We start from the raw sequence: 55,194 nt of genomic DNA on the forward strand, positions 1-55,194 counted from the left end.
GCCGAGGATATTGGCAGGTTGCCTCGTATCGTTACGCTCAACAACATCGCAATCGCCCCTCAAAAAGATGGCAGCCTCAGCATGGAGGCTATTGCCAAAACCTTCCGTTATCTGGATGAAGAAGAGGTCGCCAAGCAGAAGAAGGCGGCACAAGAAGCTGCGAAGAAAGCTGCTGGAGGCAAAAAATGAGTAACCGTCGTCTAGCGATCGGTGCAAGTGTGCTCGTTTTGGCTCTTGGCGGATGCGGGGATGGTGAGCACGAGGACTTGAAGCAGTGGATGCAAGAATCCACCAAGGATCTGAAAGGGCGAGTGGCCCCTCTTCCTGAGATGAAGCCTTATGAAGCCGTTGCTTACGATGCCGCCGGCAATATTGATCCATTCAAGGCAGCCAAGCTGAACCCGGCCAACAAAGCGGGCGGAGGTGGGCTGCTGCCGGACTTCAATCGCCCGAAGGAGGCCTTGGAAGCTTATCCGCTTGAATCACTGAAGTATGTGGGCTTCCTCTATCGGGGAAAGCTGGCAAATGGGATTGTTCTGGCTGACAGTTCGCTGCACCAGGTAAAGATCGGGAATTACATGGGCCAGAACTTTGGGATCATTACCAATATTGATGAAACGCAGATTGTTTTGCGTGAGTTGGTTCAGGAAAGTTCTGGTGATTGGGTGGAGCGTGTCAGCTCGCTACAACTCCAGGAAACGGGGGACGGAAAATGAAGTTTTATAAACAGATCCTGAAGGTTGCATCCCTGCTGGGATTGCTATCCTTCTCCGCCTATGGGGTGGCTCAATCCAACGCGATTGAAGCGATTAATGTAGCAACCCAGGGCGACTCCGTAACTCTCAAGGTGTCTTTAAAAAATCCGCTGGCTGCGATCCCTGCCAGTTTCAGTGTTGCCAGCCCGGCGCGCGTGGCTTTGGATTTTCCGGATACGGAAAACAGCCTCGGTAAAAATGCCGAGCAGTTGTCCAGCGGCGGTATTCGTGGCTATAACGTTGTTCAGTCCGATAAGCGGACCCGGTTGGTTCTGAATCTGAATCAGCCCATGGCCTACGAAACGCGCCTAGAGGGCAATCAGGTTTACGTCACGCTGACGAAAGTGACCGGAGCGATTGTGGCTGACAACAAGGTCAGTCAGTTTGCCGAGTCAAAATATGCGGCGACTACCCACGCAATCCGCTCGATTAATTTTAGGAGAGGGGCGGGCGGGGAAGGGCGAGTGGTCATTGATCTCAGTGATGCCAATGTTGGTGTGGATGTACGCCAGCAAGGGGAGCAGGTAATTGTCGAGTTCCAGAAGGCAACTCTGCCGCCACACATGGCCCAGAAGATTGATGTGACCGATTTTTCGACGCCTGTAACCAGTGTTACGGCAATGCCGCAGGCCGGCAATGCTCGGGTTGCAATTTCAGCGAAAGGGCTCTGGGAACATCAGGCCTATCAGGCTGAAAATCAGTTTGTCATTGAGGTTAAGGCCGTTTCTGAAGATCCGAACAAACTGGCCCGTTCCGGCGGCCCGCACGAGTATGGTGGTGACAAGATATCCCTCAATATCCAGAACACCCCGGTAAAACAGTTGCTGCAAACGCTGGGTGAGGAATTTGGCTACAACGTCGTGATGTCGGATACCGTGTCCGGCTCGATCAGCCTGCGCCTGCAAAATGTTCCGTGGGATCAGGCGTTTGACCTGATTCTGGAGCGGGGTGGATTGGATAAGCGTCGGCGGGGAACCGTTCTGCTCATTGCCCCGAAGGATGAGTTGTTGAAGAAGGAAGAGCTGGAGCTTCAGGCCAAGCAGCAGATCAGCGATGTTGAGCCGTTGAAGACAGAAACCTTTCAATTGAACTATCAACGGGCAGAGGCTTTCCACAAGGTACTGACCGATGAAAAGCAACGGATTCTATCCAAGCGTGGCAGCGCGGTGATGGACCCTCGCACCAATACGCTCTTCATTCAAGATACGCCTACCCGGCTCGAGGAGCTGAGGAAAATCATCGCCAAAACTGATGTGCCGGTTCGTCAAGTGTTGATTGAGGCCCGAATTGTCGAGGCTACCGATAATTTCAGCAAGAACCTCGGTGTTCGCCTCGGCTTCAATGATATTAGCGACCCCGCAAGTAGGGCTAATCGACTACAAGGGCGGATTGGCGGCAGCATGCTGGATCAGGCGCGGGAGACCTATCAGAACGTAATTAGCCGTACCATTGATGCGACAACGGGTATTGAAACGATCACGCGGCCAGCGAAGGTCATGCTGGATAATTCGGCCACCTACAATAATTCTGCGACTAGCGTTAATTTGCCTGCCAGTGCGATCAAGGGTTCCCAAGCCGGAGCTTTCTCGCTGGTCCTTTTTAATCCCAGTGCCACCCGCTTCCTCAACTTGGAGCTGTCGGCCTTGGAAGTGGATGGCAAAGGGAAGGTGGTTTCCAGCCCTCGTGTCATGACCTCGGATCAGGCAGAGGCCATCATTGAGCAGGGTATTGAAATTCCCTACCAGCAGGCTACCAGTTCCGGGGCCACCGCCGTGATGTTCAAGAAGGCGAATCTGTCCCTGAAGGTGAAGCCCCAGATTACGCCGGATGGCCGGGTCATCATGTCTCTGGATATCAACAAGGATGTTCCCGATACCACCATCGCCAGCAATGTGATTGCCATCAAGACCAAACACATTAAGACCGACATCCTGGTAGAGAACGGCGGTACTGTGGTAATTGGTGGTATCTACGAAGAAACCGAGAATCAGGCCACCAGCCGTATTCCGTTCCTGGGTGACCTGCCTTATGTCGGCTTCCTGTTCCGCAATACCCGGACTGATCGAGACAAGGTGGAGCTGCTCATTTTCATCACACCGAAAATTGTCTCTGGCGACTTGGCTTTGCGTTAAAGCTCGTCGGCGGCCGTCTGATGATGGCCGCCGCTTCGGGTTGCGCTGAAATGGCAACCTGCTGGGCAGAGGAGTGCTGAGTGGACGAGCAAAAGAAAATGGCCCGCAATGCGGGCCATTTTCTTTGGTGTTTGGTGGTGATGGGCAGAATCGAACTGCCGACCTATGGGTTATGAATCCATCGCTCTAACCGTCTGAGCTACATCACCATATTGTTTGGCGGCCGCGTGCGACCCCAATCCAAGGTGCGCGATTCTATCTTTCAGGGCGCTCCAGGTCAACTATCCAGCGTCGTGCCGCTTGGGGGGGCGTTTGGATTCCGGCCTGACAAGGCGGGTGGTTTTCGTGCTGTATAATAATCCGATGAATTTACGAAGATTTCTGTTGCTCTTGTCGTTGCTGTCCGCCATGGCGGTGCAGGCGCAGGGTGAAATCATGCGAGCCATTCCTGATGGGGCGTCGTTTGGCGAACTCAAGGGAGTGAGCAATGGTCAGATTGCCATTGGCGCTTATTTGTATCGGCTGGCGCCAGGGGCGCAGATTCGCGGAACAGACAATCTGATCCGGATGCCCGATGTACTGGCATCCGTTAGCGGTGGGGTGCCCGTGCGGTATCAGGTGGATGTAAATGGCGATGTGATCCGCGTTTGGATCCTGTCTGCGGCTGAATATGCGAACCTGAATCCCCGGAAAATTCCGGCCCAACCGCTGCCATTGCCCACTTTGCCTACCATGGGCACTGCCGGCACTGCGGCAGCCTCCTCCAACTGATGCAGCTTCCGGCCATTCCGGCCTTCATCACCTATACGTAGCGATCCCGTGTCCAAAAAGCTTTACATCAAAACCTTCGGCTGCCAGATGAACGAATACGACTCGGACAAGATGGCCGATGTGCTGAACCAGTCCGAACCCCTGGAAAAGACCGACAACCCCGAAGAGGCGGACATCATTCTCTTCAATACCTGTTCCGTGCGGGAAAAGGCTCAGGAGAAGGTTTTCCACGACCTGGGCCGGGTCAAGCACCTGAAGAAGCTCAATCCCAATCTGGTGATCGGCGTTGGTGGCTGTGTCGCCAGCCAGGAAGGTGCCGCCATTGTGGCCCGGGCGCCTTATGTGGACGTGGTCTTCGGTCCCCAGACCTTGCACCGCCTGCCCCAGCTGATTGCCGAGCGGAAGAGCCAGGGCAAGGCGGCGGTGGATGTTTCCTTTCCGGAAATCGAGAAATTCGACGCGCTGCCCCCGGCCAAGGTGGAGGGGGCCACCGCCTTCGTTTCCATCATGGAAGGCTGTTCCAAGTTCTGCACCTTCTGTATCGTCCCCTATACCCGGGGCGCCGAGGTGTCCCGCCCCTTTGAGGACATCCTCACCGAAGTGGCAGGCCTGGCCCAGCAAGGGGTGAAGGAAGTGACACTGCTGGGACAGAACGTCAATGCCTACCGCGGCGAGTTTGGCGGCGAGGTCGCCGACCTGGCCATGCTCATCGAGTACATCGCAGAGATGCCCGGCATCGAACGCATCCGCTACACCACCTCCCACCCGCGGGAAATGACCCAGCGCCTGATCGACACCTACGCCAAGGTGCCCAAGCTGGTCTCCCATCTGCACCTGCCGGTGCAGGCCGGCGCCGACCGGGTGCTGGCGGTGATGAAGCGCGGTTATACCGCCATCGAATACAAGAGCATCATCCGCAAGCTGCGGGTGGCGCGGCCCGACATTTCCCTCAGCTCCGACTTCATCGTCGGCTTCCCCGGCGAGACCGAGGAGGATTTCGAGAAGACCATGAAACTGATCGAGGACGTGGGCTTCGACACCTCCTTTAGTTTCGTCTACAGCCCCCGCCCCGGGACCCCGGCGGTGGAACTGGAAGATGACACGCCCCAGGATGTGAAGCTGGCCCGCCTCGCTCGTCTGCAAAAGCGCATCGAGGAGCAGGCCATGGCCATTTCCCAGGCCATGGTCGGCACGGTGCAGCGGGTGCTGGTGGAAGGCACGTCGAAGAAGGATGCCAACGAGCTGGCCGGCCGCACGGACAACAACCGGGTGGTCAATTTCGTCGGCAATCCCCGCCTCATCAACCACTTCGTGGACGTCACCATCACTTCGGCCCTGCCCCATTCCCTGCGGGGTGAGATCGTCACCCGGGAAGGCGTGGCCGCCTGATGGGTGCGAGCAAAACCCGGCCCTTGGAGCTGTTCCTGTCCCCGGTGGACAACCAGTACCTGGCCAACCTGTGCGGCGCCCTGGACGAGAACCTGCGGCAGATCGAGACGGCCCTGGATGTGACCATCACCCGCCGCGGCGAGCGTTTCACCTTCCACGGTTCCGTCGCCCAGGCCCGCCGTGCCTCCGACGCCATCAGCCGCTTCTACGCCAAGGCCAGGGAGCCCCTGTCGGTGGACGACATCCAGCTGGGGCTTATCGAACTGCTGAACCAGCCGGCCCGGGCCGGTTCCGCCGGCATCGACCCCACCTCGCCGGCCCTGATCACGCGCAAGAGCGAACTGCACGGCCGCACGCCGCGCCAGATCGAATACCTGAAGCACATTCAGGATCACGACATTACCTTCGGCATCGGCCCCGCCGGCACCGGCAAGACCTATCTGGCCGTGGCCAGCGCCGTGGATGCCTTCGAGCGGGACCAGGTGGAGCGCATCGTCCTCACCCGGCCGGCAGTGGAGGCCGGTGAGCGCCTCGGCTTCCTGCCCGGCGACCTGGCCCAGAAGGTGGATCCCTACCTGCGTCCCCTCTACGATGCCCTCTACGACCTGATGGGCTTCGACAAGGTGACCAAGCTCTACGAAAAGGGCGCCATCGAGATCGCCCCCCTGGCCTTCATGCGCGGGCGCACCCTCAACCACGCCTTCATCATTCTCGATGAGGCTCAGAACACCACGCCGGAACAGATGAAGATGTTCCTCACCCGCATCGGCATCGGCGCCAAGGCCGTGGTCACCGGCGACCTGACCCAGGTGGACCTGCCCCGGGGCCACCAGAGCGGTCTCCGTGAAGCGGCCCAGATCCTGCGCGAAGTGCGGGGCATCGCCTTCACCGAATTCCTCAAGGAAGACGTGGTGCGCCACCCCCTGGTGGCCCGCATCGTCTCCGCCTACGAAGAACACGGACGCAAGCCATGAACCAGCCCAGCCGCCGCCTCAACCTCTCGGTGCAATACGCCTGTAACCGGGAAGGCCTACCCTGCCGCGACGATTTCCGTGCCTGGGCCCGCGCCGCCCTCAACGTGGACGGCATGAAGGGTGGCCAGGTCACCATCCGCCTGGTGGAAGCCGACGAAGGCCAGGAGCTGAACCGGGACTACCGGGGCAAGGACTACGCCACCAACGTCCTCTCCTTCCCCTACGAATACGAGCCCGTCGTCATGGGTGACCTGGTCATCTGCCATGCCGTGGTGGCCCGGGAAGCGGCCGAGCAGGGCAAGCCCCTGGCAGCTCACTACGCCCACCTGGTGGTGCATGGTATGCTGCACCTGCAAGGTTACGACCACGAAGAAGAAGCGGCGGCCGAGCACATGGAGGCCCGGGAACGCGACATCCTGGCCGGCCTCGGCTACCCCGATCCCTACGCCGCCTGAGCGGTACCGGTGGGGCGCCCAGGTTCCCCATCCCCAATTTCCGTTGCCCAACCCCGCCCATGGACCCTTCCCCTAGTTCGCCCAAACCGACCCTGCTCGAACGTCTTTCCTCCCTCCTCCTGCGCGAGCCCGAGGATCGGGAGCAACTCCTCGCCCTGCTGCATTCCGCCTTCGAGCGCGACCTGCTCGACGCCGACGCCCTGACCATCATCGAAGGGGCCATGGCCGCCTCCGAAACCTCCGTCCGCGACGTCATGGTGCCCCGGGCCCAGATGGACGTGATCGACATCGACTCCTCCCTGGACCAGCTCATCCCCACGGTGATCGAGACCGCCCACTCCCGCTTCCCGGTGGTTGGCGAGAGCAAGGACGACGTGCTGGGCATTCTCCTGGCCAAGGACCTGCTGCGCTCCATCATCGAGCGGGACTTCAGCCTGCGCAACTGGCTGCGCCCCGCCGTCTTCATCCCTGAATCCAAGCGTCTCAACGTGCTGCTGCGGGAGTTCCGCGTCAGCCGCAACCACATGGCCATCGTGGTGGACGAATTCGGCGGCGTCGCCGGCCTGGTGACCATCGAGGATGTGCTGGAGCAGATCGTCGGCGAGATCGAGGACGAGTACGACTTCGACGAGACGGTGGACAACATCCAGCTGGACCAGTCCGGCCGCTACCGGGTCAAGGCCCAGACCGAGATCGCCAGCTTCAACCACGCCTTCGGCACCACTTTCCCCGACGACGATTTCGACACCGTCGGCGGCATGCTGCTGCACCACCTGGGCCGGGTGCCCAAGCGCAACGAAGTGGTGGAGGTGGGCCACGTCCGCTTCCAGGTCCTGCGGGCCGACAGCCGGCGCCTGTATACCCTGCTGGTGGATACGCCTCGCACCATCGGCGATACCGAATAAGGTGGGAATCTCCCGTTTCCTCTCCCCACTGCGCAGCGACGGGCGGGCCCGTCTGCTGGCGGCCGGCGCCGGCCTGCTGGGGGTGGGCGCCTTCGCTCCCTTCGCTGTCTTCTGGCTGGCCTGGCTCAGCTGGGGCGCCCTGTTCCTCCTGGTGAGCCGGGCGCCGTCGCCCCGGGCGGCGGCCTGGCGCGGTTTCGCCTTCGGCCTGGCCCAATTCCTCGGCGGCGTCTCCTGGGTTTATGTCAGCCTCCACGATGTCGGCGGCATGCCCCTGCCGGTGGCCGCCCTGGCCACCCTGGCCCTGTGCGCCTACATGGCCCTCTATCCCATGGCGGCGGCCTGGAGCGCCCGCCGGCTGGACTTCTCCGGCAAGGCATCCTGGAGAAGCGCATGCCTGTTCGCTGCCAGCTGGGTGCTGGCCGAATGGGCCCGCGGCTGGGTGCTCACCGGTTTTCCCTGGCTTGCCCTGGGTTACTCCCAGTCGCCGCCGTCGCCCCTGGCCGGTCTGGCGCCGCTGCTCGGCGTGTATGGCGTGTCCCTGGCCTCCGCCCTGCTGGGCGCCTGGGGCGCCCTGGCGGTGGTGGGGCGCCAGCGTCTGCCTGGGCTGCTGGTCTTGCTGCTGCTCGGCCTCGGCGCCGGGCTGGGGCTGGTGCAATGGACTGCGCCGGTGGGCGAGCCGCTGCGGGTGGCCCTGCTCCAGGGCAACATTCCCCAGGATCTGAAATGGCAGCCGGAGCGCTTTCTCGATTCCCTCACCACCTACGTCGGCCTGGCCCGGGACAATCCGGCGGACCTGACGGTGCTGCCGGAAACCGCCGTGCCGGCCCTCTACGACCAGCTGCCCCCCGAGTTCATCGCCGACCTCAAGGCCCTGGCGGCCCGCCGCGGTGGCGACCTGCTGCTGGGGGTGCCGGTGGCCGACGAGAGCAGCGGCGAGCGGCGCTACTACAACAGCGCCATCGGCTTCGGCGCCAGTCCCCAGCAGTCCTACAGCAAGGCCCACCTGGTGCCCTTCGGCGAATTCGTGCCGCCGGGCTTCCGCTGGTTCCTCGACCTCATGCACATGCCCATGTCGGACTTTTCCTCCGGCGGCGGCCAACAGCCGACCCTGGCCCTGGCCGGCCAGCAGATCGCTCCCAACATCTGCTACGAAGACGTCTTCGGTGGCGAGATCATCCATGCCCTGCCCCGGGCCACCCTGCTGGTCAATCTCTCCAACACCGCCTGGTTCGGCCGTTCCCTGGCCCAGCCCCAGCATCTGCAGATCGCCCAGCTGCGGGCCCTGGAGACCGGTCGCCCCATGCTGCGCGCCACCAACACCGGCATGACCGCCGTGGTGGCCCCGGATGGGCGGGTCCAGGCCGTGCTGCCGCCCTTCACCCGGGGCGCCCTGGTGGCCGAGGTGCGGGGTTACCAGGGGCTGACGCCCTTTGCCCGCACCGGCAATACGGTGGCCCTGTTTCTGGCGACCCTTCTCCTGGCTGCAGGTGCTTTGGCGCGGCGGCGGGAAACCCAGTAAAATCCAACGTTTCCGACAAATTTCCAACGCTTTTTGGCGAACCCCATACCCATGCCTACCTTTCAGGAAGTGATCCTGCGTCTGCAGGACTACTGGAGCAAACAGGGCTGTGCCCTCCTGCAACCCTACGACATGGAAGTCGGCGCCGGCACCAGCCACACCGCCACCTTCCTGCGGGCCATCGGCCCCGAGCCCTGGAAGGCCGCCTATGTGCAGCCCTCCCGCCGGCCCAAGGACGGCCGCTACGGCGAAAACCCCAACCGCATGCAGCACTACTACCAGTTCCAGGTGGTGCTCAAGCCCGCTCCCGACAACATCCTGGAGCTGTACCTGGGCTCCCTGGAAGCCCTCGGCTTCGACCTGAAGAAGAACGACGTGCGCTTCGTCGAGGACGACTGGGAAAACCCCACCCTGGGCGCCTGGGGCCTGGGCTGGGAAGTGTGGATGAACGGCATGGAAGTGACCCAGTTCACCTACTTCCAGCAGGTCGGCGGCATCGACTGCAAGCCCATCACCGGCGAGATCACCTACGGCCTGGAGCGCCTGGCCATGTACCTGCAGGGCGTGGAAAACGTCTATGACCTGAAGTGGACCGAAGGCCTCACCTACGGCGATGTGTACCACCAGAACGAGGTGGAGCAATCCACCTACAACTTCGAGCACAGCGACGCCGACTTCCTGTTCACCGCCTTCGGTGCCCACGAGAAGCAGGCCCAGCACCTGATGCAGGCCCAGCTGGCCCTGCCGGCCTACGAGCAGGTGCTCAAGGCTGCCCACACCTTCAATCTGCTGGATGCCCGGGGCGCCATTTCCGTCACCGAGCGGGCCGCCTACATCGGCCGCATCCGCAACCTGGCCCGCAGCGTCGCCCAGTCCTACCTGGATTCCCGCGCCCGCCTGGGCTTCCCCATGGCGCCCAAGGAATGGTCCGCCGAAGTGCTGGCCAAGCTTGAAGAACAGAACGCCAAGAAAGTCGCCTGATCATGTCCGCCAAGAATCTGCTCGTTGAACTGTTCGTCGAGGAACTGCCGCCCAAGGCCCTGAAGAAGCTGGGCGAAGTCTTCGCCCAGACCCTGGCCCAGTCCCTCAAGACCCAGGGCCTGGCGCCCGAAGCCGCCGCCGTCACCGCCTACGCCTCGCCCCGCCGTCTGGCCGCCCATGTGACCGACGTGCTGGCCGTGGCCGCCGACAAGCCCGTGGTGCAAAAGCTGATGCCCGTGGCCGTGGGTCTGGACGCTGCCGGCAACGCCACCCCGGCCCTGCTGAAGAAGCTTGCCGCCCTGGGTGCTGACGCCTCCGTCGTCCCCAGCCTGCGCCGCGAGAACGACGGCAAGGCCGAAGTGCTGTTCTACGACAGCCTGGCCAAGGGTGCCGCCCTGGCCGAAGGCCTGCAGAAGGCCCTGGAAGCGGCCCTGGCCGCCCTGCCCATTCCCAAGGTGATGAGCTACCAGCTGCAGGACGGCTGGACCAGTGTCAATTTCGTGCGCCCCGCCCATCGTCTGGTGGCCCTGCACGGCAGCGAGGTGGTGCCCCTCGCCATCCTCGGCCTGACCTCCGGCAACACCACCCTGGGCCACCGTTTCGAAGCGGCCAAGGAAGTGGTGACCTTCGCCGACGCCGACAGCTATGCCGATACCCTGAAGCGGGACGGCGCCGTCATCGCCAGCTTTGCCGAGCGCCGCGCCGAGATCGTGCGCCAGCTCGAAGCCGCGGCGGCCAAGGCCGGCCCCAATCTCAAGCCCATCGAGGACGAGGCCCTGCTGGACGAGGTCACTGCCCTGGTGGAGCGTCCCAATGTGCTGATCGGCAAGTTCGAAGCCGAGTTCCTGGCCGTGCCCCAGGAATGCCTGATCCTCACCATGAAGGCCAACCAGAAGTACTTCCCCCTGCTGGACGCCAGCGGCAAGCTGACCAACCAGTTCCTGGTGGTGAGCAACATCGCCCCGGCCGATCCTTCCGCCGTCATCGGCGGCAACGAGCGGGTGGTGCGCCCCCGTCTGGCCGACGCCAAGTTCTTCTTCGACCAGGACCGCAAGAAGACCCTGGAATCCCGCGTCCTCGGCCTGGCCAAGGTGGTCTATCACAACAAGCTGGGTACCCAGGGCGAGCGGGTGCAGCGGGTTTGCGCCATCGCCAAGGCCATCGGCCAGCAGCTCGGCGGCGAAGCCCTGGCACTGCAGGCCGAACAGGCCGCCCTGCTGGCCAAGGCCGACCTGCTCACCGACATGGTGGGCGAGTTCCCCGAACTGCAGGGCATCATGGGCCGCTACTACGCGCTGCATGACGGCCTCTCCGCCGATATCGCCGACGCCATCGAGGACCACTACAAGCCCCGCTTCGCCGGCGACAGCCTGCCCCGGGGCAATGTGGGCACCGTGGTGGCCCTGGCCGACAAGCTGGAAACCCTGGTGGGCCTCTTCGGTATCGGCCAGATTCCCACCGGCGACAAGGACCCCTTCGCCCTGCGTCGCCACGCCCTGGGCGTGATCCGCATGCTGGCCGAGGGCGACCTGGCCCTGCCGCTCTCCGATTTGCTGGCCGGTGCCGCCGCCACCTTCTCCCAGGTGGAAGGCTTCAAGGCCGCCAACGAGGCCCTGGCCGATTTCATCTACGACCGCCTCGCCGGCAGTCTGCGGGAGCAGGGCTACAGCGCCCAGGAAGTGGATGCCGTGGTCTCCCAGCGGCCCCAGCGCCTGGGCGACATCCCCAAGCGCCTGGCCGCCGTGCGCGCCTTTGCCGCCCTGCCGGAAGCCGAGGCCCTGGCCGCTGCCAACAAGCGGGTGGGCAACATCCTGAAAAAGGTGGAAGGGGGCGTGGCTGCCAAGATCGACAACGCCCTGCTCCAGGAAGCCGCCGAAGTGGCCCTGGCCCAGGCCCTGGCCGAGGTGAAGCCGGCTGCCGAAGCGGCCTTCGCCAAGGGCGACTACGCCGCCTCCCTGCAGTCCCTGGCCGCCCTCAAGGCGCCGGTGGATACCTTCTTCAACGACGTCATGGTCAATGCGGAAGACCCCGCCCTGCGGGCCAACCGCCTCGGCCTGCTGGCCACCCTGCACCTGGCCATGAACCAGGTGGCGGACATTTCCAAGCTGTCGGCCTGAGTTTCGCGGAGCGCACGCAACCATGAAGAAACTTGTCATCCTCGACCGGGACGGCGTCATCAACTTCGACTCGGCCCAGTTCATCAAGAGCCCGGCCGAGTGGAAGCCCATTCCCGGCAGCCCGGAAGCCATCGCCAAGCTGAACCAGGCGGGCTACCGGGTGGTGGTGGCGACCAACCAGTCCGGCGTCGGGCGCGGCCTGTTCGACATGGATACCCTCAACGCCATCCACGAAAAGATGCACAAGACCGTGGCGGCGGCGGGCGGGCGCATCGACGCCATCTTCTACTGCCCCCACGCCGCCGATGCGGGCTGCGACTGCCGCAAGCCCAAGCCCGGCATGTTCCAGCGCATCGCCGCGGTGTACAACGCCGAACTGAAGGGCGTGCCGGCCATCGGCGATTCCCTGCGCGACCTGCAGGCCGCCGCCCGGGCCGGCGCTTCCCCCATCCTGGTGCTCACCGGCAAGGGCGAGAAAACCCAGGAAGAGGGCGACCTGCCCTACGCCACCGAAGTCTTCCCCGATCTCTCCGCCGCCGTCGATCATCTGCTCGGCAACGGCAAGAACTGACCCTATGGCCCTGATCCGCTCCCTGTTGTTCACCCTGTTGTCGGTCCCCCTGATTGCCTTCTTCGGGGCTCTGGTCTGTGTCGTCGCGCCGTTCCATGTGAACACCGCCTACGTCCTGATCGACATCTGGCGTTCCATCTTCCTCGGCCTCCTGGTGCGCGGGGTGCTGGGCATCCGCACCCGGGTCGTCGGCATCGAGAACATTCCCGACGAGGCCGTGGTGGTGCTTTCCAAACACCAATCCGCCTGGGAAACCGTGGCCCTGCAGCAGTGGTTCCCGCGCATGGTCTTCGTGCTGAAGAGGGAGCTGCTGCTGCTGCCCTTCCTCGGCTGGGCCTTCAAGGCGATCGGCATGATCGCCATCGACCGCAAGGCCGGCATGGATGCCCTGGCCCAGGTTTCCGAACAGGGCACGGCCCTGCTGCGGCGTGGCATCAGCGTCATCATCTTCCCCGAGGGCACCCGCGTCGCTCCGGGCCAGAAGAAGCGCTACAAGCCCGGCGGCGCCCACCTGGCGGTGCAGGCCAAGGCCAAGGTGGTGCCGGTGGCCCACAACGCCGGCGAGGTGTGGCGGCGCAATGCCTTCATCAAGCAGCCGGGCACCGTCACCATCAGCTTCGGCCCGGCCATCGACGCCAGCGGCCTGACGGTGGAAGAAGTGAACCGCCAGGTGGAAGCCTGGATCGAAGGCGAGATGCACCGCATCTCCCCGCACCGTTATTGCGATGGGTCGTCCCAGCAGGCCTGATTCCCCCCAGCTCGAACTGGCCCTCTTTCGCGATCCGGCAGAGCGGCCGCCGGCGGACGCCCGGGGCGCCGCCGTGCTGCTCGGCGAACGACTGATTCCCTACGAGTTGCGGCGCAGCCGTCGGCGCACCATCGGCCTCACCATCGACCACCGGGGCCTGCGGGTCGGCGCGCCCCTGCGCGCTTCCGTGCGGGAGGTGGAGAAGCTGATCCACCAGCATCAGGACTGGGTCCTGGGCAAGCTGGAGGAATGGCGCCAGCGCCAGATCCAGACGGCGGTCAGCGTGAGCGACGGCATGTCCCTGCCCCTGCTCGGAGAGGTAATATCGGTGCGCATCACGGCCGGCCCTGCCCGCATCTCCTGGATCGACGGGAATCTCCAGCTATGCCTGCCTGAGGCCAAGGATCCGCGACCGTTGCTGGAGAAGGCCCTGAAAGCGCGGGCCCGTACCCTGTTCGCCGAGCGCCTGGATCATTACGCCCCTCTGCTCGGTGTTGCTGTGCCGCCCCTGGCCCTCAGTTCGGCCCGCACCCGCTGGGGCAGTTGCAGCCGCGTCAGCGGCATCCGTCTCAACTGGCGCCTCATCCACTTTCCCCTGGCGGTGGTCGATTACGTGGTGACCCACGAGCTGGCCCACCTGCGGGAAATGAACCACTCGCCCCGTTTCTGGTCCGTGGTGGAGCGACTTTATCCCGATTACCAGCAGGCCCGGGCCGAGCTCAAGCGTCTGGCCCAGACCCTGCCGCGCTGGTGATCCTTCAACAGCAGGAGTTTTTCATGCGTCTATTGCACACCATGCTCCGGGTCGGCGACCTGGACCGTTCCCTGGCTTTCTACACCGAGGTCCTCGGCATGCAGCAGCTGCGCCGCCAGGATTACCCCGATGGCCGTTTCACCCTGGCCTTTGTCGGCTACGGCCCGGAAAGCGAGGGCGCCGTGATCGAACTGACCCACAACTGGGACACCCCCGCCTACGAGCTGGGCAACGGCTTCGGCCACATCGCCCTGGAAGTGGACGATGCTTACGCCGCCTGCGCCGCCATCAAGGCCCGGGGCGGCAAGGTGGTGCGGGAAGCCGGCCCGATGAAGCACGGCACCACCGTCATCGCCTTCGTCGAAGACCCGGACGGCTACAAGATCGAGCTGATCCAGAAGCACAGCTAGCCCTGGGCGGCCGGGAGGGTGTGATTTTCCTCCTTGGCGACGGCGGGGGTTATGGGCGATCCTCAAAGCCGATTTGGATCAAGGCGGCAGGGCCAGGTGCCCCGCTAGACTGCCCCTGACAGTGGAGACAAAGGAAATGAGCAAGCGCGTTCTGGTGGTGGACGACAGCCGGGTGAGCCGGATGATGATCCGCGCCATCATGCTGGACAAGCATCCGGACTGGACGGTGGAAGAGGCCGGCACCGGTGACGAGGCCCTGGCCAAGTGCGACGGCCAGGCTTTCGACCTGATGACCATCGACTACAACATGCCCGGCATGGACGGCCTGGAGTTCGCCTCCCGGGTCCGGGCCCAGGGCAGCACGGCCCAGCTGGCCCTGCTGACCGCCAATATCCAGGATGCCATTCGCGACAAGGCGGCCGCCCTTGCGGTGCAGTTCGTGCGCAAGCCGGTGACGCCGGTTTCCGTCGCCGAAGCCATGGCCCTCGTCGGCGGCTGAGCGGAGCATGACCTTCCCCGCCTTCTTCGCCCAGGTGCCGCCGATCCTGCTGCGGGATCCCCTGGCCGAGTTCCTGGGGGCGGCGGAAGGCGGCCTCATCGAATACCGCTATGCCGATGCCGTGCGCCTGGCCGGCCATTCCTGCCCCACGGTGGCCGGCGCCTACCTGCTCGCCAGCCGCGCCATGGGCTGCTTGTACGGGAGCGAAGTACCCCGGCGGGGCAATTTTCACGTCAGTTGCGGCGACTCCCTGGACGAGGGTGTCACCGGCGTCATCGCCAGCGTTCTCACCCTGCTCACCGGCGCCGCCGGCAGCGGCGGTTTCAAGGGCCTGGCCGGCCAGCACTCGCGCCGCAACCTGCTGGCCTTCAGCCAGGGCGGTGGCGGCACGTTCACCTTCCGGCGCCTGGACGACGGCAGCGCCGTCACCCTGAGCCTCGACCTATCCTCCGTCCCTCCCGATCCCCGTATGGGCGGCCTGCTCCAGGCCCTGCTCAGCGGCGAAGCCAGCGAGGCGGACGGCCGTGATTTCCGCCTCCTCTGGCAGGACCGGGTACGCCGCATCCTGCTGAAACACTGGGATGATCCGGCGCTGGTTGTGGCCATGCCCTAATTTCGTAGCCGAGGGCGGTGGGGCTTCACACTGGGTCAGCGCTTCGATTGCTTTTTTTGAGCGTCAGTATGGTGTATTCCGGATGTCGGGTGTTGCCCATCGTGTTCCGCAATTCCCATGCCCCCATGCGCATTATTTAGTGCGGACAAAAAGAAAACCCCAGCCGTTGCCGGCTGGGGTTTTGTTTGGTGGGCCCGCAGGGACTTGAACCCTGGACCAAAGGATTATGAGTTGTGCGGGTAGGCATTTTACCCGCTTTGTCCCGCCTTTATGTACGCCTGCATGCCCTTATAAATCAACGACTTGGCGTTTTATTTAGTACCATGCGCTATTGCGTGCTTCTACCTGCGTCGCGTACATTGTGCGTACATGGCTCTTCCGAGGGCTTGTAACGAGTGCGCCCGGCGAGTGCTGCGAACACTCCCGGGCGCGTGACCGACGTTCCATTTAGCAGGAGCACGCCGATATGAGCATTCTACAAACCAGATTCAAATTTACGAACCTCAAAGTGAAGGCGCTACCAGCGCCCACCGACAAGGATCAGGCCTTCTATTGGGATACAGAGACGGCCGGGCTGGGGCTGCGCATCACCGCCGCAGGTGCTAAGAGCTACATCGTTCGCGGGCGCGTGAATGGGTCAGGCAAGGACAGGCGCTTCACCCTCGGTTCCGCTGAACTGCTGAGCTGTGATGAGGCGCGCAAGCGTGCCCAAGTGAAGCGGCTGGAGATGCTGGACGGGCTTGACCCACAGGTTGAGAAAAAGAAGGTCGCCGCGCAGTCCGAAACGCTCCGCGAGGTGATGGAGGACTACATCGAACACAAGCGCACGAAGAACGGACCACTGCGCCCCAGCAGCAAGGCTGACATTCGGCGCTGTGTGGAGGGCACCTTCTCCGACTGGGCAGATGAACCAGTGGCCAGCATCAGCCGCGATGCTTGCATCAAGCGCTTCCGCGAACTGTCCAAGACTGCACCCGTGCAGACCAATCAGGCGTTCCGCAACCTTCGCGCCTTGCTCAACTGGGCGCGCGAGAAGAACGCTACCGCTGACGGCTCGTATCCGATCCTGCCTATCAACCCTGTGTCGCAGATGTTCAAGCAAGGGGGCATGGCGCAATGGAACAAGGAGAAGCCCCGCACCACCCGCGTCCCGCGCGACAAGATAGGCGCGGTCTGGGCGCTGCTGGAGCAGCACAGCGACCCTGCGACGAACATCACGACCACTTGCGTCAGCGCGGACATGGTCGCGTTTATGTTGCTGGCGGGCACCCGTGTTTCGGAGACTCGAACGCTGACATGGGACAGGGTGAAGCTGGACGGCAAACTCCCGACTTTCCACATTCCCGGCGACCTGACCAAGAACCACAACCCGCTGACCCTGCCGCTCAGCGATGCGCTGCACACGCTGCTGACCCGTCGCTATGAGAATCGCATCAAGGGTAACAACTTTGTCTTTCCCGCGATGCGTGGCAAGAAGGGCTATCTCTTCGACCCTCGCGCCTTCCTTGACAAGAAGGTATCAGAGGTGGCGGGAACGCATCTGCACCCACACGCATTCCGGCGCACCTTTGAGGACGTGGCGCAAATCGTCGTCGTTGACAGTGACCAGCGTCGGCAGTTGCTCAATCACCTTGCCAGCGACGTGCATGGCACCTCCTACGCGAACAACCCTGACCCCGCCGTGCTGCTCCCCGCTATGCAGAAGATCAGCGCGTGGATAGTGCAGCAGGGGCAGATTGCCAAGGACGCTGCCAAGGGTGAAAACGTGATCCCAATACGGGCCTGAAAATCGGGCTAGCCCGATAAAAAAGTGTTTGCTATCAAGCATTAAGAGCCATAGCATATAAAAAAGCCTAGGGGGTGCAACGCCCCCTGGCTAGGCACTTCAGAAGCGCCTAGCACGCCCGAATTCGTCAGTGGGCAGCGCTAACCAGACGACAAGCCATGCCTTGCCGTTGCGCCAACTAACTCCCCGCACGCGGTAAGGCAAGTCGATGAGGACTTGTCATGACTACTGCTACCTCCACAGCGATCAAGCTGCTCAACACCGCGCAGGCTGCCGAACTGCTCGGCGTGAAGAAGAACACCCTAGAGATTTGGCGCTACGAGAAGAAGGGGCCGAAGTTCCGCAAGGTGGGCGCACTGGTGCGCTATGCCGAAGCGGACTTGCTTGCTTACTTGGACGAGCGCACCCGCACCGGCACCAGCCACCAAGGCCTGCAATCGTACTGAACATGCAACGCCAGCAACCATGTTCAGCAGCGAATTTTTAGAAGCGTGCCAACCCTTTAGCGCCAGTCCCGGCGCGTCGAGTAACTGCACAGTACGCCACCAAAGAAAAAGCGGCAGGGTCTGCACACCGCTGCCGCTCAGGAGGTACTGCATATGAATCAACACGGAAACAGCGTAGGGCAGCCGTCATGCGAAATGCAAGATGGAATGCAGCCTGCGCAAAACGGCGTACAGGCCGCACCGCCAGCGTGCCAGTACCCTAGCGGCGACCAGCATGCAAACGTGACCCCAGCCGCCCCGCAGCCCGAGCGCTGGGGAAACTTACCGGCAGCGCTACGCGACCGCCCGCAATGGGTGCTCGCTGGTGCTGACAAGTGCCCGCTAACCGCTCACGGTCGCGCCGCGAGCGTCACTGACCGCAGTACATGGACGGACTTTGACACGGCATGCCGAGCAGCCGCCGCCAAGAGGCTGCATATCGGATACGTGCTGCATGAGTCCGACCCGTTCGCCTGCATTGACCTCGACGTGAAAGACGGCACCGCGCCGCAGGTCGTCGAGGGATACCACAACGGCATCCGAGCCTTCGACAGCTACACCGAGCGGTCCAAGTCAGGCAAAGGCTTCCATATCTGGATCGAAGGCAAGATCGGCAAGGGCAGGCGCAAAGACGGCGTGGAGGTGTATTCGCAGGAGCGATTCATCATCTGCACCGGCGATGTGATGCTTGACCGTCCCATTGCAGCCCGCCCGCAGCAACTCGCCGCGTTGCTGGACTCCATCGGGCAGGAGCAGACCACAGCATCCGGGATGGTAGAGCTACCGGAGGACGCCGACGATTGGCATGTCTTGCTCCGCGCGGTCAGCGCCAGCAACGCGGAGAAGTTCTGCAAGCTGTGGCAGGGGCAGTGGCAAGAGGACTACACATCGCAGAGTGAAGCCGACTTCGCATTGCTGAGCATCCTTGCGTTTTACAGCGAGAGCAATGAACAGGTGAGGCGGTGCTTCCGTGACTCGCGTCTTGGCAAGCGCGAGAAGGCACAGAAGGATGACCGCTACCTGAACACCTCCCTGAGCAAGATTCGAGGTAGGCAGGCCATCGAGCAGCAGCGGGCCGACGCCATCAAGGCGCAGATGCCAGCGCTCAACGCTGCCATTGACGCGGCACTTGCGGAGAGCAGGGAAAAGCAGCGTTTTCGCTTCAAGCAGATTGGCGAAGGCGACATTGATCTGAGCGCCACGCGCGCACCGTCAATGAAGCTGGACATGATGCTTCAGTCGCTGGTGTTTGTGGCTGCCGAGAAGCCCCTTGTCACCTTCCGCGACATGCCCGCTATACGGGTGCCCCCGAATGTCATGGGCACCCTGCTAGCACACAACAGGACGGAGATTGAGGACAAGAAGACGGGCGAAATGAAGTGGGTGCCGACGTTCAATATCTGGCAGCAGGATGAACGGCGCATCGTTGTCTATACGCTGACGTTCGACCCTCGCGCGGGTGAGTTTTGCGCCAGCCCTGACGGTCGGCCAGCCATGAACCTGTGGAAGCCGAAACCCCACAACCCGCCCGCCGACTGGCAGGCACGGGTGCAGCCGTTTGTCGAGCATGTCCGCTATCTGGTGTCCGACGAGGCGGAGCGGGAGCGCTTTCTTGACTGGCTTGCACACATTGAACAGAAACCGGGCGAGCTGCCGCACGCGCACTATCTGATGATCGCCACGTCGCAGGGTGTGGGTCGCAACTGGCTCGCGTCGCTGATGGCGTGCGTCTGGTCTGGGCATGTGGCGCTGGACTACGACCTGAAAGGCACCTTCCAGAACGGCTTCAACGGTCAGCTATCGCGCAAGCTGCTGGCGGTCGTCGATGAGATTAACGAGGGAGGCACGGGCGAGCGGTGGCAGCACTCCGAAAAGCTCAAGTCGATGGTGACGACCTCGGAGCGCTTCATCAATGCCAAGTACGGCATCCAGCATAGCGAAGTGAATTGCTGCCGCTGGCTGCTGTTCTCCAACTACGAGTCAGCGCTACCGCTGCACGCGGACGACCGCCGCTGGAACGTGATCCGCAACCCGAGCGAACCACGGGGCGCGGACTATTACTCGAAGCTCTACCGCGCGCTGGGCGATTCAGCGTTTGTCGCGTCGGTGCGCGAGTTCCTGCTGAGGCGTGACATATCGGCGTTCAACCCCGGCGAGCGCGCAGTGATGAACGAGGCCAAGCAATCGGTCGTCGCTACCAGTATGACGCACGAGGACGAGCGAGCCGCTGAACTGGTTGCGTCCTGTACCCGCGATCTTGTCCTGGCGGATCACTTATTCCAGTACATCTACGGCGAGCCGCCTAGCTTGTCGCCCGAGGCTAGCAGGCGGTGGAAGCTGCTGGCACCCATTGCGGCGAAGGCGGGTATTGAGCGAATCGCTAAGCCGCTGACGCTGGGCGGTAGGCCAAAGCAGAAGGTCTGGGTACTGCGGAACCCACAGCGGTGGAAGCAGGCCAGCACGCTTGAGATTGAGCGCGAACTGTGCCGCACATGAACCGACGCGCTGCCCCCTTGGCACCCTTTAGCCCCCTCGCTATTTCTTATGCGAAAGCGAGTCCAGTAAGTGTATGTGAGCCGTTTTGGGCAAGGGATACGAAGGGGAGCAAGGGGGCAGCGCTGCCGCCACTTCGTTCGTGCTGACATGCCGACCCAATTACATGGAAGACCTTGTTCTCTGTTTTTTTAATGAACTGTAAGGCGTTGTTTTTGCGCTGCTTTTGCTTGCGGACCTACGGCCGAGAGTCCTAGCGTGTATGCAATGCGTACCAGTTACGCGCCTTTTATCAAGGAGTTTGCACCATGACAGACAACGTGGATCACCGAATTACGCCCTCGCTTCACCCCGAGAATGTGAAGAGCATTGACGGCTTTGACGAGCAGACCGCGCCGTATCTCGCGCCGACCATGACCGCGTTCAGCACCGCCTATGAAGGCGTGCGTGCTGTTTTGGCGGCGAAGGAGGCGGCTGCCGCGAATCCCACCTGGAACGAAGCGCAGCAGATCATCCACACGGATGACTTTGCACAGAAGCACCTTGCCCGCATCACCAAGAGCTTCGACGTGACCCGCTCGAACTTGGACAAGGCAATCGTGGCGCTGGAGCAGCAGCTCACCACGCCCATTGAATCGAAAGCGGCAGCCAGCATCGCCGGTGAGATTCGTGCCTTCGTGCGCGACATGCCGACCGAGAAACGCCACGCCTTTATCCAACAGGCGCTGGATGCTGCCGATCACGTGACGCTTGGCGCAGTGCTTGGGTCTCCGCCTTACCTGTCCGGCCTCGATGCGAATTTCCAAGCGGTCTATGTCCGTCACTACCACGAACGCAACTCGCCTGAACTGGCACAGCGCCTCAAGGCAATGAAGGGCGCGAAACAGATGATCGAAGAGCGCGCGGGGCTGGTGTTTGAGTCAATGGCTCGTGCAGTTGGCGCGCCTCCGCACAAGGCTGCTGCTCTTCGGAAAGCCAAGACGGCAGCGGAGCAAGCCTTCGTCCTCAAGGACATTTGCCAGTGACCTTGTTGGCTCCTGCTATCAACAACATCAAGCGGAGGTAATCAAGGTGTCCGAAGCCCAATCGCCTGAATGGCTCAAGACGTGGCAGGACTCCCCTGCTGCGCAGGAACCGCCGCGCCGTGGCGGGTTCAAGCCCGGGGTGAGCGGCAACCCGGCTGGCCGTCCAAAAGGCGCGCGGAACAAAACCAACTTCGTCGCCCGCGCCTTCGATGAGAACAAGGCAGAGCTGCTGCAAGTCCTCGTTGATGCAGCGAAGGCAGGCGACATGACGGCGATGAACCTGTTGCTGCAACGCGCCCAGCCCCCATTGCGCTCGCGTGCGCCTACGGTGGAGTTTGAATTGTCGCAAGATCGTCCGCTATCGGAGCAGGCTGGGCAAATTCTGAAGGGTGTCAGCGAGGGTGCGATAGACCCTGACACGGGGAAACTCCTGATCGACTGCATCCAGTCGGTCGCGGGCATCCGTGCTGTCGATGAACTGGAAGCGCGCCTTGTAGCGCTGGAGGAGAAACAAGCATGAGCATTCGAGACACAGACAGCATCCCGCAGCACGGCTGGCGAACGGTGCCCATGTGGGATACACCCCAGCAGCGCAAAGCCAGCCTCAAGCTGATCGTGCAGACCTGCCTTGAGGTGATACGTGACTGCCCTGACCCGGCGGTGCGCGTGGAGGCTGCGCAACTGCTCGCACTGGTCAGCGCGCGAGCATGCCGCAAGGAGAGACTGCATTGAAAAACCTGCACACCGACCCGCGCGAGAACGCGCCCGTGAAGCACACCGTAACGCCCGACGACCTGCAACAGATTCAGCAGCACCGAATCGAGGCGCATGCAGAGCGGCAAACCATGTCCGACTTGAACCTGCTCCGCGCTTTCAAGCTGGGCGAGGCGCTGCGCGAGTCGCGGGAGTAATCACGTGAGTATCAGCAGCGCCAAGGGCATGCTTGTTCGACTCAAGAAGCTGGAACGCTCGCACGGCGCCACCGACGAAATGCGCGGCTGGGTCAGTGACACGCTCGGCGCTGCCATTGCTGACGGTCGCATGTGCCCGGTTGATGGGCCTGTGGTGCTGCACTGTCTGATGAACTGGATCGACGACGGCACCGCACGCGCCGGGACTGCTGGCTGGGGGTTGCTGCGCTGACCGAAAATCAACAGTCCGGCGCACCGGACGCGGCTTGCTTGCCCTCGCACACGGCAATGATTCGGTTCGCCAGTTCCTCGGCGGTCAGGCACCGATACGGGGTGTAGCGGTCGGCGCTACCTTCGGCCTTGCTGGGACGAATGACCCACTTGCCGGATATGTCCTTGCCCACCTCGGGCAGCAGCGCCATCGGTATGAACCATGTGGCTACAAAGTGCGTCAGTTCCTCGTTGAACAGCGCGGCGACAAGGTAGGCGCGCCGTGCTTCGTTGAACGTGGCTTGCCTGACTTGGAAATGGACGACGTTGCCGCGCTCTTCGGAGTTACGCTTGCGGATGGACACGGTACGGCACTTCAACTGGATGGCGACCGAGTTACCCGTCACCTTGTCGAAGAAAAGCACGTCCAGCCCGTCATCGTCGGCAAGGGGCTGAAACGGCGACAAGCGCCCGTCGCTGGCTTTCATCACTGCATTGACCAGCAGGTTCTCGCCTATTGCTCCGATTTGGGTTGAGGACAGCGGCATTTATCAAGCTCGTTGTAGGTATGGCCGCCATTTTCGCGCGGAGCGCTGCCGGTGCCAATAACTGCGCCTTGCTGGCTACTCACTAATCTTGATATCGAGTAGTCGCCAATCGTCAGTTCCCTTCTGGTTCTTCAGTTTGACGTAATACTTCGTCCTGATCTTGGCCCCGAAGCTGTTCTGTGAATCAACGTAGGCCAGAACTTCATGGGTGCAGTCCCCGCGATAGCTGGTCTTTACGCCATCGTCTGTTACATAGGGGAAGTCCGCGCTAGCCGGTGCTTTCAGGCGTTGTTTGACAAACGACTGCGACATCACGAAAGCCGTCGTCTGATTACTACACGCCTTTTCATCGTCGCGAGCCTTTTTCTCGGCTGCCTGCTTTGCGTCTTCTGCATCTCGGGCTGCACGCGCCTCAGCTCTGGCCGCCTTCTGTTCTGGCGTCATGTTTGAGTCCACATACGCGCCATAGGCGATGAAGGCGACAAATATGCCCGCACCCCATTTCAGAACCGAGAATTTTCTTTTTGGCTTCGCGCCACAGGAGGGGCAAGCCTTAGCTTTTGAACTTACCTCAGCCCCGCATTCATGACATTTGACCAGCGCCATAGCATCCCCTGCTGAATCCTATAGGCACCGTGCCTATAGGCCGTGGACTATAGGCTACATGAAAACCATGCTCGTGGTCTATGGCGAGCACGGAAATAACAGACATTGGCAAGATTTTTGGGGAAGTTCTACGACGATATAGATCGGATCGGAACATCTCTCAGGAAGAGCTTGCCCACCGTGCTGAGGTTGATCGGACGTTCGTATCACGTCTTGAGCGAGGCGTCAGGCAGCCTACCATCACGACATTGATCGGATTGGGGCAAGCGCTGGGGGTTTCTGCTGCGGATTTGGTGCAGGAGACGGAAAAAGAGTACCTGCGGCAACGCGGGTAGGAATCCGTGGCGCTGTGGGGCGGCACAAGCCGCTAATGACCCCGGCTCAATGGGGTCGCGGCGACCACATGCGCAGCGTGGCCTAAGGGCGGTATGTACGCGCCGTGTACCTGCTCCTCGACTCTGGGCGGTAGGCTAAGAAAAAGCCCCGGAGCCTTGCGGCGCGGGGCTTTGGATGGTGGGCCCAGCAGGACTTGAACCTGCGACCAAGCGATTATGAGTCGCCTGCTCTGACCAACTGAGCTATAGGCCCGAAACTGTTTGCGCGGCGTACATTTTGGTTACACCGGCGATTGTCTGCGCTTTGCTTACTCGCTGCAAGTGCTTGCTACTGCTACGTTTTTCGCAAGCTCTTGCAGTTTAGCCCGTTCTATTATGAGTCCTCTGCTCTGACCAACTGAGCTACAGGCCCGTGATGCTTGTCGTGGCTCAGCTGCCGTTGTTGTCCAGGAAGCTGCGCAGCTTGTCGGAACGCGAGGGATGGCGCAGCTTACGCAGGGCCTTGGCTTCAATCTGGCGGATACGTTCCCGGGTGACGTCGAACTGCTTGCCGACTTCTTCCAGGGTGTGGTCCGTATTCATCTCGATGCCGAAACGCATGCGCAGCACCTTGGCTTCCCGGGGGGTCAGAGTGTCCAGAATTTCCTTGGTCACTTCCCGCAGGCCGGAGTACAGGGCCGCATCCACCGGGGCAGTGGTGGCGGTGTCTTCGATGAAGTCGCCCAGGTGGGAGTCGTCATCGTCACCGATGGGCGTTTCCATGGAGATGGGTTCCTTGGAGATCTTCAGGATCTTGCGGATCTTCTCCTCGGGCATTTCCATCTTGATCGCCAGGGTGGCGGGATCGGGCTCGGCACCGGTTTCCTGCAGGATCTGGCGGGAAATCCGGTTCATCTTGTTGATGGTCTCGATCATGTGCACCGGAATGCGGATGGTGCGGGCCTGGTCGGCGATGGAACGGGTGATGGCCTGACGGATCCACCAGGTGGCATAGGTGGAGAATTTGTAGCCACGGCGGTATTCGAACTTGTCCACCGCCTTCATCAGGCCGATGTTGCCTTCCTGGATCAGGTCGAGGAACTGCAGGCCCCGGTTGGTGTACTTCTTGGCGATGGAAATCACCAGGCGCAGGTTGGCCTCGGTCATCTCGCGCTTGGCGCGGCGGGCCTTGGCTTCACCGGTGGACATCTGCTTGTTGATGTCCTTCAGGTCCTTCAGCGGGATGCCGATGTGGTCCTGAAGAGCCAGCAGCTTGCGCTGTTCTTCCTGGATGTTCGGGGCGGTGCGGGTGAGGATGGGGCCGTAGCCCTTGGCCACGGCGATTTCCTTCTCGACCCATTCCAGGTTGATTTCATTGCCCGGGAAGGACTTGATGAAGTGGGGGCGGGGCATGCCGACCTTGCGCACGCACAGCTCCTGGATCTTGCGTTCCCGCTCGCGCACGGAGTCCACCATGCTGCGCACGCTGTCGCACAAGCGCTCGATCACCTTGGAGGTGAAGCGGATGTTCATCAGCTCGGCGGAAATCTGCTGTTGCAGCTTGAGGTAGGTCTTGTCCTGGGAGCCCTTGGACACCAGGGCCTTGTGGGCCTTGCCGTAGAGGGTCTTGATGGTGGCGAAACGCTCCAGGGCATCGGTCTTGAGCTGCAGCAGGGAGGCGGAAACAGCGGCGCCTTCGCCGCCTTCTTCCTCGTCGTCGCCGTCCTCGACCTCGTCGTCGCCTTCAACCACGGCTTCCTCGGCGGCCAGTTCCTCTTCGGCTGCATTGGGATCGATCAGGCCATCGATGACTTCATCGATGCGCATCTCTTCCTTTTCCACCTTTTCCGCCATGGCCAGAATTTCGGCAATGGTGGTGGGGCAGGCGGAAATGGCCTGGATCATGTGCTTGAGACCGTCTTCGATGCGCTTGGCGATTTCGATTTCGCCTTCCCGGGTCAGCAGTTCCACGGTACCCATTTCGCGCATGTACATGCGCACCGGGTCCGTGGTGCGGCCGAACTCGGAGTCCACGGTAGACAGGGCGGCTTCCGCCTCTTCTTCCACTTCCTCGTCGTCGGCGACAGCCGGGGCGTTGTCGGACATGAGCAGATCTTCGGCGGCCGGAGCCTCGTCGAAGACCTGGATGCCCATGTCATTGAAGGTGGTGATGATGGACTCGATCTGCTCGGCGTCTACGACGTCGTCCGGCAGGTGGTCATTGATTTCGGCATAGGTCAGGAAACCCCGTTCCTTGCCGAGTTTGATCAGTGTCTTGAGGCGCGTCTTGCGCGTCTCCACGTCCACCGGAGTCGCGGCCTGGGTTGCCCCGGCGGATTCCAGCAGCGCCTTCTCCTTGGCCTTGGATGATTTAGCCTTGAGAATTTCCTTGGCGACTTCTTTTGCCTTTTCCTTTGCCATGACCGTGTCCCGATAATCCTGGAAAAACCGCTTATTCTACCACAACTTGGCTCATTTCCCCCTGGTCTCGAACCAGGGTTCTAGTCACCGCTCCCGGCCAGAATGCCGGCCTTGCGCAGGCGTTCCCGCTCCTGCAGCAAATGTACAAATTCCCGCTTTTCTTCACTGTCGAGTCCGCCGCCGGCAGCCTTGTGCTGCAAGCGGCGGAATTCCTGCTCGACCCAGTTCATTTCCAGCCGGGCCAGGGCGCCGGCGAATTCCTGTTCGCTTTCCTCTTCGCTCTGGGGGCTCTGCAACAGGCTGGCGGCGGCGCTCTGCAGGATGGCTTCGTCATCGCCGCCGCGCAAACGTTCCAACAACATGGCGCTGCTGGGCAGGTCCGCATCCCGCTTGATCTGTTCGCACAGGCGCCGCAGGGCCCGGGTTTCGGTGCTGTCGGCGGGCAGCCAGTGCAGGGGCAGGCGTGCGGCGAAGTCCGGCCGGTGCAGCACCAGGCGCAGCAAGGTGCGGGGCAGGGACAGGGCCTGCCGCGGCGCCCGTGCCGGTGCCGCCCGGGCGACGGGCTTGAGGTCGCACAGGCGCTCCACTTCCTGCTGGGAAAAGCCGCTGGCCTCGGCCAGGCGCTTCACCAGTTGCAGGCGCAGCAGGGGAGTGGCCAGGCGCTGGATCAGGGGCTTGGCTTCGTAAACCAGCTTGGACTTGCCTTCCGAGGTGGTCAGGTCGCAATGGCTGGCCAGCTCCTTCAGCAGAAAGTCGGAGAGGGGCATGGCCTGGTCGATCATGCGCTCGAAGGCTTCCTTGCCCACTTCCCGCACATAGCTGTCCGGGTCGTGCTCGGGGGGGAGGAAAACAAAGCCGATGCTCTTGTTGTCGGCCAGGGATTCCAGGCTGTTCTCCAGTCCGCGCCAGGCGGCCTTGCGCCCGGCGGCGTCGCCGTCGAAGCAGTAGACGATGCGGTCCACCTGGCGCAGCAGTTTCTGCACATGGGTGGCGGTGGTGGCCGTGCCCAGGGTGGCGACCGCGTTGCCGACACCATGCTGGGCCAGTGCCACCACGTCCATGTAGCCTTCCACCACGATCACCGTGTTCTTCTCCCGCAGGGCCTGGCGGGCCTGGGGCAGGCCGAACAGTTCCCGGCCCTTCTCGAAGAGGGGGGTCTCGGGAGAGTTCAGGTACTTGGGCTCGCCCTGGTCGATGACCCGGCCGCCGAAGGCGATGACCTCGTTCTTCTGGTTGATGATGGGAAACATCACCCGGTCGCGGAAACGGTCGTAGCGGCGGCCCTGGTCGTTCTCGATGACCAGGCCGGCCGTCTTCAATTCCGGGGCGTCGTAGTTGGGAAAACTGGCCTGCAGGTTCTGCCAGCCGTCCGGGGCGTAGCCGATGCGGAACTTGAGGGCGATCTCGCCGGTGAGGCCGCGCCGCTTCAGGTACTCCTTGGCCTTGTCCGAATGCTTGAGCTGCTCGAAATAGTATTGGGCAGCCTTGCCCATGACTTCGGTCAGCTCGGCGGTGCGGGGGCCTTCGTGCCGGACCCGCCCGGCCTCCTCCGGCACCACCATGCCCATGCGCCCGGCCAGTTCCTTCACCGCGTCGATGAAGCCCAGGCCCGAATACTCCATGAGAAAGCGGATGGCCGTGCCGTGGGCGCCGCAGCCGAAGCAGTGATAGAACTGCTTGGTCGGGCTGACGGTGAACGAAGGCGACTTTTCGTTGTGGAAGGGGCAGCAGGCGGCGTAGTTGGCCCCCGCCTTTTTCAGCGGTACGTAGCCGTCAATGAGGTCGACGATGTCGACCCGGTGCAGCAGTTCCTGGAGGAAGGATTCGGGGATCACGGGCGCCAAACGGGGCCGGCGACAGCCGGCCCGGGAGATTTCAGGCGGAGAGCCGGGCCTTGACCAGCTTGGAGACCTCGGCCATGTCGGCCTTGCCGGCCAGCAGGGGCTTGAGGATGGCCATCACCTTGCCCATGTCGGCGGCGCCGGCAGCGCCGCTGTCGGCCACGGCCTTGGCCACGGCGGCGGCGACTTCGGCTTCGGACAGGCCGGCGGGCTTGTAGGCGGAAAGCACTTCCACCTCGGCCTTCTCGGCGTCCACCAGGTCCTGGCGACCGGCGGCTTCGTACTGGGTGATGGAGTCCTTGCGCTGCTTGAGCATCTTGTCGATGACGGCGGCGATGGCGGCATCGTCCAGGGTGACCTGCTCGTCCACTTCCTTCTGCTTGATGGCGGCCAGCAGCAGGCGGATGGCGGCCAGGCGGGCCGTTTCCTTGGCCTTCATGGCGGCCTTCATGTCCTCGGAAATGCGTTCCTTGAGCGTCATGGGAGTCCTTTTGTTTTTCAGCAGCCTATAAACACCAAAAGCCGCCCACCTGTTGATGGACGGCTCTTGCAGCGTCAGGAAAGCCTGGGAGGCTTAGAACATCTTGGGGGGCAGGGTCTGGCTGCGGATCCGCTTGTGGTGACGCTTGACCGCGGCGGCCAGCTTGCGCTTGCGCTCGGCGGTGGGCTTTTCGTAGAACTCACGGGCACGGAGTTCGGTCAGCAGACCGGTTTTTTCGACAGTGCGCTTGAAGCGGCGGATGGCCACTTCGAAGGGCTCGTTTTCCTTGACGCGAATAGCAGGCATTGAATTCAGTCCCAAACAACGGTGAGAGAAAGCCGGCAATTCTAACGAAACGTCAACGGTTTACCAAGGGGTTTACAAGAATTTTCTCGTCGGCATGGGTTAGAATGGCGCCCATGCTTGTTCTCGGCATCGAATCCTCCTGTGACGAAACCGGGGTTGCCCTCTATGAAATGGGCGCCGACGGTACCGGTACGCTCCTTGGCCACGCCCTCCATTCCCAGATTGCCATGCACCGGGAGTACGGCGGCGTGGTGCCGGAACTGGCCTCCCGGGACCACATCCGGCGCACCGTGCCCCTGCTGCGCCAGGCCCTGGCCGACTGCGGCCGCACCCTGGAGCAGGTGGATGCCATCGCCTACACCCAGGGGCCCGGCCTGGCCGGCGCCCTGCTGGTCGGGGCGGCCTTCGCCGAAGGTCTGGCCACGGCCCTGGGCAAGCCCACCGTGCCCCTGCATCACCTGGAAGGGCATCTGCTGTCGCCCCTGCTCTCCGCCAGTCCGCCCCGCTTCCCCTTCGTCGCCCTGCTGGTTTCCGGCGGCCATACCCAGATCATGCGGGTGAGCGGCGTCGGCCAGTACGAACTGCTGGGGGAAACCCTGGACGATGCGGCCGGCGAGGCCTTCGACAAGACGGCCAAGCTGCTCGGCCTGGGCTACCCGGGTGGGCCCGCCCTGGCCCGGCTGGCGGAAGGCGGCAAGCCCGGCGCCGTGGTCTTCCCCCGGCCCATGCTGCATTCGGGCGACCTGGATTTCTCCTTTTCCGGCCTGAAGACGGCGGTGCTGACCTATGTGCGGGGCAAGGAACTGGACGAGCAGGCCCGGGCCGACGTCTGCCGCGGCATTCAGGATGCCATCGTGGATGTGCTGGTGACCAAGGCCCTGGCGGCGGTGAAAAAGACCGGCATGCAGCAGCTGGTGGTGGCCGGCGGCGTCGGCGCCAACCGGGAGCTGCGCCAGCGTCTTAATGCCAAGGCGGTGAAGGCGCGCATCCAGGTCTATTACCCGGAACTGGAGTTCTGTACCGACAACGGCGCCATGATCGCCCTGGCCGGCGCCCTGCGCCTAGCGGCCGGTGCCCAGGCCAAGGCGGCGGGGCCCATTGCCATCCGGCCCCGCTGGCCCCTCTCCGAGCTGACCCTGTAGGCCGCACCCAGAAAAGGCACCTTGCGGCAAGCCCCTCTGGATTTTGGTTGATAAATTCGGAGGAGCCTCTTACCTGCGCACCGAGACCTGGCAGGGTTCGATTTCTCCCAGTCGCGAGCTGACGAAGCCTCGATTCGCCGACTCCATGGTGGCGGACTCATAGCAGGCGGTGCTCATCGGTGGTCCTGGCTCAGGTAAAACGCACTTGGTAACGGCTATCGGTATTGAGGCGATCCAGCGTCATGGCCGACGGGTATGCTTCTTATCGGCGGTAGAACTAGTCAATAAGCTGGAACAAGAGAAGACGCCCGGCCGCTAGGGGAAGTTGGCTTATCGGCTGACGCATGTTGATTTGGTGACTCTTGATGAGCTTGGCTATTTCCCCATTTAGTCAGGTAGACGGGGTGTTGTTTCATCTGATCTCGAAGCTCTACCAGCACACGAGCGAGATGATCACGACGAATAATCCTTCACCGAGTGGGGCAACGTCTTTGGGGATGCCAAGACGATTACAGCACTATTGGATCGTCTGGCCCATATGCAGCCATATCGTCGAGACTCGGCAAAGAGTCCTAGCGTTTCAAAGCCAGCTCATATTCACAGGGGCGTAGCTGTTCTGCGCACATAACCCATGGGTCAAATTTGGATGGAAACCACGGGTCAGATTTAAACGGCTGTCGACAGTCCTGCGAATTCGAGGGGGGCTTGAGGGCGGCCGGATGATCGATGGCGCGAAGGTGGAATGCTAGTTGTGTACCAGCTTTGGTGATTCTAAGATGCTGCTGCATCACGCTATAAAAGACAGGGGGCCAAGAGCCCCCTGTCCTTGCTACGCCTTATTGAGGCTGGGAACTTGCTTCCAGAACGTCTTCCTTCTTCAAAGGCCGAATCAGGGCTTGGGTCACCAAAGCTCCTACGTAGCAAAGGAAGCCCAAGGGGTACCACACGATGGGCAAGCCGGCTTTGGCCAGTAGATCCTTCACCCGGTCATAGCTCAGAGAATTGATCGCCTCTTGGTAAATGGGCACGTTGTTCAAAGATACGCCGGGGCCCCAGGTGTTGTAGCCGATCTGCAGGCTTCCTACCATGGGATAAACACGACCGTCGTAGGCTGCCAGGGTCTGCCAAAACGCTTCCAGCTTCACGCTTTGGATAGTAGGAGCGTCGTAGGCGGTTTGATAATGGAACCAGTTAATACCTTCAATGCAGAAGGATGCTCCATAGACCAACACGGCTCCGATAAACAGTAAGCTTACCATTTGCAACCGCTTGGCCAGCCCTGCCTCGATTTTGTCGGAGGTAAGATTGAAAGCCACCAGGGCGGCTGCTAGGGCATAGATGGTGTACATCGGGGCTCCGAAGATGGTGTAGGTGTACCCCAACGACGTTTTTACGCTAGGTAGAGCGGTACCCAAAGTGATCAGAGCAGGTGAGGCGAGACCGAGGATAAACCGCAGATAGGAAGTATTGGTATTGGCCATTAAGGGGTTCCTAGGGTTAGATACGTGGTGATGAGCAACTTCGCTGCTCCAGGGATCGCAAGGGAATCGCTTAAACTGCTGTAGCCGTCCCACCTTGCAGTACCTATTTCATTACTTCTTCTTGTTGCCGATTTTCGATTCCTGCCCGGCCAGGAGGCGCTGGATATTGACCCAGTGCTTGCCCACCAGGGCCATAGCCATGACGGCCACGGCCGCCACCAGCAGGTTGAAGCCCCACATCATGCCGGCCAGCAGGGGCGAGGCGGCGGCGGCGCAGAGGGCAGCCAGGGAGGAATAGCGGGAGAGGGCGGCGACCACAAGCCAGACGCCCAGTACCGACAGGCCCAGCAGCGGGTCCAGGGCCAGCAGGACGCCGGCGGCGGTGGCGACGCCCTTGCCGCCCTTGAACTTGAGGAAGACGGGGAAGAGGTGGCCGAAGAACACGGCCAGGGCCACGCCGCCGAGGAAGATGCGTTCCATGGCCGGTTCCAGGGCCTGGCCGGCAAGGAAGTAATGGGCCAGGAGCACCGCCACGGCGCCCTTGGCGCCGTCGCCGAGGAGGGTCAGCAGGGCGGCCAGCTTGTTGCCGCTGCGCAGGACGTTGGTGGCTCCCGGGTTGCCGGAGCCGTAGGAGCGGGGGTCCTTCAGGCCGAAGCCGCGGCTGACGATGACGGCGAAGGGCACGGAGCCCAGCAGATAGGCGGCCAGCAGGGCCAGGGGCAGGGGCAGGGATTGGGCGGCAGTCATGGGCGATGGGTGGTGAAGTGGCGATAGAGGTACAATGCGGGCCTGCATTTTACCTGCAAGCCCCGCTGGCAGCTGAAAAACCCCATGGACATCATTTTCATCGACGACTTCCGGGTCCAGACCCGCATCGGCATCTACCCCCGGGAGCAGGCCGTGTCCCAGACCGTCGAAATGTCCCTGCAGATGGGCGTTTCCTCCACCGCCAGCGCCGGCGCCAGCGACGACATCCGGGACACCATCGACTACGCCAAGGTGGTGGAACGGCTGCGGGAGGATCTGGGCAGCACTCAGTTCGGCCTGCTGGAAAAGCTGGCCGAACACGTTTCCACCCTGGTGCTGGAAGAATTCCGTTGCGCCTGGGTGCGCGTCTCCGTGGCCAAGCTGGGCATGATGCCCGGGGTGCGCCGGGTCGGCGTCATCATCGAACGCAGCACCTGAGGCCCATTCCCCGGCGTCCCTAGCGCTTTGCCTGTTTGCCGCTAGGCTGGAAATCTGGCTCTTGGCCAACATCACCATGAAATCATGAGAATTCAGGGACAAGCATGTTTGACTTGTTGAATCTGCTGTTTAATGCCGGCTGCGGTTGCAGGCAAGGCGTTGGGTATTACGTTGTTTGCCCTTTCCGATGTCAGTCTGCCGCAGCAATTGGGGGAGGTCGCCCCCATTGAAATGACCTCGGCCGCCCATGTCAGCATCCGTGTTCGCCCCAAAACGGAGGAGGAGCGCTGCCGTTACAGCGGTGTCGTGGTCCCCTACGAACAGTTGTGGGAAGAGCGTGCGACCTCATTCGGCGTCGAGTCGATTGTTCCGCCCCAGCCAGGCAAGATTGCTGCATACGGGGTCATCATCAACCGCAAGGATTGTGCAGGCCGCCCGCCTGAGGCGATGTTCCGCGTCGCCACCCATCGTCGTACCATGTTCAATGGCCATATCCTTGGCGAAGGGGCTCAATACATTGTGCTGGAACTTGGTCAGATGCCGGAAGATTCCCGTCCGAAGTGGGTGCCCCAAGTGCTGGACAAGCTTGCCCTGGCGGCTAAAACTGATCCGGCGGCGGCGGAGTTTCTGCGCTTTGCTGAGGAAAGTGCCAAGGCTGCAGTGAACGCGAAAGCCATGGGCACTAAGTCGGCAGACTAGCTTCCACGATCGGCCGGTAAACGGCGCACTGGCAACTCAGGCGGCTAATCCTTGAGGGCGGCCTCGACCATCTTGGGCTGCAGCACCTTGACTACGTCGTGGGGATGGACCCCCACCAGGTAGCCGCGACGGCCGCCGTTGAGATAGATCAGGGGCAGGTCCAGGATGCTCTTCTCCATGTAGATGGGCATGGCCTTCTTGGTGCCGAAGGGGCTGGTGCCGCCCACCAGGAAGCCGGTGTGGCGGTTGGCCACTTCCGGCTTGCACGGTTCCACCTTCTTGCAGCCCACCTGCCGCGCCAGCTCCTTGGTGGATACCTTGCAGTCGCCGTGCATCAGCACAATCAGGGGTTTGGCGTGCTCGTCTTCCATGATCAGGGTCTTGATCACGGCATGCTCGTCCACATTCAGTTCCCGGGCCGATACCTTGGTGCCGCCGTGCTCCTCGTATTCGTAGAGATGGTTGGAGTGGGCGATGCGGTGCTGGCGCAGGAAGCGGGTGGCGGGGGTTTCCGGCGCGTGGCCGGGGTCGAGATCGTGATTGCGGCTCATGGTGCACCTCGAGGGTGTCTTGTTGCGGATGGCTTCATTCTACGCCCGCCGGCCGGCGCCGTGCCTAGCCCCGGGGGTGGTGTACGGCGTGCAGGTCCTTCAGCCGTTCCCGCGCCACGTGGGTGTAGATCTGGGTGGTGGAAATGTCGGCGTGGCCCAGCAGCAGCTGCACTACCCGCAGGTCGGCGCCGTGGTTGAGCAGATGGGTGGCGAAGGCGTGGCGCAGCACGTGGGGCGAGAGGCGGGCCGGGTCCATGCCGGCCACCAGGGCGTACTTCTTCACCAGGGTCCAGAACATCTGCCGGGTCATGGCCGTGCCCCGGGCGGTGACGAAGAGGAAGTCGCTGAGACGGCTGTCCAGCAAGGCGCTGCGGCCATCGTTCAGGTAGCTCTTGAGCCAGTCCAGGGCCACCTCACCAAGGGGCACCAGGCGTTCCTTGGAGCCCTTGCCGAAGACTCGGGCCACGCCCATGTCGAAGCTCACTTCATGCAGCTTGAGATTGACCAGTTCCGAGACCCGCAGGCCGGTGGCGTAGAGGGTTTCCAGCATGGCCCGGTCCCGCTGGCCCAGGGGCGTTTCGATTTCCGGCGCCGCCAGCAGGGCTTCCACCTGGGCTTCGCTCATCACCTTGGGCAGGCGCGAGGCCTTGACCGGCATGGCGGTCTGCAGGGTGGGGTCGGCGCTGATGCGGTTCTGGGCCAGCAGGCGCCGGTAGAAGCGGCGCAGGGAGGAAAGGTAGCGGGCCTGGGAGCTGGATTTCATGCGGGCCGCCACATCGGCCAGGAAGGCCGCCAGGTCGGCGGCGCCGGCCTGGGCCAGGGGTGGGCGGTCCTGCTGCTGCAGCCACAGGGCGTAGCGTTGCAGGTCGCTGCGGTAGGCGGCGAGGGAATTGGGGGAGAGGCCGTCTTCCAGCCACAGGGCGTCGCAGAAGGCGTCGATCTCGCTCTGGGTGGAAAAGGCCAGGGTCAGCGGGGCGGCATCCGTCATGGGCACGGAGTTTACGCCGGCAGGCAGCCCTCGTGTTGCAGCAGCCAGCGCTTGATGTCCAGCAGGAAGTCGCCGCCGTTGCGGCCGAAACCGCCCAGGCCGGCAGCGGCGACGACCCGGTGGCAGGGCACCGCCAGGGGGAAGGGATTGGCACCGCAGGCGCCCCCCACGGCCCGGGGGCCGCTGTGCAGCAGCTTGGCCACCTCGCCGTAGCTTTGCGTCTGGCCCCGGGGAATGGCGGCGATGGCGTCCCACACCCGGCGCTGGAAGCGGGTGCCGGAGGGTTGCAGGGGCAGGCTGAAAACGAAGGCCGGGTCGGCCAGGTAGGCCTGGATCTGGCGCACCGCCTCGGCGGCCAGGGGCGTGCCGGCCGCCTGCTGCAGGCGGCCGGGCAGGTAGAGGATTTCGGTCAGTTCGTCCCCGTTGCAGCGGATGCCCAGGGAAAAGAACGGGCCACTGGTGATGGCCTGGAAGTCAGTGGGGACGGCATTCTTGGTCATGGCTGTCCGTACAACGAGAAAGGGGGCGGCTTGCAGCCGACCCCCTGTGGAAATGCTTACTGCGCCTTGCCGAGCAGGGCGTCCTTGAGGTCGCCCTGGGCCGGCTTGTTACCCAGCCAGATGCGCAGCAGGGCCTGGTAGAAATCCTCCCCCGGGATGACCTTGCCCTGGGGTTGGCCGGCCACGGTGAGGCGGGTGCCTTGGTCGGGAATCCAGTCCAGGGTGATGGGGGTGCCCTTGGCCGCCTTGCCCAGGGCCAGCAGATTGCCTTCGAAGGTCTGCACCCGTTCCTTCAGGGCGGCGGCCTCGGCCTCGCTGCTGTTCTTGGCGATGCCGCCGGAGAGGGCGTCCACGAACTGCTGGGCGGAGAGTTCCATGAGGGGCACGATGGCCAGGCGCTTGGCGCCCTTGGCCGCCAGCACGCCGTCCACCTCGGCGGCCTTGGCCGGCAGGTAGAGGCCCACGGCGTAGACCTTGAAAAACACCTTGGACCGCAGGCCGGCGCCGTTGAGGCTGAGGTCCTGCTGCTCCAGCTTGAGCCGCTCCTCGAACTTGACCCCGGCCACTTCCATGGCCTGGGCGCTGCCGGCCGTGAGGGTGAGGATGGCGAGGGCCGCCATGAAATGCTTGATCTTCATACTGTCTGTCTCCTTTGGTTTTTGCGGACTTTATTGAAGCTCCGGCGCCGTCCGCACGTCGCCGGGGCAATTCTTTTATGGGTGCTGCGGTGTTGCGGTGAAACTTGGACGGATCAGGGAGCGGTGCGGCCGGCCTTCAGCCGCGCACCTGGCCGTTGCCCAGGACCACCCATTTCTGGCTGGTCAGGCCTTCCAGGCCCACCGGGCCCCGGGCGTGGATCTTGTCCGTGGAAATGCCGATCTCGGCGCCGAGGCCGTACTCGAAGCCGTCGGCGAAGCGGGTGGAGGCGTTCACCATGACCGAGGCCGAATCCACTTCCCGCAGGAAGCGCATGGCGTGGGCGTGGTTCTCGGTGACGATGGCCTCGGTGTGGCTGGAGGAGTACTTGTTGATGTGCTCGATGGCTTCGTCCAGCCCGGCCACCACCTTCACGGCGATGATCGGTGCCAGATACTCCTCGCCCCAGTCGGCCTCGGTGGCCTCCTTGGCGTTTGGCACCAGGGCCCGGGTTTCGGCACAGCCGCGGATTTCCACGCCCTTGGCGGTGAGCATGGCGGCGATGGGCGGCAGCAGCGTGGCGGCGACGGAGCGGGCCACCAGCAGGGATTCGGCGGTGTTGCAGGTGCCGTAGCGCTGGGTCTTGGAGTTTTCCACCACCGCCATGGCCTTGGCCGCATCGGCGCTGTCGTCCAGGTACACATGGCAGTTGCCGTCCAGGTGCTGGATCATGGGCACCCGGGATTCGGCCAGCAGGCGGGCGATGAGGCCCTTGCCGCCGCGGGGCACGATGACGTCCACGAATTCGCGCATGGTGATGAGTTCGCCCACGGCGGCCCGGTCGGTGGTTTCCACCACCTGCACCGCATCCGCCGGCAGGCCGGCGGACTGCAACCCTTCCTTCACCAGGGCCGCCAGGGCCTGGTTGCAGCGGATGGCCTCGGAACCGCCGCGCAGGATGGAGGCGTTGCCGGACTTGATGCACAGGCCGGCCGCATCCACCGTCACGTTGGGGCGGGCTTCGTAGATGATGCCGATGACGCCGAGAGGCACCCGCATGTGGCCCACCTGGATGCCGGAGGGGCGGAAGCGCAGGTCGGTCATTTCACCGATGGGGTCCGGCAGGGAGGCGATCTGCTCCAGGCCCTCGGCCATGGTGGCGACGGTCTTGGGGGAAAGGGTCAGGCGGTCCACCATGGCCGGCTCCAGGCCGGCGGCCCGGGCGGCGGCCAGGTCTTCGCCGTTGGCGGCCAGGAGCTTGGCTTCGTCGCGGCGGATGGCGGCGGCGATGGCCAGCAGGGCCCGGTTCTTGGCATTGGTGTCGGCCTTGGCCATCTGGCGCGAGGCGGCCCGGGCACGGCGGCCCAGGTTCTGCATGTAATCCTTGATATCCATGGTGTTCTTCAGCAGGTCAGGCAGGAGATAATCGGACCATTATAGCGGCCTCAAATGCCCCGAAACGCCATTCCCTTACTGAAAATAAGGGATTGGGCTAAACTTTCTCGCCGTTGCGGTGTCACAAACCGTTACATGGCCGTTTGACGTCGCAGGAGACCCTATGAGTCGCAAGCTGATTGTTCCCACCGAAGTGCAAGTGTGTGCCACCTGCAGCTATTGGGACGGGGAACGCAAGGTAGATGCCGAGGTGGGTGTGGTGGTGGTGGAAGAGTGTTGCCAGGGCGAGTGCCTGGTGCGCGAATCGTCCCTGCCCGCATTGCGCCACAAGTCTGGTGATACGGATTGCGAGTGGGAACATCTGGTGCCCGATGAACCGGAAGAGGTGCCGGCCATCCTGCCGGACGTTCCGCCTTCCGATGAAAAGGCCGCTTAAGGCCGTCGCATCCCCGATCGACCGGTGCCCGTCCGGGCATCCGGCCTAGCGCAGGCTGAGGCCCAGGCGCAGGAATTCATCCCACACATCGCCGCCGCCCAGGCCCTTGATGCAGCGGTCGATATGGGCCGTCTGGGCCAGAGCCGCCCGCAGACGCGGCGCGTCGAGCCGCCCCAGGGCGCGCTTGACCAGGGCTTGGCGCGGCCCCCAGATGCGCTGTTCCTTGAACAGCTGGTCCGCCGGCCGGCCGGCGTTGAGTCCTTCCTTCAGGGCCGCCAGGGCCCGCACTTCCTCCGTCACCGCCCACAACACCAGGGGCGGCGCTTCGCCCTCCTGGCGCAGGCCGTCCAGGGTCCGCGTCAGGCGGGCCAGGTCGCCCTGCAGCAGGGCTTCCCGCAGGCCGTCGATGTCGTAGCGGGCCACATTGAGCACCGCCTCCCGCACCTGTTCCAGGCTCAGCTTGCCTTTGGGGAACAGCAGTCCCAGTTTCTGGATTTCCTGGTGGGCCGCCAGCAGATTGCCTTCCACCCGCTCGGCGATGAAGCGCAGGGCTTCAGTCTCGGCGCTCTGTTCCTGGCGCTGCAGGCGGCCGGCGATCCACTGGGGCAGCTCGCCGAGGTTGGGGGCCTGCAGCTTGAGCACGGTGCCGGCTTCGGCCAGGGTCTGGAACCAGGAGGCCTTTTCGTCCTGCCAGGTCAGCTCGGGCAGGGTGACCAGGGTCATGGCGTCGCTGGAAAGGCGTTGGCAGTGCTCCTGCAGGGCCTGGCCGCCGTCCCGCCCGGGCTTGCCGGTGGGGATGCGCAGGTCGATCAGCTTGCGGTCGCCGAAGAGGGAGAGGTTGCCGCCGGCCATGGCCAGCTGGGTCCAGTTGAAGCCCTGGCCGGCCACCAGCACTTCCCGCTCGCTGTAGCCCTGGTGCCGGGCGGCGGTGCGGATGGCATCGCCGGCCTCGATCACCAGCAGGGGCTCGTCCCCATACACCACGTAGAGCGGCCCCAGGGGGCGTTCCAGGTGGGCCGCCAGCTGTTCTCCCCGGAGCTGGGCCACGGCGTCAGTCCTCGTTTTCGTCCACCGGCGGCTTGGCCTTGGCCATGCGCCGGATCAGCTGCTGCACTAGGTCCCGCTGCATGTCCTGCCACAGCAGTTCCTCTTCCTGGGCTTTGGACAGCACCTGGGCATCGTCGTAGGTGATGTCCCGGGTCAGGTAGATTTCCATGGGTGCGGAGAGGGCCTTGCCCTTGGCGTCTTCCAGGCGGAAGTTGGCCCGGTACTGCAGTTGTAGTTCCCGCACCCGACCGGCGGAGTTGTAGGACAGGGCGATCCGTTCCCGGCGTTCCGGGAACTGGACCAGGGTGGCCGCCGCATCTTCCCGGTTGTCCACCAGTTCGGTGGACTTGTTGGCCCGGATGTAGCGCTTCAGGTTGGCGGTGATTTCCGAATTCTCCGCCATGGACACGTACAGGGTCGGGAAGGGCATGGTCTGGGCGCCCCGCAGCTGGAAGCCGCAGCCGGCCAGCGTCACGAGCAGGACAAGGGAAACGAGCAGACGGGCGCGCACAGACGACTCCTTAAACCACGATATTGACCAGACGGCCGGGCACCACCACCACCTTCTTCGGGGCCTGGCCGTCCAGGTGCTTTTGCACCGTCTCGGAGGCCAGGGCGGCCGCTTCGATGGCATCCTTGGCCGCATCGGCGGGCACCTTGATGCTGCCGCGCAGCTTGCCGTTCACCTGCAGCATCAGCTCGATCTCGCTCTGCACCAGGGCGGCGGCATCGGCCTTGGGGAAGGCGGCCTGGCCGGCATCGGCACCGGGCTTGAGTTCGGCATAGAGCGCCTGGCAGGCGTGGGGCACGATGGGGAAGAGCATCAGCACGGCCGCTTCCAGGGCTTCCTGCTTGACGCTGCGGGCGGCCGGGCTGTCCGGCAGCTTGGCGAAGGCGTTGAGCAGCTCCATGACGGCGGCGATGGCGGTGTTGAACTGCTTGCGCCGGCCGTAGTCGTCGGTGACCTTGCCGATGGTCTGGTGCAACTGGCGGCGGAAGTCCTTGAGATTGCCCTCCAGCTCGCCGCCGCTGTAGGCGGGAACGATGCCGACGGCCACATGGTCGTGGGTCAGCTTCCACAGGCGCTTCAGGAAGCGGAAGGCGCCCTCGACACCGGCGTCGGACCACTCCAGGGACTGGTCGGGCGGAGCGGCGAACATCATGAACAGGCGGGCCGTGTCGGCGCCGTACTCGTCCATCAGGGATTGGGGGTCCACGCCGTTGTTCTTGGACTTGGACATCTTCTCGGTGCCGCCGATGACCACCTGCTGGCCGTCGGCCTTGAGGGTGGCGCCGGTGGGGCGACCGCGCTCGTCGGTGGTCACATCCACGTCAGCCGGGTTGATCCACTCTTTCTTGCCGCCTTCGGCGTCGCGATAGAAGGTGGGGGCCACCACCATGCCCTGGGTCAGCAGGTTGGCGAAGGGCTCGTCCAGCTTCTGCTCGCCGAAGAGGCCCACGTCGCGCATCAGCTTGGTGAAGAAGCGGGAGTAGAGCAGGTGCAGGATGGCGTGCTCGATGCCGCCGATGTACTGGTCGATGCCGCCCTTGCACCAGTAGGCCACGCGCTCGTCCACCATGGCCTGGGTGTTGTCCGGACAGGCATAGCGCAGGAAGTACCAGGAGGACTCGACGAAGGTGTCCATGGTGTCGGTTTCGCGACGGGCCGGCTTGCCGCACTTGGGGCAGGTGCACTCGTAGAACTCGGGCATCTTGGCCAGGGGGGAACCGGCGCCGGTGATTTCCACGTTCTCCGGCAGCACCACGGGCAGCTGGTCGTCAGGCACCGGCACGTCGCCGCAGGACTCGCAATGGATCACCGGGATCGGGCAGCCCCAGTAGCGCTGACGGGAAATGCCCCAGTCGCGCAGACGGAACTGCACCTTCTTTTCGCCCAGGCCCTTGGCGGCCAGGTCGGCGGCGATGGCGTCCACGGCGGCCTCGTAGGCCAAGCCGTCGTACTTGCCGGAATTGACGCAGGTGCCGCGGCTCTTGTCACCGTACCATTCCTGCCAGCCGTCCAGGCTGAAGGTTTCGCCTTCAGCGGCGATGACCTGCTTGATGGCCAGGTTGTACTTCTTGGCAAAGGCAAAGTCCCGCTCGTCGTGGGCGGGCACGGCCATCACGGCGCCTTCGCCATAACCCATCAGCACGTAGTTGCCGACCCACACTTCCACCTGCTCGCCGGTGAGGGGGTGCTGGACGAAGATGCCCGTGGGCATGCCCTTCTTTTCCATGGTGGCGATGTCGGCCTCGGCCACGCCGCCCTTCTTGCATTCCTCGATGAAGGCGGCCAGTGCCGGGTTATTCGCGGCGGCGCAGGTGGCCAGGGGATGCTCGGCGGCCACGGCGACGAAGGTGACGCCCATGATGGTGTCGGCCCGGGTGGTGAATACCCACAGTTTTTCGTCACTGTTGTCGGCCAGGGGGAAGGCGAAACGCACCCCGGTGCTCTTGCCGATCCAGTTCTTCTGCATCAGGCGCACCTGCTCGGGCCAGCCCGGCAGCTGGTCCAGGTCGGCCAGCAGTTCCTCGGCGTAGGCGGTGATCTTCATGTAGTACATGGGGATCTCGCGCTTTTCCACCAGGGCGCCGGAGCGCCAGCCGCGGCCGTCGATGACCTGCTCGTTGGCCAGCACGGTGTGGTCCACCGGGTCCCAGTTCACGGTGCCCAGCTTCTTGTAGATCAGGCCCTTTTCATACAGGCGGGTGAACAGCCACTGTTCCCAGCGGTAGTACTCGGGGGTGCAGGTGGCGAATTCCCGCTCCCAGTCGATGGCGAAACCCAGGCGCTGCAGCTGGCTGCGCATGTAGTCGATGTTGGCGTAGGTCCACTTGGCGGGGGGGACCTTGTTCTGGATGGCGGCGTTTTCCGCCGGCATGCCGAAGGCGTCCCAACCCATGGGCTGCAGCACGTTGTAGCCCTGCATCTTGTGGAAACGGGTCAGCACATCGCCGATGGTATAGTTGCGCACGTGCCCCATATGCAGCTTCCCCGACGGATAGGGGAACATGGAAAGACAGTAGTACTTGGGCTTGGTGGTGTCTTCGACGGCACGGGCGGCCTGGGTCTTGACCCAGTGTTGCTGGGCGGCGAGTTCGACTTCCGCGGGTTGGTATTTTTCCTGCATTTGGGCGGCCAGAAATTCGTTGCAAAGCGTGAAATTATAACCGGTCCGCTCCTGCTCCATTGGGCAAAATCGGCTCTTTGCCGCCGCCCGGGCGGTTTCCTGATGATGAACGGGCCGCTCCAGGCCACTGCGGAGAGATGAACATGGGATTGTTGCGCCCCCTGCTGCTTTCAACCCTGACGCTGTGGGCTGCCGCCCCTGCCGTGGCCGGACCGGCCTCCCGGCAGGCGGTGGTGGAGGCCGTGCAGGCGCCGGCCTGGCTGGAGCGCAGCGGCGAGCGCCGGCCCCTGGTGCCGGGCCAGTCCCTCGCCAACCGGGACAGGATCGTCACCGGCAGCGGCTCCCGGGTGCTGATCCAGCTGCCCGAAGGCAGCGGCGTCAAGCTGGGGGAAAACGCCCAGCTCCATCTCAACGCCATCGGCCAGCGCCCGGGGGGCGTCTATACGGCGGCCCTGGACGTGCTGCGGGGCGCCTTCCGCTTCACCACCGGCCTCTTTCCCCAGCGCCTGACGGGGCGGGCCATCAACGTCCGCGCCGCCACCCTGACCGCCGGCATCCGCGGCACCGACCTGTGGGGTAAGTCCGCCGAGGACAAGGACCTGATCTGCCTGCTCGAAGGCCATATCGTGGTCACCCATCCCCTGGGCGAACCCATGGCCTTGAGCGAGCCTCTGGCCTTCGCCAGCGCCCTGCGGGACCAGGCCCCCGGTGCGGTGGCCAGCGTCGAGGCGGAGCAGGTGGAGAAGTGGGCGGCGGAAACGGAAATCCAGGCCGGGGCCGGCGTCCTGCGCCGTGGCGGCGCCTGGGGCGTCAACCTGCCGCCGGTGGCGACCCAGGCCGAGGCCCTGGCGTTATACGACCAGCTGCGGGAGGCCGGCTATCCGGCGCGGATTCGTCCGCGTCACGATGGGGCCGGGGAGGAGGGCTACGTCTATGTGCTGCGGGTGGGGGGCTTCGCCGGCCGGGAAGAGGCGCGGCAGATGGCGGGACGTCTGACGGCGGAGCTTGGCGTGGCGCCCGGGGCCGTCTCCCGCTGAAGGCGGGAATCGAGCAGGCGAGGGGAAATTCAGGGGGTAAGGAGCCGCCGGGGCGGCTTGGCCCCGGGTGGTCCGATCAGGCGGCCTGGGCGGCCGCCTGGGCTCAACAGCCGACCTTGCGCTTGTGCAGGTCGGGGGTGAACACGTTCTTCCAGGTGTCCTGCCAGAACTTGGCGGCGTTTTCCGCAGCCATCAGGCCGAACATGGCCATGCGGCCCTGGTGGCGCCAGATCCAGCTGACCTGGGCGGTGCTGTTGCTGTAGGGCTGGCGCACGGTGCCGCCGGCGCGGGCTTCCACCAGATCGAGAAAGCGCTCGATGCTGTGGCGGTGAAACTCGGAACCCTCGGTGCAGCCACAGGCGGTCTTCGCTTCCTCGACGGCGCGTTGCCACAGCTTGGTGGCCATGGTTTCGGTGATGCCGGCTTTGCGGGCGATCCAGGGCAGAATCTTCGGGTTGTTCATGCTGTTTCCTTTCAAACTTGGCGGTAACCAATGCAGTCCGTCCGCGGCCTTGTGGGCTTGGTGACTGTTTTATGTTGCATTGCAATATCGATTATATCTCAGATGTTCCGGCGATCATTTGTGGTTTACCCGTAGCATCCGGAAGATTGGATGGTGCGGCGCACCAAAAAGTTCCCCGGCCCCGGCGGGGCTATAATCCCGGCCTGACCTTAACCTGCGTCCGCGCCCCTGCCCGCGGCTTCCCGTCCCCATGTCCGACCTGCTTGCCAATCTCAATCCAGAACAACTCCAGGCCGTGACCCTGCCGCCCCAGCATGCCCTGATCCTGGCCGGCGCCGGTTCGGGCAAGACCCGGGTGCTCACCACCCGCATCGCCTGGCTCATTTCCACCGGCCAGATGGGGCCCCACGCGGTGCTAGCGGTGACCTTCACCAACAAGGCGGCCAAGGAGATGCTGGCCCGCCTCTCGGCCATGCTGCCCATCAACACCCGGGGCATGTGGATCGGCACCTTCCACGGCCTGTGCAACCGGCTGCTGCGGGCCCACCACAAGGAAGCCGGGCTGCCCTCCCTGTTCCAGATCCTCGATTCCGCCGACCAGCTCTCCGCCATCAAGCGCCTCCTGAAGAACCTCAACGTGGACGACGAGAAGTTCCCGCCCCGGGAGCTGATGCACTTCATCAACGCCCACAAGGACCAGGGCCTGCGCCCGGCCCAGGCCGAGGTGTGGGACGACTACACCCGCCGCCGGGTGGAGCTGTGGGCCGAGTACGAGGGCCAGTGCCAGCGCGAAGGGGTGGTGGATTTTGCCGAACTGCTGCTGCGCACCTACGAGCTGCTGTCGCGCAACGAACCCCTGCGCCGCCATTACCAGGAGCGCTTCCGCCACATCCTGGTGGACGAGTTCCAGGACACCAACCGCCTGCAGTACGCCTGGTTGAAGCTCCTGGCCGGCCACGACGGCACTGCCGGCGCGCCCCAGGGGGCGGCGGTGTTCGCCGTGGGCGACGACGACCAGTCCATCTATGCCTTCCGCGGCGCCGAGGTGGGCAATATGCGGGACTTCGAGCGGGAGTTCGGGGTGCAGAACGTCATCCGCCTGGAGCAGAACTACCGTTCCCACGGCAACATCCTGGATGCGGCCAACGCCCTCATCAAGAACAACCAGGGCCGCCTGGGCAAGAACCTGTGGACCGACCAGGGTGCCGGCGAGCCGATCCGGGTGTTCGAGGGCTTCTCCGACCTGGACGAGGCCCGCTGGATCGTGGACGAGGCCCGGGAACTGATCCGGGAGGGCATCTCCCGGGACCAGATCGCCTTCCTCTACCGCTCCAATGCCCAGTCCCGGGTGCTGGAGCACGAGCTGTTCACCAAGGGCGTGGCCTACAAGGTGTACGGCGGCCTGCGCTTCTTCGAGCGCCAGGAAATCAAGCACGCCCTGGCCTACCTGCGCCTCTTGGCCAATCCGGACGACGACACCGCCTTCCTGCGGGTGGTGAATTTCCCCACCCGGGGCATCGGCGCCCGCAGCCTGGAAAACCTCCAGGAAGCGGCCCATCGTTCCAACTCGCCCCTCTACAACGCCGCCGCCAGCCTCACCGGCAAGGCCGGGGCCGCCGTCGGCGCCTTCATCCGCCTCATTGAGGAGCTGCGGCGGGAGACGGAAAACCTGCCCCTGCCCGAAGTGGTGGAACACATCATCGAACGCAGCGGCCTGCGCCAGCACTACCTGGGCGAGAAGGAAGGCCAGGAGCGGCTGGAGAACCTGGACGAACTGATCAACGCCGCCGCCAGCTTCATCGCCGAAGAGGGGGCCATGCCGGTGCCCGATCCGGCTACCCCCGATGCGCCCCTGCCGTCGCCCCTGGCCTCCTTCCTCGCCCACGCCAGCCTGGAGGCCGGCGACCACCAGGCCGGTGACGGCCAGGAGGCGGTACAGCTGATGACGGTGCATGCGGCCAAGGGCCTGGAGTTCGACGTGGTCTTCATCTCCGGCCTGGAGCAGGGCCTCTTTCCCCACGAAAACTCCGTCATGGAAAAATCCGGCGAGGAGGAAGAGCGGCGCCTCATGTACGTGGCCATCACCCGGGCCCGCCAGCGGCTCTACATGTCCCATGCCCAGACCCGCATGCTGCACGGCCAGACCCGCTACTGCGTGCCCTCCGCCTTCCTCGACGAATTGCCCCAGGAACTGCTGCTGCGGGTCAATGCCCGCAGCACCCCGGCCTACGACAACAGCTACAGCCGCAGCCCCCGGGCGGCGGCACCGGCGACGGCCTACGAAAGCGCCGCTCCTGCCGGGCTGCGGGTGGGGCAGAACGTCAGCCACGCCAAGTTCGGCCAGGGGGTCATCGTCGCCACCGAGGGCCGGGGCGCCGACGCCCGGGTCCAGGTCAATTTCGGTTCTGCCGGCATGAAGTGGCTGGCCCTGGAATTCGCCAAGCTGACACCGCTCTAGGATGGGTTTGACGCCCGGCCTGCCGGGCAGATGGGACGCCGCTGTTGCGGCAATGTGCCCTGAGGGGCAATAGGGACGGACGTTGCAGGCATGGCCATGCCGGGAGGCTGGTCCCGCCTGCCTCCCGGGCAAGGTAGTCGCTGCGGGACTTATTCCCGGGCGAGGAAGGCGGCGAAGAAGTAGCGGCTGATGCGTTCTTCCAGCAGGGCCTGGATGGCCCCTTCGTCGAGGCGCGACAGTTCGGCATGGAGGGGCGCCGCCACCGGGGCGAAAGCGGCCACCAGCCGGGGATCGAAGTGGGTCCCCGCATCCTTGTGCAGGATGGCCAGGGCCGCTTCGCAAGTCATGGGTTCCTTGTAGGGGCGGCGGGAGGTGAGGGCGTCGAAGACGTCCACCACCGCGAAAATGCGGGCGTTGAGGGGAATCTCCTCGCCCTTCAATCCCTGCAGGTAGCCGCTGCCGTCGTACTTCTCGTGATGGAACTGCACCACCTCCCGGGCCGCCTGCAGCCAGGGGGAGGGGGCGATGATGTGTACGCCGAGGGAGACGTGGGTCTGCATGATGCGGAATTCCTCCGCATCCAGCTTGCCCGGCTTGAGCAGGATGTTGTCGCTGATGCCGATCTTGCCCACATCGTGCAGGAAGGCGCCGATGATGAGGGCCCGCATGGCGTCGCCCTCCACCCCCGTGACCTCGCCCAGGCGGCAGGCGTAGAGCGCCACCCGGTAGTTGTGGATGCTGGTGTCCGAATCCCGCTGGGCGATGGCGGCGCCCAGGACCGAGGCCATTTCCAGGTTGCCCCGCAGCACCTCTCGGGAGAAGCGCAGCACGTTGCGGTTGAGGGAGAGGATCACCGGGTACAGCACCACCGTGGTGATGAGGGCGGCGGCCAGCACCAGGCCCAGGATCAGGTTGAGGTCCCGGCGCAGGCGGGCCTCCTCCTCCGGCGAGACCAGGAAGACGCCTTCGAAGTAGCCGGCGATGTTGCGCTCCCGGTCCAGGATCGGCACCAGCACCTGCACCACCGTGTTGTTGAGGATGGTGTATTTCTCGTAATGGTGTTTGCCGTCCATGGGGAAGGCGTGGGTGCTGCCCTTGAGCCCGGCTTCGATGTCCTGGTGGGCCGGATTGACCGCCTCCACCACCTTGCGCCGTTCCCGGTCATACAGCTCGATCACCACGAAATGGTCGCGGACGAAGCCCAGGGCCCGCTGCCGCAGGAAATCCAGCTGCTGGGCCGACATTTCCGCCGCCTCCAGCTCGGCCGCCTGGAAGCGGGCCGATTCGGCCTGGGCCAGGGCCACCACCGCATCGTCGATGCGCTCCGTCGCCACATACCAGGCGCTGCCGCCCAGGAGCAGGGAAACCAGGGCCCAGGCGAGCAGCAGGCGGCCGAGAACGGTGTGGTGGATATTGGTCATGGCGCCAATATTAAGGCCAATCGGGGCCATTCGCACCGCCGGGGAGCGGCGGTATAGTGACGCACCCCCAGCAGAATACAAAAGGAGACAAAAAATGACCCATGCCATCCGCTTTCACCGCACCGGCGGCCCCGAAGTGTTGCAGTGGGAAGAGGTCGGCGTCGGCGAGCCCGGCCCCGGCGAAGTCCGGGTGCGCCATGCCGCCGTCGGTCTCAATTTCATCGACACCTACCATCGCAGCGGCCTCTATCCCGTGCCCTTGCCCTCCGGCATCGGCCTCGAAGGCGCCGGCACGGTGGAAGCCCTGGGTCCCGGCGTCGCCCACCTGCAGGTGGGCGACCGGGTGGCCTACGCCGGCGGCCCCCTGGGGGCCTACAGCGAGGCCCGCCTGATTCCCGCCGACCGCCTCATCCGCCTGCCGGACAGCCTCTCCTTCGAGACCGGCGCCGCCATGATGCTGCAGGGCCTCACCGCCGCCTACCTGCTGCGTCGCACCTACCGGGTGCAGAAAGGCGACACCGTGCTGATCCACGCCGCCGCCGGCGGCGTCGGCCTCATCGCCTGCCAGTGGGCCAAGGCCCTGGGGGCCACCGTCATCGGCACCGTCTCCACCGAGGCCAAGGCCGAACTGGCCCGGGCCCACGGTTGCGACCACCCCATCCTCTACACCCGGGAGGACTTCGCTCGGCGGGTGCGGGACATCACCGGTGGCGAAGGCGTGCCGGTGGTCTACGACGGCATCGGCAAGGACACCTTCGCCGGCTCCCTGGACAGCCTGCGGCCCCTGGGCACCATGGTCAGCTTCGGCAACGCTTCCGGCCCGGTGGGCCTGATCGATCCCCTGCTGCTGTCCCAGAAGGGCTCCCTCTTCTTCACCCGGCCCACCCTGATGCACTACACCGCCCGCCGCGCCGACCTGGAAGCCCTGGCGACGGAGCTGCTGGGCGTGGTCACCAGCGGCCAGGTGAAGATCGAGGTGAACCAGCGTTTCCCCCTGCAGCAGGCCGCTGCCGCCCACATCGCCCTGGAAGGCCGGCAGACCACCGGCTCCACGGTGCTGCTGCCTTAAACGGAAAGGTCGTCCATGGGCGCCAAAGTTCGCAACAGCCTGCTCTCCCTGCGGGACCTCCTGGCCACGGCCTGGCCCATCGTGCTGGTGGTGGCCCTGGGTTTCGTCGTCGCCATCCAGTTCATCCAGCCGGCACCGCCACGGCACGTGGTCATGTCCGCCGGGGCCGACAGCGGCGCCTACTACGCCTTCGGCAAGAAGTATGCGGAAATCTTGGCGCGTAACGGCATCACCCTGGAGGTGCGCACCTCCAACGGTTCCGCCGAGAACCTGCAGCGCCTGCTGGACAAGGACAGCGACGTGGAGATCGCCCTGGTCCAGGGCGGCGTCGAGGCGCCCCGGCCAGACTACCTGGAGGAGGACGAGGCCCTGCCCCTGTCCTCCCTGGGCAGCATGTACTACGAGCCGGTGTGGGTCTTCTACCGCAGCGAGCGGGAACTGGAGCGCCTGCACCAGCTGGCCGGCAAGCGCATCGCCGTCGGCGCCGAGGGCAGCGGCATCCGGGGCCTGGCCCTGCAACTGCTGGCGGCCAACGAGGTGCCGGTGGACGGCAAGCACCTGCTGTCCCTGGGCGGCCTCAAGGCGGCCGAAGAACTGCAGCAGGGCCGCCTCGATGCCGCCTTCGTCATCGCCGCGCCGGAGGCGCCGGTGGTGCAGGTGCTGCTGCGCTCCCCCGGCATCAAGGTGATGAACTTCGCCCAGGCCGAGGCCTACACCCGGCGCTTCCCCTACCTGTCGAAGATCGTCCTGCCGGAAGGAGCGGTTGACCTGGTGCGCAACTTCCCGCCCCACGACACCACCCTGCTGGCGGCCACCGCCAATCTGGTGGTGCATGACAGCCTGCATCCGGCCATCCAGTCCCTGCTGTTGCAGGCGGCCAGCGAAGTGCACGGCAAGGCCGGCTTCTTCCAGCGCCGCGGCGACTTCCCGGCGGTACGGGACCAGAGCCTGCCGGTGGCCGACACGGCGGAGCGCTACTACAAGTCCGGCCCGCCCCTGCTGCAGCGCTATCTGCCCTTCTGGGCGGCGATCCTGGTGGACCGGCTGGTGGTGCTGCTGTTGCCCATCTTCGCCCTGCTGCTGCCCCTGCTCAAGGTGGCGCCCTCCATCTACAGCTGGCGCATCCGTTCCAAGATCTTCCGCTGTTACGGCGACCTCAAGTTCCTCGAGAACGAGCTGAAGGAAAGCTACGACCCGGGCCGCAAGCTGGAGTACCTGGACCGCCTCGACCGTATCGAGGACGAGGCCTATCGGCGTAATATCCCCCTGGCCTATTCGGACCTGCTCTATACCCTGCGGGAACACATCGAACTGGTGCGCCACACCCTGGAGCGGCTGGCGCGACATGCAAACGTGGAGGAAACCCCCTAGATGAAGGCTTACCTGATCGCCAATCCCAAGGGTGGCGCCGGCAAGAGCACCCTGGCCACCAACCTGGCCGGCTATCTGGCCCAGTCCGGCAAGCCCGTGATGCTGGGCGACCTGGACCGGCAGCAGTCCTCCCGGGAGTGGCTGGCCCTGCGCCCCGGCTTTTTGCCCGCCATCCGCAGCTGGGAACTGAAGCACGACGAGCCGGCCCGGCCGCCCAAGGGCACTACCCATGCGGTACTGGATACGCCTGCCGGCTTCCACGGCAAGGCCCTGGATCGCACCTTGAAACAGGTCACCCATGTGCTGGTGCCGGTGCAGCCCTCCCTCTTCGACATCCTGGCGGCGCGCCATTTCCTCGACACCCTGCTGGCCGAAAAAGCCGTGCGCAAGGGCGAGCTGCAGGTGGCGGTGGTGGGCATGCGGGTGGATGCCCGGACCCGGGCGGCGGGGGAGCTGGAGCGCTTCTTCGCCGCCTACGACCTGCCCATCCTCGCCTATCTGCGGGACACCCAGCTCTACGTCCAGGCGGCGGCCCAGGGGGCCACCCTGTTCGACCTGACCCCGGCCCGGGCCGAGAAGGACCTGGAGCAGTGGCGCAGCATCATCGACTGGGTGGATGCCTGAGGCTCCCGGCCGTCAGTTACAACATAAAAAAAGCCGCCGGATCACCGGCGGCTTTTTTGCGGGCGATGCCCGGGCTTACTTGTGGCTCTGCAGGAAGCGGTCCATGGTGGTGTCGGCCACGCTGAACCAGGCGTTCTGGGTACGGCGGTATTTGTCGTACTCGGTCCACACCTTCTTGAAGGCCGGGTTCTTCGCCGATTCCTCGGTGTACAGGTCCATGGCGGCCTTGTAGGCGGCTTCCAGCACCGCATCCGGATACTTCTGCAGCTTAACGCCCTGGGACAGCAGGCGGGAGAGGGCGGTGGGGTTCTTGTGGTCGTACTCGGCCAGCATGGTGACGTTGGCCTCGTAGGCGGCGGCCTGGAAGGCCTCCTGGTATTCCTTGGGCAGCTTGTCCCATTCCTTCTTGTTCACGAAGAAGTGGATGGTGGGGCCCGGTTCCCACCAGCCCGGGTAGTAGTAGTTCTTGGCGACCTTGAAGAAGCCCAGCTTTTCGTCGTCGTAGGGTCCGACCCATTCGGCGGCGTCGATGGTGCCCTTTTCCAGGGCGGGATAGATGTCGCTGCCGGCGATCTGCTGGGGTACGGCGCCGAGGCGTTCGAAGACGGCGCCGCCGAGGCCGGCGATGCGCATCTTGAGGCCCTTGACGTCATCCAGGGTCTTGATTTCCTTGCGGAACCAGCCGCCCATCTGGGTCCCGGTGTTGCCGCCGGCGAAGGACACCACGTTGTAGTTGGCGTAGAACTCGTCCAGCAGCTTCTGGCCGCCGCCGTAGTAGATCCAGGCGTTCATCTGGCGCGGGTTCATGCCGAAGGGCACGGAGGTGCCGAAGCCGAAGGTCTTGTCCTTGCCCACGTAGTAGTAGGAACAGGTGTGGCACATCTCGACGGTGCCCTGCTGCACGGCGTCCAGGGCCTGCAGGCCGGGGACGATTTCGCCGCCGGCGAAGACGCGGATGTCGAACTTGCCGCCGGTCATGGCGCGCAGGCGGTTGGCCAGCACGTCGGCGCCGCCGTAGATGGTGTCGAGACTCTTGGGGAAGCTGGAGGTCAGGCGCCACTTGATGGTGGGCTGGGATTGGGCGATGGCGGGAGCCGCGACGGTGGTGGCCACGCCGGCACCGGCAGCGACGCCGGCATTTTTCAGGAATTTGCGACGATCCATGGTTTGTCTCCTTATTTTTGTTGCCTAACTGATGTTGCGAAAGCCGGGCGGCTGAACCTCACCGCTGCCAGCGATGAAAACAGCAAAGGGGATACATGTGCAAATGCCCCAACCGTCGTGTCGATGGCTGGGGCACTCCTGTTACTGCGTCGAGCTTACCTTACTTGTGGGTCTGCAGGAACCGGTCCATGGTGGTGTCGGCCACGCTGAACCAGGCGTTCTGGGTCTTCCGGTACTTGTCGTACTCGGTGTAGATCTTCTTGAAGGCCGGGTTCTTGGCAGATTCTTCGGCGTAGATTTCCATGGCGGCCTTGTAGGCGGCGTTCATGATCTCGTCGGAGTACTTCTGCAGCTTCACGCCCTGGGACAGCAGGCGGGAGAGGGCCGGCGGGTTCTTGTGGTCGTACTCGGCCAGCATGGTGACGTTGGCCTCGTAGGCGGCGGCCTGGAAGGCCTCCTGGTATTCCTTGGGCAGCTTGTCCCATTCCTTCTTGTTCACATAGAAGGAGAAGGCGGGACCCGGCTCCCACCAGCCCGGGTAGTAGTAGTTCTTGGCGACCTTGAAGAAGCCCAGCTTCTCGTCATCGTAGGGGCCGACCCATTCGGCGGCGTCGATGGTGCCCTTTTCCAGGGCGGGATAGATGTCGCCGCCGGCGATCTGCTGGGGCACGGCGCCGAGGCGCTCGAAGACGGTGCCGCCGAGGCCGGCGACGCGCATCTTGAGGCCCTTGATGTCGCCCAGGTTCTTGATTTCCTTGCGGAACCAGCCGCCCATCTGGGTCCCGCTGTTGCCGCCCATGAAGGAGACGATGTTGTAGTTGGCGTAGAACTCGTCCAGCAGCTTCTGGCCGCCGCCGTAGTACACCCAGGCGTTCATCTGGCGGGCGTTCATGCCGAAGGGGATGGAGCAGCCCAGGGCGAAGGTCTTGTCCTTGCCCACGTAGTAGTAGGGGGCGGTGTGACAGCACTCGACGGTGCCCTGCTGCACGGCGTCCAGGGCCTGCAGGCCGGGGACGATTTCACCGCCGGCGAAGACGCGGATGTCGAACTTGCCGTTGGTCATGGCGCGCAGGCGGTTGGCCAGAACTTCGGCGCCACCGTAGAGGGTGTCCAGGCTCTTGGGGAAGCTGGAGGTCAGACGCCACTTGATGGTGGGCTGGGTTTGGGCGATTGCGGGTGCAGATACGGTAGTGGCAGCAGCGCCGGCAGCAATGCCGACACCAGCTTTTTTGAGAAAGGAACGACGTTCCATTTTGTCTCCTCCAGGGATTGTTCGGTGTGTTGCAGCCGACGCATTATAGCGACGGCCCGAAGCGGTCCGGCAATAGGGATTACCCTAATCCGGACCGGCTGGAAGAGCTTGCTGGAAGCGGCTTTCGCCCGGGGTCAGGCGCCCGCGACAGTCATCCGCTGGATGAGAATGGAACCCGTCTGCTTGGAGCCGCGCACCACCACGTCGTTGCCGACCCCGGCGATGTTCATGAACATCTCCTTGAGGTTGCCGGCGATGGTGATTTCCTCCACCGGATAGGCGATTTCGCCATTCTCGATCCAGTAGCCGGCGGCCCCCCGGGAGTAGTCCCCATTGACGTAGTTCACCCCCTGGCCCAGCAGCTCGGTGACCAGCAGGCCGCGCTTGACCTGGCGGATGAGGCCGGCCAGATCTTCCCGGCCCGGCTCCAGCACCAGGTTGTGGCAGCCGCCAGCATTGCCGGTGGTGGTCATGCCCAGCTTGCGGGCGGTATAGACGCTGAGGAAGTAGCCGTTGAGCACACCGTCGCTCACCACCTGGCGCGAGCGGGTGGCGACGCCGTCGTTGTCGAAGGGGCCGGAGGCCAGGCCCTTGGGCAGGTCGGGGCGCTCGCTGATGTTGATGCCGGGGGCGAAGATGCGCTTGCCCAGGCTGTCCACCAGGAAGCTGGCCTTGCGGTAGAGGCTGCCGCCGCTGGCGGCATAGACGAAGTTGCCGAGCAGGCCGCTGGCGATGGGGGCCTCGAAGATCACCGGCACCTCGCAGGTCTTCACCTTGCGCCCGCCCAGGCGGGACAGGGCGCGGCGGGCGGCGTAGTCGCCGATGCTCTCGGGGGCGGGGAAGTCCGCCGGGTCCCGGTGGGTGGAATACCAGTCGTCCCGCTGCATTTCCGCATTGCGCCCCTTCTTGCCGGCGATGACGGAGCAGGCAATGTAGTGGCGGGAGCTGGGGTAGCCGCCGGCAAAGCCCAGGCTGTTGGCGGTGGCGAACTGGCCTTCCTGCAGGGAGACGGTGGCGCCCTCGGAGTTTTTCACCAGGGGACTGACGGCGAAGGCCGCATCCTCGCAGCGGCGGGCCAGGTCGATGGCGCCCTCCACGCTCAGCTGCCAGGGATAGTAAAGCTGGGGATCCTGCCACTGTTTGGCCAGCAGGGCCTTTTCCGGCAGGCCGGCGCAGGGGTCCTCGGCGGTGTAGCGGGCGATGGCCAGGGCCGCATCCACGGTCTGGGCCAGGGCCTGGCGGGAAAAGTCGCTGGTGGAGGCGTAGCCCTTGCGCTGGCCCAGGTACACCGTGACGCCGATGCCCTTGTCCCGGTTGTATTCGATGGTTTCCACCTCGCCCTGGCGGACGCTGACCGACTGGCCGAAGCCCTCGGAGACATCCACCTCGGCTGCGGAGGCGCCGCCCCGGGTGGCCAGGGCCACGGTGTCCCGGGCCAGTTGCAGCAGGTCGGCCTGGGGCAGGGAGAAGCGGCCGGAAGTGGCTGCAGCGGTAGTACGGGAGGGCTTGGGGAGAGCTTTCTTGGCCATGAACAGCGAGACAGAGGGGTAAAATCGCTATCATAGCAGCCCCCACCGCCCACCCCTGCCGAGAAGTACAAGGAATCATGGAAGAACTGGACCCCCTGGACGGCGAGCCCGTCAGCAAGACAAAACGCAAACAAGCCATGCAGGACAAGCAGGACCTGGGACGCGCCCTGGTGGAACTGCCGCCGGACCGTCTCAAGCGCCTGCTGGGCAAGGTCGAACTGTCCGAGACCCTCAGCGGCGCCCTGCTCGAATACCAGCGCCTGCCCAAGCGGGAGGCCCAGCGCCGGCAGCTGCAGTACATCGGCAAGCTGATGCGGGACGTGGACCCGGAGCCGATCCAGGCCGCCCTGGACGTGGTCAATGGCGCCTCCGCCGCGGAGAACGCCAAACTGCACCGGCGCGAGCGTCTGCGCACCCTGCTCCTGGAAAACGAAGCTGTGGCCCTGGCCGACATCGCCGCCCACTGGCCCCAGGCCGATCTCACCCACCTGCGCCAGCTGCGCCGCAGCGCCCTCAAGGAACAGGAACAGAACAAGCCGCCGAAGAGCTACCGTGCCATCTTCCAGGTGCTGAAGGAACTGGAGGAGGGCGGCGC

General features: G+C 64.0%; 57 protein-coding genes, 2 tRNA genes and 1 pseudogene (2 of these 60 only partly in view). 37 read left to right on the forward strand and 23 right to left on the reverse strand.

Annotation, left to right across the window (positions count from 1 at the left end):
- The 3 genes in view from AZSP09_RS14415 to pilQ are tightly spaced (each overlapping or abutting the next) and all read left to right on the forward strand, a layout consistent with a single transcriptional unit that may run on beyond the window.
- Window positions 1-189, forward strand: partial view of a type 4a pilus biogenesis protein PilO gene (locus AZSP09_RS14415; RefSeq protein ID WP_014236292.1) — the 3' portion only. 495 nt of this gene lie to the left of the window's left edge; 189 of the gene's 684 nt are visible here — the last part of the coding sequence; its start codon lies beyond the left edge, outside the window; the stop codon is at window positions 187-189.
- Complete coding sequence (locus tag AZSP09_RS14420) at window positions 186-716, forward strand: pilus assembly protein PilP (RefSeq protein WP_130459407.1); 531 nt, start codon at window positions 186-188, stop codon at window positions 714-716. Before AZSP09_RS14415 ends, AZSP09_RS14420 begins: the two co-directional genes overlap by 4 nt.
- Window positions 713-2,887, forward strand: coding sequence for a type IV pilus secretin family protein (pilQ, locus tag AZSP09_RS14425; RefSeq protein ID WP_152090428.1), 2,175 nt, complete (start codon window positions 713-715; stop codon window positions 2,885-2,887). Before AZSP09_RS14420 ends, pilQ begins: the two co-directional genes overlap by 4 nt.
- Before the next feature lie 132 nt (window positions 2,888-3,019).
- On the opposite strand, the gene AZSP09_RS14430 is transcribed toward pilQ, so the two are convergent.
- Window positions 3,020-3,096 (reverse strand) — tRNA-Met (locus AZSP09_RS14430).
- A gap of 103 nt (window positions 3,097-3,199) precedes the next feature.
- Here AZSP09_RS14430 and AZSP09_RS20155 point away from each other — a divergent pair.
- The 22 genes from AZSP09_RS20155 (at window position 3,200) to AZSP09_RS14540 (ending at window position 22,525) form a co-directional block, all read left to right on the forward strand.
- Window positions 3,200-3,658 (forward strand): hypothetical protein, encoded by a 459-nt coding sequence (locus AZSP09_RS20155; protein WP_197739019.1) that lies wholly within the window; start codon window positions 3,200-3,202, stop codon window positions 3,656-3,658.
- Window positions 3,659-3,706: 48 nt separating this feature from the next.
- Window positions 3,707-5,047: a tRNA (N6-isopentenyl adenosine(37)-C2)-methylthiotransferase MiaB gene (miaB, locus tag AZSP09_RS14440; RefSeq protein ID WP_014236296.1), complete on the forward strand. Its 1,341-nt coding sequence runs from the start codon at window positions 3,707-3,709 to the stop codon at window positions 5,045-5,047.
- Complete coding sequence (locus AZSP09_RS14445) at window positions 5,047-6,021, forward strand: PhoH family protein (RefSeq protein WP_014236297.1); 975 nt, start codon at window positions 5,047-5,049, stop codon at window positions 6,019-6,021. Before miaB ends, AZSP09_RS14445 begins: the two co-directional genes overlap by 1 nt.
- Window positions 6,018-6,476, forward strand: coding sequence for an rRNA maturation RNase YbeY (gene ybeY / locus AZSP09_RS14450; protein WP_130459404.1), 459 nt, complete (start codon window positions 6,018-6,020; stop codon window positions 6,474-6,476). Before AZSP09_RS14445 ends, ybeY begins: the two co-directional genes overlap by 4 nt.
- Before the next feature lie 59 nt (window positions 6,477-6,535).
- Window positions 6,536-7,381 carry an HlyC/CorC family transporter gene (locus tag AZSP09_RS14455; RefSeq protein WP_014236299.1) on the forward strand — a complete coding sequence of 282 codons (846 nt, stop codon included), beginning with the start codon at window positions 6,536-6,538 and terminating at the stop codon, window positions 7,379-7,381.
- 1 nt (window position 7,382) lies between these two features.
- The gene (lnt, locus tag AZSP09_RS14460) at window positions 7,383-8,900 is read left to right on the forward strand and encodes an apolipoprotein N-acyltransferase (RefSeq protein WP_152090429.1); all 1,518 of its coding nucleotides are present in this window, start codon (window positions 7,383-7,385) and stop codon (window positions 8,898-8,900) included.
- A gap of 51 nt (window positions 8,901-8,951) precedes the next feature.
- Entirely contained in the window at window positions 8,952-9,881 is a 930-nt protein-coding gene (gene glyQ, locus AZSP09_RS14465) for a glycine--tRNA ligase subunit alpha (protein ID WP_152090430.1), read from the forward strand.
- Window positions 9,882-9,883: 2 nt separating this feature from the next.
- Window positions 9,884-11,998, forward strand: coding sequence for a glycine--tRNA ligase subunit beta (glyS, locus tag AZSP09_RS14470; protein ID WP_152090431.1), 2,115 nt, complete (start codon window positions 9,884-9,886; stop codon window positions 11,996-11,998).
- Between the two features lie 22 nt (window positions 11,999-12,020).
- Complete coding sequence (gene gmhB, locus AZSP09_RS14475; RefSeq protein WP_014236303.1) at window positions 12,021-12,569, forward strand: D-glycero-beta-D-manno-heptose 1,7-bisphosphate 7-phosphatase; 549 nt, start codon at window positions 12,021-12,023, stop codon at window positions 12,567-12,569.
- 4 nt (window positions 12,570-12,573) lie between these two features.
- Window positions 12,574-13,317 (forward strand): lysophospholipid acyltransferase family protein, encoded by a 744-nt coding sequence (locus AZSP09_RS14480; protein ID WP_152090432.1) that lies wholly within the window; start codon window positions 12,574-12,576, stop codon window positions 13,315-13,317.
- Complete coding sequence (locus AZSP09_RS14485) at window positions 13,295-14,071, forward strand: M48 family metallopeptidase (protein WP_152090433.1); 777 nt, start codon at window positions 13,295-13,297, stop codon at window positions 14,069-14,071. Before AZSP09_RS14480 ends, AZSP09_RS14485 begins: the two co-directional genes overlap by 23 nt.
- 23 nt (window positions 14,072-14,094) lie before the next feature.
- The gene (gene gloA / locus AZSP09_RS14490) at window positions 14,095-14,481 is read left to right on the forward strand and encodes a lactoylglutathione lyase (protein ID WP_130459398.1); all 387 of its coding nucleotides are present in this window, start codon (window positions 14,095-14,097) and stop codon (window positions 14,479-14,481) included.
- Window positions 14,482-14,617: 136 nt separating this feature from the next.
- Window positions 14,618-14,980, forward strand: a complete 363-nt coding sequence (locus AZSP09_RS14495; protein ID WP_130459397.1) for a response regulator — start codon at window positions 14,618-14,620, stop codon at window positions 14,978-14,980.
- A 7-nt stretch (window positions 14,981-14,987) separates the two neighbouring features.
- Entirely contained in the window at window positions 14,988-15,593 is a 606-nt protein-coding gene (locus AZSP09_RS14500; RefSeq protein ID WP_152090434.1) for a hypothetical protein, read from the forward strand.
- A gap of 466 nt (window positions 15,594-16,059) precedes the next feature.
- Window positions 16,060-17,379 carry a tyrosine-type recombinase/integrase gene (locus AZSP09_RS14505; protein ID WP_152090435.1) on the forward strand — a complete coding sequence of 440 codons (1,320 nt, stop codon included), beginning with the start codon at window positions 16,060-16,062 and terminating at the stop codon, window positions 17,377-17,379.
- Between the two features lie 221 nt (window positions 17,380-17,600).
- Window positions 17,601-17,825 (forward strand): helix-turn-helix transcriptional regulator, encoded by a 225-nt coding sequence (locus AZSP09_RS14510; RefSeq protein ID WP_152090436.1) that lies wholly within the window; start codon window positions 17,601-17,603, stop codon window positions 17,823-17,825.
- A gap of 282 nt (window positions 17,826-18,107) precedes the next feature.
- Entirely contained in the window at window positions 18,108-20,360 is a 2,253-nt protein-coding gene (locus AZSP09_RS14515; RefSeq protein ID WP_152090437.1) for a phage NrS-1 polymerase family protein, read from the forward strand.
- A gap of 305 nt (window positions 20,361-20,665) precedes the next feature.
- Window positions 20,666-21,382, forward strand: a complete 717-nt coding sequence (locus AZSP09_RS14520) for a hypothetical protein (RefSeq protein ID WP_152090438.1) — start codon at window positions 20,666-20,668, stop codon at window positions 21,380-21,382.
- Between the two features lie 46 nt (window positions 21,383-21,428).
- Entirely contained in the window at window positions 21,429-21,902 is a 474-nt protein-coding gene (locus AZSP09_RS14525) for a DUF5681 domain-containing protein (protein WP_152090439.1), read from the forward strand.
- The gene (locus AZSP09_RS14530; protein ID WP_152090440.1) at window positions 21,899-22,114 is read left to right on the forward strand and encodes a hypothetical protein; all 216 of its coding nucleotides are present in this window, start codon (window positions 21,899-21,901) and stop codon (window positions 22,112-22,114) included. Before AZSP09_RS14525 ends, AZSP09_RS14530 begins: the two co-directional genes overlap by 4 nt.
- Window positions 22,111-22,293, forward strand: a complete 183-nt coding sequence (locus tag AZSP09_RS14535; RefSeq protein WP_152090441.1) for a hypothetical protein — start codon at window positions 22,111-22,113, stop codon at window positions 22,291-22,293. The genes AZSP09_RS14530 and AZSP09_RS14535 overlap by 4 nt, the downstream gene beginning before the upstream one ends.
- 4 nt (window positions 22,294-22,297) lie before the next feature.
- Window positions 22,298-22,525: a hypothetical protein gene (locus AZSP09_RS14540; RefSeq protein WP_152090442.1), complete on the forward strand. Its 228-nt coding sequence runs from the start codon at window positions 22,298-22,300 to the stop codon at window positions 22,523-22,525.
- Window positions 22,526-22,532: 7 nt separating this feature from the next.
- Here AZSP09_RS14540 and AZSP09_RS14545 read toward each other — a convergent pair whose 3' ends face one another.
- On the reverse strand, window positions 22,533-23,051 hold the full coding sequence (locus AZSP09_RS14545; RefSeq protein WP_152090443.1) for a hypothetical protein: 519 nt from the start codon (window positions 23,049-23,051) through the stop codon (window positions 22,533-22,535).
- Window positions 23,052-23,126: 75 nt separating this feature from the next.
- Window positions 23,127-23,657: a zinc ribbon domain-containing protein gene (locus AZSP09_RS14550; RefSeq protein ID WP_152090444.1), complete on the reverse strand. Its 531-nt coding sequence runs from the start codon at window positions 23,655-23,657 to the stop codon at window positions 23,127-23,129.
- Window positions 23,658-23,737: 80 nt separating this feature from the next.
- Between AZSP09_RS14550 and AZSP09_RS20765 the strand changes: the two genes are divergently transcribed.
- Window positions 23,738-23,992, forward strand: coding sequence for a helix-turn-helix domain-containing protein (locus AZSP09_RS20765; protein WP_152090445.1), 255 nt, complete (start codon window positions 23,738-23,740; stop codon window positions 23,990-23,992).
- A 176-nt stretch (window positions 23,993-24,168) separates the two neighbouring features.
- Here AZSP09_RS20765 and AZSP09_RS14560 read toward each other — a convergent pair.
- The 5 genes from AZSP09_RS14560 to rpsU form a co-directional block, all read right to left on the reverse strand.
- Window positions 24,169-24,245: transfer RNA gene (locus AZSP09_RS14560), tRNA-Ile, on the reverse strand.
- A gap of 176 nt (window positions 24,246-24,421) precedes the next feature.
- A complete protein-coding gene (gene rpoD, locus AZSP09_RS14565; protein ID WP_014236310.1) occupies window positions 24,422-26,392 on the reverse strand; it encodes an RNA polymerase sigma factor RpoD in 1,971 nt (656 codons plus the stop codon).
- A gap of 80 nt (window positions 26,393-26,472) precedes the next feature.
- The gene (dnaG, locus tag AZSP09_RS14570; RefSeq protein WP_152090446.1) at window positions 26,473-28,227 is read right to left on the reverse strand and encodes a DNA primase; all 1,755 of its coding nucleotides are present in this window, start codon (window positions 28,225-28,227) and stop codon (window positions 26,473-26,475) included.
- Between the two features lie 40 nt (window positions 28,228-28,267).
- The gene (locus AZSP09_RS14575; RefSeq protein WP_014236312.1) at window positions 28,268-28,714 is read right to left on the reverse strand and encodes a GatB/YqeY domain-containing protein; all 447 of its coding nucleotides are present in this window, start codon (window positions 28,712-28,714) and stop codon (window positions 28,268-28,270) included.
- A 93-nt stretch (window positions 28,715-28,807) separates the two neighbouring features.
- Window positions 28,808-29,020, reverse strand: a complete 213-nt coding sequence (gene rpsU / locus AZSP09_RS14580) for a 30S ribosomal protein S21 (protein ID WP_014236313.1) — start codon at window positions 29,018-29,020, stop codon at window positions 28,808-28,810.
- A 113-nt stretch (window positions 29,021-29,133) separates the two neighbouring features.
- Here rpsU and tsaD point away from each other — a divergent pair, with 113 nt between their 5' ends.
- Both tsaD and AZSP09_RS14590 read left to right on the forward strand, forming a co-directional pair.
- The gene (gene tsaD / locus AZSP09_RS14585; protein ID WP_152090447.1) at window positions 29,134-30,162 is read left to right on the forward strand and encodes a tRNA (adenosine(37)-N6)-threonylcarbamoyltransferase complex transferase subunit TsaD; all 1,029 of its coding nucleotides are present in this window, start codon (window positions 29,134-29,136) and stop codon (window positions 30,160-30,162) included.
- 72 nt (window positions 30,163-30,234) lie between these two features.
- Window positions 30,235-30,700 (forward strand): annotated as a pseudogene (locus tag AZSP09_RS14590) (ATP-binding protein); the annotation flags it as partial.
- Between the two features lie 298 nt (window positions 30,701-30,998).
- Here the strand turns inward: AZSP09_RS14590 and AZSP09_RS14595 are convergent.
- Both AZSP09_RS14595 and plsY read right to left on the reverse strand, forming a co-directional pair.
- Entirely contained in the window at window positions 30,999-31,643 is a 645-nt protein-coding gene (locus tag AZSP09_RS14595; protein ID WP_152090448.1) for a hypothetical protein, read from the reverse strand.
- Between the two features lie 111 nt (window positions 31,644-31,754).
- Window positions 31,755-32,390 carry a glycerol-3-phosphate 1-O-acyltransferase PlsY gene (plsY, locus tag AZSP09_RS14600; RefSeq protein ID WP_152090449.1) on the reverse strand — a complete coding sequence of 212 codons (636 nt, stop codon included), beginning with the start codon at window positions 32,388-32,390 and terminating at the stop codon, window positions 31,755-31,757.
- 84 nt (window positions 32,391-32,474) lie between these two features.
- Between plsY and AZSP09_RS14605 the strand changes: the two genes are divergently transcribed.
- Complete coding sequence (locus AZSP09_RS14605; protein ID WP_014236316.1) at window positions 32,475-32,828, forward strand: dihydroneopterin aldolase; 354 nt, start codon at window positions 32,475-32,477, stop codon at window positions 32,826-32,828.
- A gap of 132 nt (window positions 32,829-32,960) precedes the next feature.
- A complete protein-coding gene (locus AZSP09_RS14610) occupies window positions 32,961-33,527 on the forward strand; it encodes a hypothetical protein (protein ID WP_152090450.1) in 567 nt (188 codons plus the stop codon).
- Window positions 33,528-33,571: 44 nt separating this feature from the next.
- On the opposite strand, the gene ybaK is transcribed toward AZSP09_RS14610, so the two are convergent.
- From ybaK to AZSP09_RS14635, 5 genes are all read right to left on the reverse strand, one after another.
- Entirely contained in the window at window positions 33,572-34,078 is a 507-nt protein-coding gene (gene ybaK, locus AZSP09_RS14615; RefSeq protein ID WP_014236317.1) for a Cys-tRNA(Pro) deacylase, read from the reverse strand.
- Window positions 34,079-34,142: 64 nt separating this feature from the next.
- Window positions 34,143-35,066: a site-specific tyrosine recombinase XerD gene (gene xerD / locus AZSP09_RS14620; protein ID WP_152090451.1), complete on the reverse strand. Its 924-nt coding sequence runs from the start codon at window positions 35,064-35,066 to the stop codon at window positions 34,143-34,145.
- An 11-nt stretch (window positions 35,067-35,077) separates the two neighbouring features.
- Window positions 35,078-35,566 (reverse strand): methylated-DNA--[protein]-cysteine S-methyltransferase, encoded by a 489-nt coding sequence (locus tag AZSP09_RS14625; RefSeq protein WP_152090452.1) that lies wholly within the window; start codon window positions 35,564-35,566, stop codon window positions 35,078-35,080.
- 56 nt (window positions 35,567-35,622) lie between these two features.
- Window positions 35,623-36,204 carry a chalcone isomerase family protein gene (locus AZSP09_RS14630; protein WP_152090453.1) on the reverse strand — a complete coding sequence of 194 codons (582 nt, stop codon included), beginning with the start codon at window positions 36,202-36,204 and terminating at the stop codon, window positions 35,623-35,625.
- Window positions 36,205-36,340: 136 nt separating this feature from the next.
- The gene (locus AZSP09_RS14635; protein WP_152090454.1) at window positions 36,341-37,597 is read right to left on the reverse strand and encodes a glutamate-5-semialdehyde dehydrogenase; all 1,257 of its coding nucleotides are present in this window, start codon (window positions 37,595-37,597) and stop codon (window positions 36,341-36,343) included.
- A gap of 163 nt (window positions 37,598-37,760) precedes the next feature.
- Between AZSP09_RS14635 and AZSP09_RS14640 the strand changes: the two genes are divergently transcribed.
- Complete coding sequence (locus AZSP09_RS14640) at window positions 37,761-38,033, forward strand: hypothetical protein (RefSeq protein WP_014236322.1); 273 nt, start codon at window positions 37,761-37,763, stop codon at window positions 38,031-38,033.
- Window positions 38,034-38,078: 45 nt separating this feature from the next.
- On the opposite strand, the gene holA is transcribed toward AZSP09_RS14640, so the two are convergent.
- From holA to leuS, 3 genes are read right to left on the reverse strand one after another with little or no spacing between them, the layout of a single operon-like run.
- Window positions 38,079-39,080, reverse strand: a complete 1,002-nt coding sequence (holA, locus tag AZSP09_RS14645) for a DNA polymerase III subunit delta (protein WP_152090455.1) — start codon at window positions 39,078-39,080, stop codon at window positions 38,079-38,081.
- 4 nt (window positions 39,081-39,084) lie between these two features.
- The gene (locus tag AZSP09_RS14650) at window positions 39,085-39,591 is read right to left on the reverse strand and encodes an LPS-assembly lipoprotein LptE (RefSeq protein ID WP_014236324.1); all 507 of its coding nucleotides are present in this window, start codon (window positions 39,589-39,591) and stop codon (window positions 39,085-39,087) included.
- A gap of 10 nt (window positions 39,592-39,601) precedes the next feature.
- Window positions 39,602-42,211, reverse strand: coding sequence for a leucine--tRNA ligase (gene leuS, locus AZSP09_RS14655; protein WP_152090457.1), 2,610 nt, complete (start codon window positions 42,209-42,211; stop codon window positions 39,602-39,604).
- 143 nt (window positions 42,212-42,354) lie between these two features.
- Here leuS and AZSP09_RS14660 point away from each other — a divergent pair, with 143 nt between their 5' ends.
- Window positions 42,355-43,248: an SPOR domain-containing protein gene (locus tag AZSP09_RS14660; protein ID WP_172974772.1), complete on the forward strand. Its 894-nt coding sequence runs from the start codon at window positions 42,355-42,357 to the stop codon at window positions 43,246-43,248.
- A gap of 103 nt (window positions 43,249-43,351) precedes the next feature.
- Here AZSP09_RS14660 and AZSP09_RS14665 read toward each other — a convergent pair whose 3' ends face one another.
- Window positions 43,352-43,711 (reverse strand): hypothetical protein, encoded by a 360-nt coding sequence (locus AZSP09_RS14665; RefSeq protein ID WP_014236327.1) that lies wholly within the window; start codon window positions 43,709-43,711, stop codon window positions 43,352-43,354.
- A gap of 250 nt (window positions 43,712-43,961) precedes the next feature.
- On the opposite strand from AZSP09_RS14665, the gene AZSP09_RS14670 reads away from it, so the two are divergent.
- On the forward strand, window positions 43,962-46,169 hold the full coding sequence (locus AZSP09_RS14670; protein ID WP_152090459.1) for a UvrD-helicase domain-containing protein: 2,208 nt from the start codon (window positions 43,962-43,964) through the stop codon (window positions 46,167-46,169).
- 149 nt (window positions 46,170-46,318) lie between these two features.
- Here AZSP09_RS14670 and AZSP09_RS14675 read toward each other — a convergent pair whose 3' ends face one another.
- Window positions 46,319-47,620 (reverse strand): HD-GYP domain-containing protein, encoded by a 1,302-nt coding sequence (locus tag AZSP09_RS14675; protein WP_232058803.1) that lies wholly within the window; start codon window positions 47,618-47,620, stop codon window positions 46,319-46,321.
- A 64-nt stretch (window positions 47,621-47,684) separates the two neighbouring features.
- Here AZSP09_RS14675 and AZSP09_RS14680 point away from each other — a divergent pair, with 64 nt between their 5' ends.
- Genes AZSP09_RS14680 through AZSP09_RS14690 form a run of 3 tightly spaced genes read left to right on the forward strand, consistent with a single transcriptional unit; the run spans window position 47,685 to window position 50,654 of the window.
- Window positions 47,685-48,659 carry a quinone oxidoreductase family protein gene (locus AZSP09_RS14680; RefSeq protein ID WP_152090460.1) on the forward strand — a complete coding sequence of 325 codons (975 nt, stop codon included), beginning with the start codon at window positions 47,685-47,687 and terminating at the stop codon, window positions 48,657-48,659.
- 15 nt (window positions 48,660-48,674) lie between these two features.
- Window positions 48,675-50,030 carry a TAXI family TRAP transporter solute-binding subunit gene (locus tag AZSP09_RS14685; RefSeq protein WP_130459381.1) on the forward strand — a complete coding sequence of 452 codons (1,356 nt, stop codon included), beginning with the start codon at window positions 48,675-48,677 and terminating at the stop codon, window positions 50,028-50,030.
- Window positions 50,031-50,654 carry a ParA family protein gene (locus AZSP09_RS14690; protein WP_014236332.1) on the forward strand — a complete coding sequence of 208 codons (624 nt, stop codon included), beginning with the start codon at window positions 50,031-50,033 and terminating at the stop codon, window positions 50,652-50,654.
- Between the two features lie 75 nt (window positions 50,655-50,729).
- Here the strand turns inward: AZSP09_RS14690 and AZSP09_RS14695 are convergent, their stop codons facing one another.
- The 3 genes from AZSP09_RS14695 to pmbA all read right to left on the reverse strand — a co-directional run bounded on the left by AZSP09_RS14695 (window position 50,730) and on the right by pmbA (window position 54,599).
- On the reverse strand, window positions 50,730-51,818 hold the full coding sequence (locus AZSP09_RS14695) for a TRAP transporter substrate-binding protein (protein ID WP_014236333.1): 1,089 nt from the start codon (window positions 51,816-51,818) through the stop codon (window positions 50,730-50,732).
- 160 nt (window positions 51,819-51,978) lie between these two features.
- Window positions 51,979-53,070, reverse strand: a complete 1,092-nt coding sequence (locus AZSP09_RS14700; RefSeq protein WP_014236334.1) for a TRAP transporter substrate-binding protein — start codon at window positions 53,068-53,070, stop codon at window positions 51,979-51,981.
- A 134-nt stretch (window positions 53,071-53,204) separates the two neighbouring features.
- Complete coding sequence (pmbA, locus tag AZSP09_RS14705) at window positions 53,205-54,599, reverse strand: metalloprotease PmbA (RefSeq protein WP_014236335.1); 1,395 nt, start codon at window positions 54,597-54,599, stop codon at window positions 53,205-53,207.
- A gap of 77 nt (window positions 54,600-54,676) precedes the next feature.
- Between pmbA and yjgA the strand changes: the two genes are divergently transcribed.
- On the forward strand, window positions 54,677-55,194 hold the 5' portion of the coding sequence (yjgA, locus tag AZSP09_RS14710; protein ID WP_014236336.1) for a ribosome biogenesis factor YjgA. Its footprint extends 40 nt past the window's final position; only the first 518 of its 558 coding nucleotides appear in the window; its start codon is at window positions 54,677-54,679; its stop codon lies off the right edge, out of view.

This window comes from Azospira sp. I09 (assembly GCF_009177135.1).
Lineage (GTDB): Bacteria > Pseudomonadota > Gammaproteobacteria > Burkholderiales > Rhodocyclaceae > Azospira > Azospira oryzae.

Coding starts and splice junctions, on each gene's coding strand:
- gmhB (WP_014236303.1), top strand. CDS start 12,021: ATGAAGAAACTTGTCATCCTCGACCGGGACGGCGTCATCAACTTCGAC.
- ybaK (WP_014236317.1), bottom strand. CDS start 34,078: ATGAGCCGCAATCACGATCTCGACCCCGGCCACGCGCCGGAAACCCCC.
- glyS (WP_152090431.1), top strand. CDS start 9,884: ATGTCCGCCAAGAATCTGCTCGTTGAACTGTTCGTCGAGGAACTGCCG.
- AZSP09_RS14495 (WP_130459397.1), top strand. CDS start 14,618: ATGAGCAAGCGCGTTCTGGTGGTGGACGACAGCCGGGTGAGCCGGATG.
- AZSP09_RS14520 (WP_152090438.1), top strand. CDS start 20,666: ATGACAGACAACGTGGATCACCGAATTACGCCCTCGCTTCACCCCGAG.
- glyQ (WP_152090430.1), top strand. CDS start 8,952: ATGCCTACCTTTCAGGAAGTGATCCTGCGTCTGCAGGACTACTGGAGC.
- AZSP09_RS14640 (WP_014236322.1), top strand. CDS start 37,761: ATGAGTCGCAAGCTGATTGTTCCCACCGAAGTGCAAGTGTGTGCCACC.
- rpoD (WP_014236310.1), bottom strand. CDS start 26,392: ATGGCAAAGGAAAAGGCAAAAGAAGTCGCCAAGGAAATTCTCAAGGCT.
- AZSP09_RS14700 (WP_014236334.1), bottom strand. CDS start 53,070: ATGGAACGTCGTTCCTTTCTCAAAAAAGCTGGTGTCGGCATTGCTGCC.
- AZSP09_RS14605 (WP_014236316.1), top strand. CDS start 32,475: ATGGACATCATTTTCATCGACGACTTCCGGGTCCAGACCCGCATCGGC.
- leuS (WP_152090457.1), bottom strand. CDS start 42,211: ATGCAGGAAAAATACCAACCCGCGGAAGTCGAACTCGCCGCCCAGCAA.
- AZSP09_RS14685 (WP_130459381.1), top strand. CDS start 48,675: ATGGGCGCCAAAGTTCGCAACAGCCTGCTCTCCCTGCGGGACCTCCTG.
- AZSP09_RS14550 (WP_152090444.1), bottom strand. CDS start 23,657: ATGGCGCTGGTCAAATGTCATGAATGCGGGGCTGAGGTAAGTTCAAAA.
- AZSP09_RS14675 (WP_232058803.1), bottom strand. CDS start 47,620: ATGGCCCCGATTGGCCTTAATATTGGCGCCATGACCAATATCCACCAC.
- plsY (WP_152090449.1), bottom strand. CDS start 32,390: ATGACTGCCGCCCAATCCCTGCCCCTGCCCCTGGCCCTGCTGGCCGCC.
- AZSP09_RS14500 (WP_152090434.1), top strand. CDS start 14,988: ATGACCTTCCCCGCCTTCTTCGCCCAGGTGCCGCCGATCCTGCTGCGG.
- AZSP09_RS14635 (WP_152090454.1), bottom strand. CDS start 37,597: ATGGATATCAAGGATTACATGCAGAACCTGGGCCGCCGTGCCCGGGCC.
- AZSP09_RS14595 (WP_152090448.1), bottom strand. CDS start 31,643: ATGGCCAATACCAATACTTCCTATCTGCGGTTTATCCTCGGTCTCGCC.
- xerD (WP_152090451.1), bottom strand. CDS start 35,066: ATGACGGATGCCGCCCCGCTGACCCTGGCCTTTTCCACCCAGAGCGAG.
- AZSP09_RS14665 (WP_014236327.1), bottom strand. CDS start 43,711: ATGAACAACCCGAAGATTCTGCCCTGGATCGCCCGCAAAGCCGGCATC.
- AZSP09_RS14695 (WP_014236333.1), bottom strand. CDS start 51,818: ATGGATCGTCGCAAATTCCTGAAAAATGCCGGCGTCGCTGCCGGTGCC.
- pmbA (WP_014236335.1), bottom strand. CDS start 54,599: ATGGCCAAGAAAGCTCTCCCCAAGCCCTCCCGTACTACCGCTGCAGCC.
- AZSP09_RS14690 (WP_014236332.1), top strand. CDS start 50,031: ATGAAGGCTTACCTGATCGCCAATCCCAAGGGTGGCGCCGGCAAGAGC.
- gloA (WP_130459398.1), top strand. CDS start 14,095: ATGCGTCTATTGCACACCATGCTCCGGGTCGGCGACCTGGACCGTTCC.
- AZSP09_RS14680 (WP_152090460.1), top strand. CDS start 47,685: ATGACCCATGCCATCCGCTTTCACCGCACCGGCGGCCCCGAAGTGTTG.
- AZSP09_RS14575 (WP_014236312.1), bottom strand. CDS start 28,714: ATGACGCTCAAGGAACGCATTTCCGAGGACATGAAGGCCGCCATGAAG.
- AZSP09_RS14510 (WP_152090436.1), top strand. CDS start 17,601: ATGACTACTGCTACCTCCACAGCGATCAAGCTGCTCAACACCGCGCAG.
- AZSP09_RS14485 (WP_152090433.1), top strand. CDS start 13,295: ATGGGTCGTCCCAGCAGGCCTGATTCCCCCCAGCTCGAACTGGCCCTC.
- AZSP09_RS20765 (WP_152090445.1), top strand. CDS start 23,738: ATGGCGAGCACGGAAATAACAGACATTGGCAAGATTTTTGGGGAAGTT.
- AZSP09_RS14505 (WP_152090435.1), top strand. CDS start 16,060: ATGAGCATTCTACAAACCAGATTCAAATTTACGAACCTCAAAGTGAAG.
- AZSP09_RS14610 (WP_152090450.1), top strand. CDS start 32,961: ATGCCGGCTGCGGTTGCAGGCAAGGCGTTGGGTATTACGTTGTTTGCC.
- AZSP09_RS14660 (WP_172974772.1), top strand. CDS start 42,355: ATGGGATTGTTGCGCCCCCTGCTGCTTTCAACCCTGACGCTGTGGGCT.
- AZSP09_RS14480 (WP_152090432.1), top strand. CDS start 12,574: ATGGCCCTGATCCGCTCCCTGTTGTTCACCCTGTTGTCGGTCCCCCTG.
- AZSP09_RS14420 (WP_130459407.1), top strand. CDS start 186: ATGAGTAACCGTCGTCTAGCGATCGGTGCAAGTGTGCTCGTTTTGGCT.
- tsaD (WP_152090447.1), top strand. CDS start 29,134: ATGCTTGTTCTCGGCATCGAATCCTCCTGTGACGAAACCGGGGTTGCC.
- AZSP09_RS14625 (WP_152090452.1), bottom strand. CDS start 35,566: ATGACCAAGAATGCCGTCCCCACTGACTTCCAGGCCATCACCAGTGGC.
- AZSP09_RS14670 (WP_152090459.1), top strand. CDS start 43,962: ATGTCCGACCTGCTTGCCAATCTCAATCCAGAACAACTCCAGGCCGTG.
- AZSP09_RS14630 (WP_152090453.1), bottom strand. CDS start 36,204: ATGAAGATCAAGCATTTCATGGCGGCCCTCGCCATCCTCACCCTCACG.
- rpsU (WP_014236313.1), bottom strand. CDS start 29,020: ATGCCTGCTATTCGCGTCAAGGAAAACGAGCCCTTCGAAGTGGCCATC.
- AZSP09_RS14455 (WP_014236299.1), top strand. CDS start 6,536: ATGGACCCTTCCCCTAGTTCGCCCAAACCGACCCTGCTCGAACGTCTT.
- AZSP09_RS14530 (WP_152090440.1), top strand. CDS start 21,899: ATGAGCATTCGAGACACAGACAGCATCCCGCAGCACGGCTGGCGAACG.
- AZSP09_RS14445 (WP_014236297.1), top strand. CDS start 5,047: ATGGGTGCGAGCAAAACCCGGCCCTTGGAGCTGTTCCTGTCCCCGGTG.
- pilQ (WP_152090428.1), top strand. CDS start 713: ATGAAGTTTTATAAACAGATCCTGAAGGTTGCATCCCTGCTGGGATTG.
- ybeY (WP_130459404.1), top strand. CDS start 6,018: ATGAACCAGCCCAGCCGCCGCCTCAACCTCTCGGTGCAATACGCCTGT.
- AZSP09_RS14545 (WP_152090443.1), bottom strand. CDS start 23,051: ATGCCGCTGTCCTCAACCCAAATCGGAGCAATAGGCGAGAACCTGCTG.